Annotated in this window: 51 protein-coding genes (2 of these 51 cut by a window edge); 14 read left to right on the top strand and 37 right to left on the bottom strand. The window is 70.7% G+C overall.

Going from position 1 to position 57671, the window contains the following annotated elements:
- A protein-coding gene (locus tag CHAN_RS06870) for a response regulator transcription factor (RefSeq protein WP_290287853.1) crosses the window boundary here: on the top strand, nt 1–192 show its 3' portion. It extends 60 nt beyond the left edge of the window; only the last 192 of its 252 coding nucleotides appear in the window; its start codon lies off the left edge, out of view; the stop codon is at nt 190–192.
- A gap of 126 nt (nt 193–318) precedes the next feature.
- On the opposite strand, the gene CHAN_RS06865 is transcribed toward CHAN_RS06870, so the two are convergent.
- Nucleotides 319–1950 carry an ABC-F family ATP-binding cassette domain-containing protein gene (locus CHAN_RS06865; RefSeq protein WP_048743639.1) on the bottom strand — a complete coding sequence of 544 codons (1632 nt, stop codon included), beginning with the start codon at nt 1948–1950 and terminating at the stop codon, nt 319–321.
- A gap of 80 nt (nt 1951–2030) precedes the next feature.
- On the opposite strand from CHAN_RS06865, the gene CHAN_RS06860 reads away from it, so the two are divergent.
- The gene (locus CHAN_RS06860; RefSeq protein WP_290293184.1) at nt 2031–3530 is read left to right on the top strand and encodes a lycopene cyclase family protein; all 1500 of its coding nucleotides are present in this window, start codon (nt 2031–2033) and stop codon (nt 3528–3530) included.
- 89 nt (nt 3531–3619) lie between these two features.
- The gene (locus CHAN_RS06855; RefSeq protein ID WP_290293181.1) at nt 3620–5086 is read left to right on the top strand and encodes an amino acid permease; all 1467 of its coding nucleotides are present in this window, start codon (nt 3620–3622) and stop codon (nt 5084–5086) included.
- Nucleotides 5087–5217: 131 nt separating this feature from the next.
- Here CHAN_RS06855 and CHAN_RS06850 read toward each other — a convergent pair whose 3' ends face one another.
- The 7 genes from CHAN_RS06850 to CHAN_RS06820 form a co-directional block, all read right to left on the bottom strand.
- Complete coding sequence (locus tag CHAN_RS06850; RefSeq protein WP_048743648.1) at nt 5218–5667, bottom strand: metal-sulfur cluster assembly factor; 450 nt, start codon at nt 5665–5667, stop codon at nt 5218–5220.
- Nucleotides 5664–6206, bottom strand: a complete 543-nt coding sequence (gene sufU, locus CHAN_RS06845; protein ID WP_082144561.1) for a Fe-S cluster assembly sulfur transfer protein SufU — start codon at nt 6204–6206, stop codon at nt 5664–5666. Before sufU ends, CHAN_RS06850 begins: the two co-directional genes overlap by 4 nt.
- Nucleotides 6207–6291: 85 nt before the next feature.
- The gene (locus tag CHAN_RS06840; protein ID WP_290293171.1) at nt 6292–7524 is read right to left on the bottom strand and encodes a cysteine desulfurase; all 1233 of its coding nucleotides are present in this window, start codon (nt 7522–7524) and stop codon (nt 6292–6294) included.
- On the bottom strand, nt 7517–8278 hold the full coding sequence (sufC, locus tag CHAN_RS06835) for a Fe-S cluster assembly ATPase SufC (protein ID WP_048743652.1): 762 nt from the start codon (nt 8276–8278) through the stop codon (nt 7517–7519). Before sufC ends, CHAN_RS06840 begins: the two co-directional genes overlap by 8 nt.
- Before the next feature lie 79 nt (nt 8279–8357).
- A complete protein-coding gene (sufD, locus tag CHAN_RS06830; protein ID WP_290293168.1) occupies nt 8358–9548 on the bottom strand; it encodes a Fe-S cluster assembly protein SufD in 1191 nt (396 codons plus the stop codon).
- Nucleotides 9549–9552: 4 nt separating this feature from the next.
- Nucleotides 9553–11001, bottom strand: coding sequence for a Fe-S cluster assembly protein SufB (gene sufB, locus CHAN_RS06825; protein WP_048743655.1), 1449 nt, complete (start codon nt 10999–11001; stop codon nt 9553–9555).
- Nucleotides 10998–11690 carry a helix-turn-helix transcriptional regulator gene (locus CHAN_RS06820; protein ID WP_048743657.1) on the bottom strand — a complete coding sequence of 231 codons (693 nt, stop codon included), beginning with the start codon at nt 11688–11690 and terminating at the stop codon, nt 10998–11000. Before CHAN_RS06820 ends, sufB begins: the two co-directional genes overlap by 4 nt.
- A 373-nt stretch (nt 11691–12063) precedes the next feature.
- On the opposite strand from CHAN_RS06820, the gene mptB reads away from it, so the two are divergent.
- From mptB to CHAN_RS06805, 3 genes are read left to right on the top strand one after another with little or no spacing between them, the layout of a single operon-like run.
- The gene (gene mptB / locus CHAN_RS06815; RefSeq protein ID WP_290293163.1) at nt 12064–13746 is read left to right on the top strand and encodes a polyprenol phosphomannose-dependent alpha 1,6 mannosyltransferase MptB; all 1683 of its coding nucleotides are present in this window, start codon (nt 12064–12066) and stop codon (nt 13744–13746) included.
- A 57-nt stretch (nt 13747–13803) separates the two neighbouring features.
- On the top strand, nt 13804–14802 hold the full coding sequence (locus CHAN_RS06810; RefSeq protein ID WP_290293158.1) for an ABC transporter ATP-binding protein: 999 nt from the start codon (nt 13804–13806) through the stop codon (nt 14800–14802).
- Nucleotide 14803: 1 nt separating this feature from the next.
- On the top strand, nt 14804–15592 hold the full coding sequence (locus CHAN_RS06805) for an ABC transporter permease (RefSeq protein WP_048743663.1): 789 nt from the start codon (nt 14804–14806) through the stop codon (nt 15590–15592).
- 44 nt (nt 15593–15636) lie between these two features.
- On the opposite strand, the gene CHAN_RS06800 is transcribed toward CHAN_RS06805, so the two are convergent.
- Nucleotides 15637–17049, bottom strand: coding sequence for a hypothetical protein (locus CHAN_RS06800; protein WP_290293154.1), 1413 nt, complete (start codon nt 17047–17049; stop codon nt 15637–15639).
- A 54-nt stretch (nt 17050–17103) separates the two neighbouring features.
- On the opposite strand from CHAN_RS06800, the gene CHAN_RS06795 reads away from it, so the two are divergent.
- The gene (locus CHAN_RS06795) at nt 17104–18105 is read left to right on the top strand and encodes a COX15/CtaA family protein (RefSeq protein ID WP_290293151.1); all 1002 of its coding nucleotides are present in this window, start codon (nt 17104–17106) and stop codon (nt 18103–18105) included.
- A 39-nt stretch (nt 18106–18144) separates the two neighbouring features.
- Entirely contained in the window at nt 18145–19116 is a 972-nt protein-coding gene (locus tag CHAN_RS06790; protein ID WP_290293148.1) for a quinone oxidoreductase family protein, read from the top strand.
- Nucleotides 19117–19196: 80 nt separating this feature from the next.
- Here CHAN_RS06790 and CHAN_RS06785 read toward each other — a convergent pair whose 3' ends face one another.
- The gene (locus CHAN_RS06785; protein WP_153251598.1) at nt 19197–20135 is read right to left on the bottom strand and encodes a heme o synthase; all 939 of its coding nucleotides are present in this window, start codon (nt 20133–20135) and stop codon (nt 19197–19199) included.
- A gap of 288 nt (nt 20136–20423) precedes the next feature.
- Here CHAN_RS06785 and tkt point away from each other — a divergent pair, with 288 nt between their 5' ends.
- The 5 genes from tkt to pgl all read left to right on the top strand — a co-directional run bounded on the left by tkt (nt 20424) and on the right by pgl (nt 27406).
- Nucleotides 20424–22523 carry a transketolase gene (tkt, locus tag CHAN_RS06780; RefSeq protein WP_290293143.1) on the top strand — a complete coding sequence of 700 codons (2100 nt, stop codon included), beginning with the start codon at nt 20424–20426 and terminating at the stop codon, nt 22521–22523.
- Nucleotides 22524–22780: 257 nt separating this feature from the next.
- Nucleotides 22781–23899, top strand: coding sequence for a transaldolase (gene tal, locus CHAN_RS06775; protein ID WP_048743670.1), 1119 nt, complete (start codon nt 22781–22783; stop codon nt 23897–23899).
- A gap of 94 nt (nt 23900–23993) precedes the next feature.
- A complete protein-coding gene (gene zwf, locus CHAN_RS06770; protein ID WP_048743672.1) occupies nt 23994–25547 on the top strand; it encodes a glucose-6-phosphate dehydrogenase in 1554 nt (517 codons plus the stop codon).
- 42 nt (nt 25548–25589) lie between these two features.
- The gene (locus tag CHAN_RS06765) at nt 25590–26672 is read left to right on the top strand and encodes a glucose-6-phosphate dehydrogenase assembly protein OpcA (RefSeq protein WP_290293135.1); all 1083 of its coding nucleotides are present in this window, start codon (nt 25590–25592) and stop codon (nt 26670–26672) included.
- The gene (gene pgl, locus CHAN_RS06760) at nt 26669–27406 is read left to right on the top strand and encodes a 6-phosphogluconolactonase (RefSeq protein ID WP_048743674.1); all 738 of its coding nucleotides are present in this window, start codon (nt 26669–26671) and stop codon (nt 27404–27406) included. The genes CHAN_RS06765 and pgl overlap by 4 nt, the downstream gene beginning before the upstream one ends.
- A 70-nt stretch (nt 27407–27476) precedes the next feature.
- On the opposite strand, the gene secG is transcribed toward pgl, so the two are convergent.
- The 16 genes from secG to CHAN_RS06680 all read right to left on the bottom strand — a co-directional run bounded on the left by secG (nt 27477) and on the right by CHAN_RS06680 (nt 44492).
- Entirely contained in the window at nt 27477–27713 is a 237-nt protein-coding gene (gene secG / locus CHAN_RS06755; protein WP_048743939.1) for a preprotein translocase subunit SecG, read from the bottom strand.
- Between the two features lie 173 nt (nt 27714–27886).
- On the bottom strand, nt 27887–30664 hold the full coding sequence (gene ppc / locus CHAN_RS06750; RefSeq protein ID WP_290293128.1) for a phosphoenolpyruvate carboxylase: 2778 nt from the start codon (nt 30662–30664) through the stop codon (nt 27887–27889).
- A 173-nt stretch (nt 30665–30837) separates the two neighbouring features.
- The gene (gene tpiA, locus CHAN_RS06745) at nt 30838–31620 is read right to left on the bottom strand and encodes a triose-phosphate isomerase (protein ID WP_290293127.1); all 783 of its coding nucleotides are present in this window, start codon (nt 31618–31620) and stop codon (nt 30838–30840) included.
- 108 nt (nt 31621–31728) lie between these two features.
- Complete coding sequence (locus CHAN_RS06740) at nt 31729–32940, bottom strand: phosphoglycerate kinase (protein WP_290293124.1); 1212 nt, start codon at nt 32938–32940, stop codon at nt 31729–31731.
- 91 nt (nt 32941–33031) lie between these two features.
- On the bottom strand, nt 33032–34039 hold the full coding sequence (gap, locus tag CHAN_RS06735; RefSeq protein WP_048743940.1) for a type I glyceraldehyde-3-phosphate dehydrogenase: 1008 nt from the start codon (nt 34037–34039) through the stop codon (nt 33032–33034).
- Nucleotides 34040–34309: 270 nt separating this feature from the next.
- Nucleotides 34310–35293 carry a DNA-binding protein WhiA gene (gene whiA, locus CHAN_RS06730; protein ID WP_048743682.1) on the bottom strand — a complete coding sequence of 328 codons (984 nt, stop codon included), beginning with the start codon at nt 35291–35293 and terminating at the stop codon, nt 34310–34312.
- Nucleotides 35294–35353: 60 nt separating this feature from the next.
- A complete protein-coding gene (locus CHAN_RS06725; protein WP_048743684.1) occupies nt 35354–36307 on the bottom strand; it encodes a gluconeogenesis factor YvcK family protein in 954 nt (317 codons plus the stop codon).
- A 58-nt stretch (nt 36308–36365) separates the two neighbouring features.
- Nucleotides 36366–37259 (bottom strand): RNase adapter RapZ, encoded by an 894-nt coding sequence (gene rapZ, locus CHAN_RS06720; RefSeq protein ID WP_048743686.1) that lies wholly within the window; start codon nt 37257–37259, stop codon nt 36366–36368.
- A gap of 10 nt (nt 37260–37269) precedes the next feature.
- Nucleotides 37270–39303, bottom strand: a complete 2034-nt coding sequence (gene uvrC, locus CHAN_RS06715) for an excinuclease ABC subunit UvrC (RefSeq protein WP_290293121.1) — start codon at nt 39301–39303, stop codon at nt 37270–37272.
- Complete coding sequence (locus CHAN_RS06710; RefSeq protein ID WP_241485467.1) at nt 39303–39776, bottom strand: PH domain-containing protein; 474 nt, start codon at nt 39774–39776, stop codon at nt 39303–39305. The genes uvrC and CHAN_RS06710 overlap by 1 nt, the downstream gene beginning before the upstream one ends.
- 5 nt (nt 39777–39781) lie before the next feature.
- Nucleotides 39782–40255, bottom strand: coding sequence for a 6,7-dimethyl-8-ribityllumazine synthase (gene ribH, locus CHAN_RS06705; protein ID WP_048743695.1), 474 nt, complete (start codon nt 40253–40255; stop codon nt 39782–39784).
- Entirely contained in the window at nt 40252–41517 is a 1266-nt protein-coding gene (locus CHAN_RS06700) for a bifunctional 3,4-dihydroxy-2-butanone-4-phosphate synthase/GTP cyclohydrolase II (protein WP_290293120.1), read from the bottom strand. Before CHAN_RS06700 ends, ribH begins: the two co-directional genes overlap by 4 nt.
- Nucleotides 41518–41521: 4 nt before the next feature.
- The gene (locus CHAN_RS06695) at nt 41522–42121 is read right to left on the bottom strand and encodes a riboflavin synthase (protein WP_290293119.1); all 600 of its coding nucleotides are present in this window, start codon (nt 42119–42121) and stop codon (nt 41522–41524) included.
- Nucleotides 42122–42137: 16 nt separating this feature from the next.
- Nucleotides 42138–43223, bottom strand: a complete 1086-nt coding sequence (gene ribD / locus CHAN_RS06690; protein ID WP_048743702.1) for a bifunctional diaminohydroxyphosphoribosylaminopyrimidine deaminase/5-amino-6-(5-phosphoribosylamino)uracil reductase RibD — start codon at nt 43221–43223, stop codon at nt 42138–42140.
- 1 nt (nt 43224) lies between these two features.
- Nucleotides 43225–43911, bottom strand: a complete 687-nt coding sequence (rpe, locus tag CHAN_RS06685; protein ID WP_048743704.1) for a ribulose-phosphate 3-epimerase — start codon at nt 43909–43911, stop codon at nt 43225–43227.
- Between the two features lie 80 nt (nt 43912–43991).
- Entirely contained in the window at nt 43992–44492 is a 501-nt protein-coding gene (locus tag CHAN_RS06680) for an SMI1/KNR4 family protein (RefSeq protein WP_290293117.1), read from the bottom strand.
- 177 nt (nt 44493–44669) lie between these two features.
- On the opposite strand from CHAN_RS06680, the gene CHAN_RS06675 reads away from it, so the two are divergent.
- The gene (locus CHAN_RS06675; RefSeq protein WP_193388852.1) at nt 44670–44840 is read left to right on the top strand and encodes a hypothetical protein; all 171 of its coding nucleotides are present in this window, start codon (nt 44670–44672) and stop codon (nt 44838–44840) included.
- Between the two features lie 101 nt (nt 44841–44941).
- On the opposite strand, the gene CHAN_RS06670 is transcribed toward CHAN_RS06675, so the two are convergent.
- The 11 genes from CHAN_RS06670 to carB all read right to left on the bottom strand — a co-directional run.
- Complete coding sequence (locus tag CHAN_RS06670; protein ID WP_290293116.1) at nt 44942–46555, bottom strand: RsmB/NOP family class I SAM-dependent RNA methyltransferase; 1614 nt, start codon at nt 46553–46555, stop codon at nt 44942–44944.
- On the bottom strand, nt 46556–47485 hold the full coding sequence (gene fmt, locus CHAN_RS06665) for a methionyl-tRNA formyltransferase (RefSeq protein WP_290293115.1): 930 nt from the start codon (nt 47483–47485) through the stop codon (nt 46556–46558). It lies immediately after the preceding gene.
- 8 nt (nt 47486–47493) lie between these two features.
- Entirely contained in the window at nt 47494–47997 is a 504-nt protein-coding gene (gene def / locus CHAN_RS06660) for a peptide deformylase (RefSeq protein WP_048743709.1), read from the bottom strand.
- Between the two features lie 220 nt (nt 47998–48217).
- A complete protein-coding gene (locus tag CHAN_RS06655) occupies nt 48218–50302 on the bottom strand; it encodes a primosomal protein N' (protein ID WP_290293112.1) in 2085 nt (694 codons plus the stop codon).
- 36 nt (nt 50303–50338) lie between these two features.
- The gene (metK, locus tag CHAN_RS06650; protein WP_290293111.1) at nt 50339–51550 is read right to left on the bottom strand and encodes a methionine adenosyltransferase; all 1212 of its coding nucleotides are present in this window, start codon (nt 51548–51550) and stop codon (nt 50339–50341) included.
- A 213-nt stretch (nt 51551–51763) separates the two neighbouring features.
- Nucleotides 51764–53023, bottom strand: a complete 1260-nt coding sequence (coaBC, locus tag CHAN_RS06645; RefSeq protein ID WP_290293110.1) for a bifunctional phosphopantothenoylcysteine decarboxylase/phosphopantothenate--cysteine ligase CoaBC — start codon at nt 53021–53023, stop codon at nt 51764–51766.
- Nucleotides 53024–53036: 13 nt separating this feature from the next.
- Nucleotides 53037–53318: a DNA-directed RNA polymerase subunit omega gene (rpoZ, locus tag CHAN_RS06640; protein ID WP_048743718.1), complete on the bottom strand. Its 282-nt coding sequence runs from the start codon at nt 53316–53318 to the stop codon at nt 53037–53039.
- 142 nt (nt 53319–53460) lie between these two features.
- Nucleotides 53461–54030, bottom strand: coding sequence for a guanylate kinase (gene gmk / locus CHAN_RS06635; RefSeq protein WP_048743719.1), 570 nt, complete (start codon nt 54028–54030; stop codon nt 53461–53463).
- 5 nt (nt 54031–54035) lie between these two features.
- Nucleotides 54036–54359 (bottom strand): integration host factor, actinobacterial type, encoded by a 324-nt coding sequence (gene mihF / locus CHAN_RS06630; protein ID WP_046651387.1) that lies wholly within the window; start codon nt 54357–54359, stop codon nt 54036–54038.
- Between the two features lie 380 nt (nt 54360–54739).
- Nucleotides 54740–55606 (bottom strand): orotidine-5'-phosphate decarboxylase, encoded by an 867-nt coding sequence (pyrF, locus tag CHAN_RS06625; RefSeq protein WP_377748514.1) that lies wholly within the window; start codon nt 55604–55606, stop codon nt 54740–54742.
- Nucleotides 55607–55627: 21 nt separating this feature from the next.
- On the bottom strand, nt 55628–57671 hold the 3' portion of the coding sequence (carB, locus tag CHAN_RS06620) for a carbamoyl-phosphate synthase large subunit (RefSeq protein WP_290293103.1). It continues 1298 nt past the right edge of the window; 2044 of the gene's 3342 nt are visible here — the last part of the coding sequence; the start codon falls outside the window, past its right edge; it ends in the stop codon at nt 55628–55630.

The following is a 57671-nucleotide window of genomic DNA, read 5'->3' as shown; positions in this document are numbered from 1 at the left end:
CGTGAGACGCAGGTCCTCGATGCGTGGCTCAACTCGACGAGCAAGGCCGAGGCGGCCGAAAAACTGCTGCTCACCGAGAACACGGTGCGCACGCACATCCGGCGGATCCGCGCCAAGTACGGCAGCCTGGGCTACGACGTCTCCACGAAGGTCCAGCTGCTCGAGCGCGTGATCCTGGACGGGCTGCTGTAGCCGGTCCGGCAGTAGCCGGTCCGGCGCCGGGGAGTCGGGCTCCTGGCGATCCGGCCTCGATCGGTCCGCCATCGGTCAGTCCCACATGGGGCAGCCCAATGCCGAGCCGCGCCGGTCCGCCCCTGTCTACGCCAGTTCGACGATCTCCATGTAGTCGTCGTTCCACAGGTCCTCGGTGCCGTCCGGCAGGACGATGACCCGCTCCGGCTCCAGCGCCTCCACGGCCCCGGGATCGTGGGTGACCAGGACGACGGCGCCGGTGTAGGTCCGCAGCGCGTCCAGCACCTGCTCGCGCGACTGGGGGTCGAGGTTGTTGGTCGGCTCGTCGAGAAGCAGGACGTTGGCCCGGGAGGACACCAGCGCCGCCAGCGCCAGGCGCGTCTTCTCGCCGCCCGACAGCGTGCCGGCGGGCTGGTCCAGCTGCTCGCCGGAGAACATGAACGCGCCGAGCAGACCGCGCAGCTCCTGCTCGTCGACGTCCGGGCAGGCGTCGACGGTGTTCTGCCACACCGACTTCGCCGGGTCGATGGTGTCGTGCTCCTGCGCGAAATAGCCGACCTTCAGGCCGTGGCCGGTGACGATGCCGCCCTCGCCGTCGGTGCGCTCCACGCCCGCGAGCAGCTTGAGCAGCGTCGTCTTGCCGGCGCCGTTGAAGCCGAGCACGACCACGCGGGACCCCCGGTCGATGGCCAGGTCGACGCCCGCGAAGACCTCCAGCGAGCCGTACATCTTGGTCAGGCCCTTGGCGTTCATGGGCGTCTTGCCGCACGCGGCGGGCTCCGGGAAGGAAATGTGGGCGACCTTGTCCGCCACGCGGACCTCGTCCAGGTCCCCCATCATCCGCTCGGCGCGGGCGACCATCTGCTTCGCGGCGCGGGCCTTGGTGGCCTTCGCACCGAGCTTGTCGGCCTGCTTCCGCAGCTGGGAGGCCTTCTTCTCGGCGTTCGCGCGCTCGCGGCGGCGGCGGGCCTCATCGGTGGCGCGGGCGTCGAGGTACTTCGACCAGCCCATGTTGTAGACGTCCGCCTCGGCACGCACGGCGTCGAGGAACCAGACCTTGTTGCACACGTCGCCGAGCAGTTCGACGTCGTGGCTGATCATGATCAGACCGCCCTCGTGCTTGGACAGAAACCCGCGCAGCCAGGTGATGGAGTCGGCGTCGAGGTGGTTGGTCGGCTCGTCGAGAAGCAGCGTCGTCGCGGACTTGCCGCCGCCGGCGGACGCCGCGAAGAGGATCTGGGCCAGCTCGACGCGGCGGCGCTGACCGCCGGAAAGGGTCTTGAGCTGCTGGTCCAGCACGCGCTCCTCCAGCCCCAGGGCGTCGCAGATGCGGGCGGCCTCGGCGTCGGCCTCGTAGCCGCCGAGGTCGTGGTAGCGCTCCTCCAGCCGCGAGTACTTCCGGATCGCGGCGTCGCGCTTGCCGTCGTTGCCGGTGGTCTCCATGATCTCCTGCTGCCGCTCCATGTTGCGGCGGATGGAGTCCAGGCCGCGGGCGGACAGCACGCGGTCGCGGGCGGTCTGCTCGATGTTGCCCTCGCGGCTGTCCTGCGGCAGGTACCCGATGTCGCCCGAGCGGGTGACGCTGCCGCCGTAGGGCTCGCCCTCGCCGGCGAGGATGCGCATGGTGGTGGTCTTGCCGGCCCCGTTGCGCCCGACGAGGCCGATGCGGTCGCCCGGCTGGACGCGCAACATCTCGCCCGGGGCATCCAGAAGGGTGCGGGCTCCGACGCGGACTTCGAGGTCATGGGTCACGATCACGTCGCGCCACCCTACCAGCCGCAATGCCGCGGACCGGCATCAGTCGAGGGTGGTCCGCCGCACCCGATATCGTGGGGCCCATGAGTTCGCGCATCCGCGCCGTCGTTCTCGGCCTCGGCCCCGCCGGCCGCGTCGCCGCGCACCGTGCCGCCGCCCGCGGCTGGGAGGTCATCGCCCTCGATCCGGCGGGCGGCTCCATGCCGTCGACGGTCGGTGCCTGGGCCCCGCAGCTGCCCGCCTGGTTGCCGGGGAACGCCGTCGCGTCGCGCTTCCGGCCCACGGTGATCACCTCCGACGGTCGGCGGAGGCTGCTTGACGACGACTACGTGGTCCTGGACACGGCCGTGCTCGCGGGGCTCGGCGGTTTCGCCGTCCGGGAGGATCCGGGCATGGGAGCCGTGACGGTCCGGTTTTCGTTCCGGGCAGAGGAAGAAGAAGCAGCGGAAGAAGGAGTCGGCGGAGACGACGAAGTTTGCGCCGGGCTGCTCGACCGAACGCGCGACCGGCTGGCCGCGGCCCTGGCGCGGGGCCGCGGGCTGCTGCGTCCGGATCCGGCGGAGGGGCCGGGCGCGTCGGTGATCCACGAGTTCTTCGACGTCGACGGTGACGGGTTCCCCGCGGATTTCGTCGATCCCAACGGCCCCGGCGGCGACTTCGAGGCGTGGACGGCCCCCGACGTGGTCGTCGACGCCATCGGAGTGACTCCATACGCGGCCGTTTTGGACGCCCGGCAGATCGCCCGCGGGCAGATCTTCCGCGAAGAAGACGTCCCGGCGGAGCACCGCGTACCGGTGCTGATGGACTTCCGGGCGCCCGAGGGCGCCGACGCCGAATCGACCACCTTGCCCGCCACGTTTTCGTACCGGCTGCCGCTGTGCGACGGAACCTGGCTCATCGAGGAGACGATCCTCGCCGGTCGCGCATCCTCCGACCCCGACGACCCGCGCCGCGCCGAACTCCACGATCACGTGCGCCGCCGCCAGGCGTCGCGTTTGGCCGATCTGGGCATCGACCCGGCTGCCGCGATCGGCGAGGAAACCGTCGACTTCCCGCTGGGCCCCTGGCGCCTGCCCGACAACCGGCCCCGCGTCGCGCTGGCCAATCGGCTCAAGCTCATCCCCTTGGGCCGCGGCGACCGGTTCCTCGACCTCAGCTTCCTGACGCGCCCATTCGGGGGCGACGGCATCCCCGGCTACGGGCATTTCGGCGCGATGGGCGGATGGATGCACCCCGCGACCGGCTACTCCGTGGGCTCGGTCCTCGCCGACGTCGACCGTTTCCTCGACCGCCTCGAAACCCGCTCCGACGGCTCCCCGCCCGGCGGGTGGCCCCTCGCGTGGCTGCGCCGGCGCGGCCTCCATGTGCTCCTCGGCTTCGACCCGCACCAGACCCGCGAGTTCTTCGACGCCTTCTTCACCTTGCCCGACTCCGCCATCCGTGAATTCCTCACCGGCACCTCCGCGCCGAAGACCATGGCGGTGATGTTCCGGCTGGCCCTCCCCCTCGCCCGGAAAAACCCCGCCACGCTGGTCAAACTCCTCGCCGTCTTCGCCGACGGGAAACCCGTCGCGCCGCACTGACGGGAGGCAGGAACACGGGGGCACCGACACCGTCGCAAAGCCGCACCGTAAGTGCCGGATGGACGCCGCCCGGGGCCTATGATCGTGGAATGACCGCATCCCTCGACGCCAAGGGCCCGCTGGGCACCGGCGGGCAGCTGCAGCGGAGCCTGCGCGCCAGACACCTGAACATGATCGCCATCGGCGGGGCCATCGGCACCGGCCTCTTCGTCGCCTCCGGCGCAACCATCGCCGACGCCGGGCCCGGCGGGGCGCTCGTCGCCTACGCGCTCATCGGGTTCATGGTGTGGCTGGTCATGCAGTCGCTCGGCGAAATGGCCGCCTACCTACCCGTCGCCGGATCCTTCCAGGAATACGGCACCCGCTACGTCTCCCCCAGCTTCGGCTTCGCCCTCGGCTGGAACTACTGGTTCAACTGGGCCATCACCGTCGCCGCCGAACTCGTCGCCGCCGCCCTGGTGATGCGCTACTGGTTCCCCGACGTGCCGGCCATCGTCTGGTCCGCCGGCTTCCTGCTGCTGCTGTTCCTGCTCAACGCCCTGTCGGCGAGGGCCTTCGGCGAAGGCGAATTCTGGTTCGCCGCCATCAAGGTCATCACCGTCATCGTCTTCCTCATCATCGGCGTGGCCATGATCTTCGGCATCATGGGCGGCACCGCCCCCGGCACGAAGAACTGGACCACCGGCGACGCGCCCTTCGTCGGCGGGGGCATGGGCATCCTCGCGGTGTTCATCGTCGCCGGCTACTCCTTCCAGGGCACCGAGCTCGTCGGCGTCGCGGCGGGCGAGGCCGAGAACCCCCAGAAGACCATCCCCCGGGCCATCCGCACCATCTTCTGGCGCATCCTGCTCTTCTACATCGGCGCGATCGCCGTCATCGGCTTCCTGATCCCCTACACCGACCCGAACCTGCTCAACGCCTCCGCGACGAACATCGCCGTGTCGCCGTTCACGCTCGTCTTCGACCGCGCCGGCATCGCCATCGCGGCGGGCCTGATGAACGCGGTCATCCTGACCTCGGTGCTGTCGGCCGGAAACTCGGGCCTCTACGCGTCGACCCGCATGCTCTACTCGCTGTCGCGCATGGGCCAGGCGCCGCGTTTCTTCGGCAAGCTGTCCAACCACGACGTGCCCATGCGGGCGCTCGTGGCCACCGCGTCGATCGGCATGTTCGGCTTCCTCACCTCGATCGTCGGCGACGGCGTCGCCTACACCTTCCTGCTGACGCTGTCCGCGCTCGCCGGCTTCCTGACGTGGATCGGCATCTCCTACAGCCACTACCACTTCCGCAAGTGCCTGAAGGCCCAGGGCATCCCGCTGTCGTCGCTGCCGTACCGGGCGCCGTTCTTCCCGGCCGGCGCCGTCGTCGCGCTGATCATGTGCTTCGGCGTCGTACTCGGCCAGGCGTACGGGCCGATCACCACCGGCGAGGACATCTTCGCCATCCTCGCGCCGTACCTGGGCATCCCGGTGTTCCTGGCGCTGTGGTTCGGGCACAAGCGCATCACGGGGTCGAAGGCCGTCGCGCCCGCGGAGGCGGACCTGTCGCGCGAGTGACCGCGGGCAGGCCGCCACCGCCACCCCAAACGCAAACCCACCCCGAATCGGCCAACCCACCTGTTACAGCGGGTGGGTTGGCCGATTCGGGGTGGGTTAAGGCGTTGCGGCCGGGCGCCGGCGGCTACCGACTACACCGAGAAGCCCAGCGCGCGCATTTGCTCGCGGCCGTCCTCGGTGATCATGTGCGGGCCCCACGGCGGCGACCAGACCCAGTTGAGCTGCATCTCGGTGATCTGGGGGTGGTCGAGCACCAGCGTCTCCGACTGGTCGTAGAGCATGTCGGTCAGCGGGCACGCGGGCGACGTCAGCGTCATGTTGATGACGGCCGTCGACGCGCCCTCGATCCAGATGTCGTACACGAGACCCAGATCCACGACGTTGACGCCGAGCTCGGGGTCGACGACGTCGTACATGCGGTCCTCGACCTCGGCGGCGAGCTTCTCCTGCTCGGGCGTCTGCTCGGGGCGCGGCGGCACTTCGTAGGTGCTGCCGTCGAGGCCCGGGTTCGCCTGGTCCTCGGGCTGGGGGGCCGCGCCGGTCTCCGGCGCCGCCGTGTCGGGGGTGTTCGGCTCGGTCATCGGTTCACTTCCTTGTCTCCGGTGGTGTCGGGGCCGGCGCCATCGGCTTCGGCTGCGCCCGCGTCGGTTCCGGTCGCCGGCGCGTCTGCCTCGCCCTCGCCGGACAGCGCGTCGGCTGTGGCCGCCTGGAACGCCTTCCACCCCAGCAGGGCGCATTTCACGCGAGCGGGGTACTTGGCCACGCCCGAAAACGCGACGCCGTCCCCGATGAGGTCCTCGTCGCCCTCTTCCTTGCCGCGCGAGGTGATCATGCGCTCGAACTCGGCGAGCTTGGCCATGGCCTCCTCGACGGGCCGGCCGACGATTTCCTCGGCCATGACGGACGTCGACGCCTGCGAGATCGAGCAGCCCACGGCGTCGTAGGACACGTCCTCGACGGTGGTGCCGTCGTCGGAAAGCCGGACGCGCAGGGTCAGTTCATCGCCGCACGACGGGTTGACGTGGTGGACTTCCGCGTCGAAGGGGTCGCGCAGCCCGCTGTGCTGGGGGTGCTTGTAGTGGTCCAGGATCACTTCCTGGTACATCGACTCCAGCTTCACTCCCGGCTCCTTTCCTTTTCGGCCTTGTCTTGCGGGGCCCCTGCCGGGGCCTTCTTGCTTTGCGACGGCCGGCGTCCCCGACGCATCACGCGCCGAAGAACTCCTTGGCGTCGCGGATGGCGTCGGCGAGGGCGTCGACTTCTTCCATGGTGTTGTACAGGTAGAACGACGCACGAGCCGTCGACTGCACGCCGAGGGCGCGGTGCACGGGCCACGCGCAGTGGTGGCCGACGCGGATGCACACGCCGCGGTCGTCGAGGACCTGGCCCAGGTCGTGCGGGTGGATGCCCTCGACCTGGAAGGAGATCGCCGCGCCGCGGTTCTCGGCCGTCTCGGGGCCGATGATGGTGACGCCGTCGATCTTCTTCAGCGCATCCAGCGCGGCGACCGTCAGCTCGTGCTCGTGGGCGGCGATGGCGTCCATGCCGATGTCCGACAGGTACTTCACCGCGGCGCCGAGCCCGACGACCTGGCTGGTCATCATGGTGCCGGCCTCGAAGCGCTGCGGCGGCGCCGCGAACGTCGAGCCCTCCATGGCCACGACCTCGATCATCGAGCCGCCCGTGAGGAACGGCGGCAGCGCCTCGAGCAGTTCGGGGCGGCCCCACAGCGCGCCGACCCCGGTGGGGCCGAGCATCTTGTGGCCGGAGAAGGCGAGGAAATCCACGCCGAGCTCCGACACGTCGATGGGCATGTGCGGCACGGACTGGCAGGCGTCGAGCACGGTCAGTGCGCCGACGGCCTTGGCCCGGCGGACGATTTCGGCGACGTCGGCCACCGCTCCGGTCACGTTCGACTGGTGGGTGAAGGCCACGACCTTGACGGACTCGTCGAGCTCGAGGGAATCGAGATCGATCCGGCCGTCGGGCGTGGCGGCGTACCACTTCAGCGTCGCACCGGTGCGGCGCGCCAGCTCCTGCCACGGAACCAGGTTCGCGTGGTGCTCCAGCTCCGTGACGACGATGACGTCGCCCTCGCCGATGCGGTGCTCCCCGGCGCGCTCGTCGCCAAGCGAAAAGGCCACCAGATTCAGGGCCTCCGTCGCATTCTTGGTGAACACCAGCTCGTCGTAGCCGGCACCGATGAACGACGCGATGGCCTCGCGGGCGTCCTCGTAGGCGTCGGTGGCCTCCTCCGCCAGCTGGTACGCGCCGCGGTGCACGGGCGCGTTGTGCTGGGTGATGAAGTCCACCTCGGCCTCGATCACCTGGCGGGGCCGCTGCGACGTCGCTCCGGAATCCAGGTACACCAGACGGCGCCCGTCGCGCACCGAGCGCGACAGGATGGGGAAATCGCCGCGCAGTGACCGATCAAGCATTGACGAACCGCTCGTAGCCGTGCTCCTCGAGCTCGTCGGCCAGCTCCGGGCCACCGGACTGCACGATGCGGCCGTCGGCGAAGACGTGCACGTGATCCGGGCGCACGTAGTTCAGGATGCGCTTGTAGTGGGTGATGATGAGGATGCCGCCGTCGTTCTCCTCCTGGTACCGGTTGATGCCGTCGGAGACGACGCGCAGGGCGTCGACGTCCAGGCCGGAGTCGGTCTCGTCGAGGATGGCGAAGCGGGGCTTGAGCAGGTCGAGCTGCAGGATCTCGTGGCGCTTCTTCTCGCCGCCGGAGAAGCCCTCGTTGACGGAGCGCTCGGAGAACGACGGGTCGATCTCCAGGTCGGTCATGGCCTCGCGGACCTCCTTGACCCAGTGGCGCAGCTTCGGGGCCTCGCCGCGCACGGCGGTGGCCGCGGTGCGCAGGAAGTTCGACATCGAGACGCCGGTGACCTCGGTCGGGTACTGCATGGCCAGGAACAGGCCGGCGCGGGCGCGCTCGTCGACCTCCATCTCCAGGACGTTCTCGCCGTCGAGGAGGATCTCGCCTTCGGTGACCTCGTAGCGCGGGTGGCCCGCGATGGTGTAGCTCAGGGTCGACTTGCCGGAGCCGTTCGGCCCCATGACGGCGTGGGTCTCGCCCGACTTGATGGTCAGGTTCACGCCCTTCAGGATCTGCTTCGGCTCGCCGGCCTCGTCGGTCGGCAGGACCTGCGCGTGGAGGTTGCGGATTTCCAGGGTGCTCATGGGATGGGCTGTCCTTTTCGTTTCTACTTCGTCGCTGTTCGCGTCTGTGTGGGGCGGGCTCGTGGAGCCGCCGGCGGGATCAGAAGCCGCCGGTTTCGAGTTCGTGGTCGATGAGCGAGGTCAAACGCTCGCGAATGGACTCGACCGGGATCAGGTTGATGACCTCGTTGAAGAATCCGCGGACCACGAGGCGGCGCGCCACGTCCTCCGGGATGCCCCGCGACAGCAGGTAGAACAGCTGGTCATCGTCGAAGCGGCCCACCGTGGCGGCGTGGCCGGCGCCGGCGATCTCGCCGGTCTCGATCTCCAGGTTGGGCACCGCGTCGGCGCGGGCGCCCTCGGTCAGCAGGAGATTGCGGTTGAGCTCGTAGGTGTCGGTGCCCGACGCCTCGGCGCGGATGAGCACGTCGCCCACCCACGCGGTGCGGGCGTCGGTCTTGCCCGAACCCGGCTCGCCCTGCAGGGCGCCCTTGTACATGACGTTGGAGCGGCAGTTCGGCACGGCGTGGTCGACGAGCAGGCGCTGCTCGAAGTACTGGCCGGCGTCGGCGAAGTAGACGCCGAGGAGCTCGGCGTCGCCGCCGGGGGCGGTGAACTTCACGCGCGGGACGACGCGGACGACGTCGCCGCCGAAGGTCGCCACGGAGTGACGCAGAACCGAATCGCGGCCCAGGGAGGCGTGGTGGGCGGACAGGTGCACGGCACCCTCGTCCCAGTTAGCCAGGCCGACGACGGCCAGGCGGCCCGCGTCGCCGACGACGAACTCGACGTTGTCGGCGTGGACGCCCGTGCCGCGGTAATCGAGGATGACCACGGCCTCGGCCTGCTCGCGCACGTCGATGACGATGTGGCCGTAGGAGACGTTGCCCTCCCCCGCGCCCTCGACGGTGACGGTGACCGGGCCGTCGGCGGCGAAGCCCTTGCCGAACGTGACCACGGTGGCGGCGTCGAAGGAGGAGAAGGCCTGCGCGGCGACGCGGTCGGTGGGCTTGCCGGCCCGGCCGAGGCGCTCGTCGTCGCGCCCGACGGTCTCGACGGTGATGCCTTCGGCGTCGGCGCCCTCGACGGTGACCGTCGCGGGAACCGGATCGCCGGCGGTGCCGTCGTGGAGGCCCGCGAGGCGGCGCAGCGGCGTGAAGCGCCACTCCTCGTCGCGGCCCTTCGGGACGGAGAAGTCGTTCACGTCGAAGGAGGCGAACACGTCGCCCTTGTTGGCCAGGACCCGGCGCTTGTGCTCGGACTGGCCCTCGTTGGTGATAACGCTGGTCATTTGATTAACCGACCGAACCTTCCATCTGCAGTTCAATGAGGCGGTTGAGCTCGAGGGCGTACTCCATCGGCAGCTCCTTGGCGATGGGCTCGACGAACCCGCGGACGACCATGGCCATGGCCTCGTCCTCTTCGATGCCGCGGCTCATCAGGTAGAAGAGCTGGTCATCGGAGACCTTGGAGACGGTGGCCTCGTGGCCGAGGGTGACGTCGTCCTCGCGGACGTCCACGTACGGGTACGTGTCGGAGCGGGAGATGGTGTCGACGAGCAGGGCGTCGCACTCGACGTTGGAGTGCGAGTGCTTGGCGCCCTTGTTGACCTGCACCAGACCGCGGTAGGCGGCGCGGCCGCCGCCGCGGGCGACGGACTTGGACACGATGTTCGACGACGTGTGCGGCGCCATGTGCACCATCTTCGCGCCGGTGTCCTGGAACTGGCCCTCGCCGGCCATGGCGACGGACAGGACCTCGCCGCGGGCGTGGGGGCCGGTCATCCACACGGCCGGGTACTTCATGGTGACCTTCGAGCCGATGTTGCCGTCGATCCACTCCATGGTCGCGCCTTCTTCGGCCTTCGCGCGCTTGGTGACCAGGTTGTAGACGTTGTTCGACCAGTTCTGGATGGTGGTGTAGCGGCAGCGGCCGCCCTTCTTCACGATGATCTCGACGACCGCCGAGTGCAGCGAGTCCGACTTGTAGATCGGAGCGGTGCAGCCCTCGACGTAGTGCACGTAGGCGCCCTCGTCGACGATGATCAGGGTGCGCTCGAACTGGCCCATGTTCTCCGTATTGATGCGGAAGTAGGCCTGCAGCGGGATGTCCACGTGGACGCCCTTGGGCACGTAGATGAAGGAGCCTCCGGACCACACGGCCGTGTTCAGGGCGGAGAACTTGTTGTCGCCGGCCGGGATGACGGTGCCGAAGTACTCGTGGAAGAGCTCCGGGTGCTCCTTCAGCGCGGTGTCGGTGTCCAGGAAGATGACGCCCTGCTCCTCCAGATCCTCGCGGATCTGGTGGTAGACGACCTCGGACTCGTACTGCGCGGCGACGCCGGCGACGAGGCGCTGCTTCTCGGCCTCGGGGATGCCCAGCTTGTCGTAGGTGTCCTTGATGTCCTGCGGGAGGTCCTCCCACGTCTGCGCCTGCTTCTCGGTGGAGCGGACGAAGTACTTGATGTTGTCGAAATCGATCGACGACAGATCCGCGCCCCACGTGGGCATGGGCTTCTTTTCGAAGATGTCGAGGGCCTTGAGACGCGTGTTGAGCATCCACTCGTCCTCGTTCTTCTTCGCGGAGATGTCGCGGACGACGGCCTCCGACAGTCCGCGCTCTGCGGCGGCGCCGGCGGCATCGGAGTCGTGCCAACCGTACTGGTAGGCGCCGATCGACTCGATGATCTCCTCGTCGGTCTGCGGTGCCTGCACCTTCGCGGAATCGTCCTGGGCGAGGGTCATTGTCCGCTCCTTTCTGCTGGTGCGTGGGTGACTGGTGTCAGGGGAATGTTCGTCGTGCAGATCCCGTTGCCGTCGGCGATGGTGGCCAACGGCTGGGTGTGCTGCCCCAGCAGGTTGCTGACCGCCTCATGTTCGGCGGCGCACAGCTGGGGGAAGTCCTGCGCGACGTGGCTGATCGGGCAATGGTGGTGGCAGATCTGCACGCTGCCGGTGGTTTCGCTCACCGTCGCCGCGTAACCGTGGCGCCGGAAAGCCGTGACCACCGCCTTGACGACGTCGTCGCGGTCGGCCCGATCGCCGACCGGTTCGATGCCGGCGAGGATCTCGGCGACGCGGCGTCGCGCGAAGGCGGAAACCGCGGCGTCTCCCCCGGCCTCGCGCAGCGCGTCGAGCGCCGCGGCGGCCAGGGAGTCGTAGGCGTGCCCGAACTTCGCGCGCCCTTCGTCGGTGAGACGGAAGGACTTTGCCGGCCGTCCGCGGCCGCGGGGGCCGGTCGATGGCGCGGGGGCCGTTTCGGCGAGGCCTTCGTCGACGAGGATGTCGAGGTGGCGGCGCACGCCGGCGGCCGACAGACCGAGTTCGTCGGCGATGGTGCCGGCCGAAACCGGGTTGTGTTCGAGCAATGCGAGCAGGATCCTGCGGCGAGTGTCTCCGTCGCCGCCCTTGATGGGCGCATCGTCGTTGGCCATGCCGCTGGTTCACCTCCCGTGGATTGCGGGGCCGGGCATCGTTTTGCCGGCCCCGGAGAAAGTCCGCACCCGGTGGCTGCCGGGTATTAGACAACACGAGTGTTCCGTAAATCGACCGAGAAGTCCAGCGCTCCGGGGCCGCGTGTCCCGGGCCAGCGGCGATGCGGCCGACAATCGATTGAACGTTGCTCGATTACATCGTTTCATAGCCAGTCGCATAGCTTCGCACCGACCCGCTTTCGCAACCGTTTCGAGCGACGGGCACACGCCGGCCCAGCACCGGCCCAGCGTCGGCCCCGCCTTGGCCCCTCATCGACCCGGCACCGCACCCGTACCGGCCCGGACCACCCGCGGCAGCGGTTAGACTCGTCCCGTGCCAGAGACTCCCCTTCGCGGCGGCGCCGCCCGCTGGATCATCGACGCGTTGCCGCGCATCGGCCGCGCCGGTTCGCGGTCCGCATCGCTGCACCGCGGCGCCGGCACCCCTCTGGCGTTCCGCATCGACCACCGCGAGCTCCGGCGTTTCACGTGGCTGCGGTGGCTCGGCACCGTCGGGGCGATTCTCGTCCTGGTCGGCGGGGTCGGCGCGGGCGCCACGCCGGTGGTGGGCAACGGCTTCTGGGAGACCCCGATCGGCTCGGTGTTGGGCCGCATGCTCATTTCCACGACCATCGTGACCTTCACGGGCATCGGCATGCTCATCGTCGCCTGGCTCGGGGTCGGTGCGTTCGTGGCGGTGGGCGCCCGCACGCGGGTGACCTCGGTGGACACGGGCATGCTCGTGCGCACCTTCGCCGGCTGGGTCGTCCCGCTGATCTTCACGGCGCCGCTGTTCACCCAGGACATCTACTCTTATCTGGCGCAGGGCGCGGTCGTCGATCGCGGGATGGACCCGTATTCCGCGGGCCCGGTGGAGCTCCTCGGCGCGGAGGATCCCCTGGCCCGATCGGTCCCACTGATCTGGTCGAACTCCCCCAGCCCCTACGGACCGACCGCGATGGTCGGCGCGTGGGCCATTTCCGCCGTCACCGGCGATGCGGTGCTGCCGTCGGTGTTCCTGCACCGGCTCGTCGCGGTCGTCTCGCTGTACGTCGTCGCCTGGGCGCTGGTGCGGCTGGCGTTGCGCTGCGGCGTCAGCCCCCAGTTCGCGCTGTGGCTGGGCGTGCTCAATCCGCTGACGCTGCTCCATCTCGTCGGCGGCGTCCACAACGAGGCGCTGCTGCTCGCGCTCCTGCTTTCCGGCATGGAGCTGTGCATGGTGGCGATGCACGGCAAACCCGTCCCCGGCGTCCCGGATGACCCCGTCGAGCCGGGCTCGCCCGCGCTGCCCGGCAAAGGTTGGCTCCTCTTCGCGGCCGGGGTCGTGCTCATAGCGCTGGCCGGCATGGTGAAGGTGACGGGTTTCGTCGCCCTCGGCTTCGTCGGCATGGCCCTGGCCCGCAGGTTCGGCTTCACGACGATGGCCGTGATCCGTGCGGCGGCAACCACCGCCGCGTTCGGCGCGGCATCGGTCGTGGCGGTCTCCCTGGGGTCGGGTCTCGGTTTCGGGTGGATCACCAGCCAGGGCGGCGCGGCTACCGTCCGCTCGTGGATGTCCCTGCCGACCCTCCTCGGCATCACCGCCGGTTTCGCCGGCCGGATGCTCGGCATCGGCGACATCTCGGAGGCCGCGTTGGGTCTGACCCGGGGGTTGGGCATTTTGCTCGCCGTCGCGTGGCTGCTGCGCATGCTGTGGGCCACGTTCCGCGGCCGCATCCACCCGCTCGGCGGCTACGGTCTGGCCATGTTCGTGCTGGTCCTGATGTTCCCGGTCGTCCACCCCTGGTACCTGCTGTGGGCCCTCGTGCCGTTGTCCGGGTGGGCGGACCGCACGCAGTTCCGCTGGGCGGTCGTCGCCTACTCGGCGGTGTTCAGTTTGACGGTCCTGCCCCGCGGGCTCGGGCTGCCGCCCGGCACGGTGCTGCAGATCTACCTGGGCTCCGTCGCGGCGTTCGTCGCCGTCATGGCAGTCGTTCTCGCGGTCGGCTGGCGCACCAAGGTATTCCGGCTGCGCTGACGCGGTCGCGCCCCCGGGCGGTCGCGTCCCCCGGCGGCTGTCCTAGGATGTCCAGTCGTGACCAGGAACACCGACTCCCCGGCGCTGCAGTTGAGCGGCGTGACCAAGCGCTTCGGCGACGTCACCGCCGTCGACGGGCTGGACCTCTCCCTCGCCCGCGGCCGCGTCCTCGCCCTGCTGGGCCCGAACGGGGCCGGCAAGACCACCACCGTGGAAATGTGCGAGGGCTTCGTGCGCCCCGACGGCGGCGACGTCCGAGTGCTCGGCCTCGACCCCATGCGCGACACCGACGAGCTGCGCACCCGAATCGGCATCATGCTGCAGGGCGGCGGCGCGTACCCCGGCGTGCGCGTCGGGGAGATGCTCGAGCTCGTGGCCTCGTACTCCGACGATCCGTTGGACGTCGATTGGCTCCTCGACGTCGTCGGCCTCTCCCGCCAGCGCCGCACGTCGTACCGCAGGCTGTCGGGCGGCCAGCAGCAGCGCCTTTCCCTCGCCTGCGCGCTCGTGGGCCGCCCGGAATTGGTCTTCCTGGACGAGCCGACGGCCGGCCTCGACGCGCAGTCGCGGCTGGCGGTGTGGGACCTGGTGTCCTCGCTGCGCCGCGACGGCGTGACCGTCGTGCTGACCACCCACCTCATGGACGAGGCCGAGGCCCTCGCCGACGACGTGGTCATCATCGACCGCGGCCGCGCCGTCGCGTCGGGCACGACGGCGGACATCACGTCGGGCACGTCGTCGCAGGCGGCGGTCCTCGAGGTCGACCGCGCCATCGACGCCGGTTCGCTCGCGGAGCACCTCCGGGACGCCCTCGCCCGCGCGGTGCCGGGCGGCGCCGCGAATGCGGCGGACGCGGGCGCCGGCGCGCCCGAGGTATCCGTCGACGCGACCGCCCCGAACCGGTACCGCGTCACGGGTGCGGCGACCCCGCGCGGGATCGCGGCGATGACCGCCTGGTGCGCGGACCACGACGTGCTCGTCTCGGAGCTCCGGGTCGCGCGCAGGAGCCTGGAGGACGTCTTCCTGGACATCACCGGCCGAGAGATGAGGAACTGACATGCAGCCGACGACCCGTTTCCCGGAGGGCACCTTCGCCCCGGCCCCGAAGCGCGCGCCGATGGGCCGCGTGCTGGCGTCGCAGACGAAGCTGGAGTCGATGCTCATCTGGCGCCACGGCGAGCAGATGCTGTTGACCATGATCATCCCGCTGGCGATGCTCGTCGGATTCACCCTCGTGCCCGTCCTCGACAACGAGGATCCCATCGTCACCGTGTTCCCGATGGTGCTGGCGGTGGCCACGATGTCCTCGGGCTTCACCGGGCAGGCCATCGCGGTCGGGTTCGATCGCCGGTATGGGGCTCTGAAGCGCATCGGCGCGTCCGCGCTGCCGAAGTGGGGCATCATCGCCGGCAAGGCGGGTGCCGTGGCGCTGATGGTCACGGCGCAGTTCATCATCTTCGCCGGCGTGGCGCTGGCCCTGGGCTATCGCGCGCCCGTCGCGGCGTTCGCGCTGGCCTACGCGATCACCATGGTCGGCACGGTCTCGTTCACGGCCATGGGCCTGCTCATGGGCGGCACGCTCGGCGCCGAGATGATCCTCGGGTTAGCCAACCTGATCTGGTTCATCCTCCTGGGCGCGGCCACGCTCGCCGCGGTCGGTCCGGAACTCGGCGATGGGGCGCATGCGGCGCTCACGCTGCTGCCCTCCGTCGCGCTCACCGACTCCCTCATCGCCGCCTTCGACGGCCGCCTGGCGTGGTTCCCGCTCGTGGTGCTCATCGCGTGGGGCGCCGCGGCCGGCGCGGCGGCGACGCGCCTGTTCCGCTTCGAGGCTCAGGGCGACTGACCCAGATCGGCACTGCCCCCCTCCCGAATCAACACGGGCCCCGATCAGCTTTGCGACGGGGCGCCGTCCCGGTTCGGCTGGAGAAAGTACGTCGTGGAGTGCTCGCGGTACGGCGAGCGGAACTCCCACGCCCAGAGAATCGGCCGCCCCGGGACGGGATTGCTCACCAGCACCAGGTCGGCCTCCGGCGGGTCCCCGCCGTTGCGCCACATGGTGCTGAACCCGATGATCGCCGCGGCGGCGCCGCCGGCCGCTTCCCTGCCCCGGAATGACGCGTTGACCGCCGACTGCGAGGTGAATTCGTCGATGAGCCTGCAGCCGCAGCCGTAGGCGAAGGCCCCGATTTCGCCGGTGACGCGGACCGTCCGATCCCCGACGACTCCGCGCAGGTCCTCGGCCGCGTCGAGCATCTCCGCCGACGACGCCCAGTTCGTGGTCACGGGCGGGAAGCCCGGCGCCGCGGCCGCGCACGCGATCAGGCCGAGGGCGCCGAACACCCCATGCACCGCGGCACCGGCCCGGGCCCGAAGCTCCTCCAGGCCGATCAAGCCCGCGGCGGCGAGCAGACCCAGCGAGGGCACGTAGTACCAGTGGTACGGCGGCACGCCCAACGCCGCGTACGCCGCGAAATGCGCCGCCCCCGCCACCAGGAGCGCGATGCCCACCGCGGACCTCCGCGCGAGTGCGGCCACCCCCGTGGCCGCGGCGGCGACGCCGATCCACGCCACGGGGAAGATCCCCGCCAGGAAGGCCAGGCCGGTGCCGAAGTCGACGCCCTCCCAGTGCTGGCCGGTTTTGATCAGGAAGGTGTCCGGCACCAGCCCGCCGAGGAAGAACCAGCCGATGAGCATCCACAGCAACGACGGGACCGCCGCCGCGGCGGACACCTTCGCCGCGGTGGCGAAGCCCCGGGCACGCCACAGCAGCACCGCCGCGATGGGCGCGACGATGACGGCGTCCGGTCGAGCCAGTGGCAGCAGCGCCATGGCGACGAGAGCCGCCACCGGGCGGCCGCGCGCGGCCGCCGCGACCATGAGCACCGCCAGCGGCACGGCGAGGATCACGTCCATGCCCGCCGACGACGCCGTGAGCGGGAGGAACGGCAGTGCCGTGGCACCCGCGACGGCGACTGCGGGGCCCGTCCCGCCCAGCCGCAGACCGGCGGCGAGGATGGCGGCGCCGGCACCGTGGACGATGGCGGCGGACCACGGCAGCGGCACCCGCATGAGCTCGAACGGCAGCAACGCGAGCACGGCGAGCGGCGACGTGGCCGTGTGGGCGGTCTCGTGGACGGTGGGCCCCCATACCCCCGCCGTGGCCATGGATCGGGCGACCGCCGCCGTGATGTAGGCGTCGTCGATCAGGCGCTCTCCGATGAACAGGCGACACAATGCCGTGACCAGCAGAAACGCCGCAGCGGGACCTGCCCAGGATGAGGTGGTCCGTTTTTGGCTCACGCCGGCCGAATCTAGTCGATTGCCCTGCGCGCACGGGGGGTAATGTAAGGAAACGTGAGCGACGCCGACCGAAACCTCCCCCTGTCCTTCCTCCCGCTTCCGACGATCGCCCAGCAGCGGATCACCGCGCTGCTCGTGCTGATCGCCCAGGCCGGGATCGCGGTCACCGGTTCCGTGGTCCGCGTGACCGGTTCCGGGCTCGGCTGCGACACGTGGCCGCAGTGCCACCCCGGCAGCTTCACGCCCGTGGACGGTGCGGCCCCCGCGCTGCACCAGGCGATCGAGTTCGGCAACCGCCTGCTCACGTTCGTCTTGGTCGCGCTGACGCTGGCCCTCTTCCTCGCGGTGATTCGCGCGGGCCGGCGCAAGGCGATCGTGGTGCTGGCGTTCCTCAACGGTTTCGGCGTCATCGTGCAGGCGGTCATCGGCGGCATCTCGGTGCTCGTCGACCTGAAGTGGTACTCCGTGGCGCTGCACTTCCTGCCGTCGATGCTGCTGGTGTGGCTCGCCGGCATGGTCTACGTCAAGATCCAGGAGCCCGACGACGGCCGGGAGATCCGCACCTACGTCAAGTCCCTGCGAATGCTCTCCGCCGCGTCCGCCGTCGCCCTTGCGGGCACCCTCGTCACCGGCACCATGGTCACGGGCGCGGGCCCGCACGCGGGCGACGCGTCGGTGCTGCCGGAGGACCGCCTCCAGCTGCCCATCACGGAGCTGACCCACGTCCATGCCGGTTTCATGTACCTGTACCTGGGCCTGGCCATCGGCCTCGTCTTCGGGCTCATCGCGCTCAACGCGGAGCCCGGGCTGCGCAAACTCGGCTGGGTCCTCGTCGGGCTCATCATCGCCCAGGGCTGCGTGGGCATGGTCCAGTACTGGACGGGCGTGCCCGAGGCCCTCGTCCCGGTCCACGTCGCCGGGTCCGGCGCGCTGACCGCGGTCACCGCCATCGTGTGGCAGCTCGGCTGGCGCCGTGCCGGCGGCACCGCGACGGTGACGGGGTCCCCGGCAGGTGACGCGGAGCGCGCTTGGGACACCGCTAAGGCGGCCGTCTAAGCCGTCCGCTCGGCCACCGCGCGCCTGTACCCTGGCCGCATGCGCGGAATCATCATCGAATCCTTCGGCGGACCCGACCACCTGAACTTCCGCGAGGACCTCCCCGACCCCGTCCCGGGCGAAGGGGAGGTCCTCGTTTCGGTGGACGCGGTCGGGGTCAACTTCACGGACGTCTACCAGCGCGAGGGCATCTACCCCCGTCCCCTGCCGTTCACCCCGGGGGCGGAGGGCGCCGGCCGCATCGCCGCCCTCGGACCCGGCACGTCGGGATGGGCGGTCGGCGATCGCGTCGCGTGGTGCAACGCCCCGGATTCCTACGCCGAGTCCGTCGCCGCCCCCGCGGACTCGCTCATCGCCGTGCCCGACGCCATCCCCGACGACGTCGCCGCCTCGATCCTCCTGCAGGGTCTGACGGCGCATTTCCTGGTCCACGACGTCGGCCGACTCTCCCCCGGCGACACGGTGCTGCTCACGGCGGGCGCGGGCGGCGTGGGACTGCTGCTCACGCAACTCGCGGTCGCCGCCGGCGCGCGGGTGGCCTCGGTCGTCTCCTCCGACGCGAAGGAGGAACTGGCCCGCGATGCGGGGGCCGAGCTGGTCCTGCGTTACGACGACGACCTCCCCTCCCGCGTCCGCGAATGGACGGGCGCCGCCGGGGGCGCGGACGTGGTCTTCGACGGCGTCGGCAGGGACACCTTCGACACGTCGCTGCGCTGCGCCCGGGTTCGCGGCCTGGTGGCCCTCTTCGGCGCGGCCTCCGGGGCGGTGCCGCCGATGGACCCGCAGAAATTGAACGAGCACGGCTCGCTTTTCCTGACCCGCCCCCATCTGCGCCACTTCATCCACGACCGCGCCGAGCTGACCGCGCGCGCCGATGACGTCCTGGGGCGCGTCGCCGACGGATCGCTGCGGGTCCGCGTCGGGGAACGCTTCCCGCTTTCCGACGCCGCCGCGGCGCATCGTGCGCTCCAGGCGCGGTCCACGACGGGATCGGTGGTCCTGCTGCCGTAGGCGTCGCAAAGCACGCTTCGGCGGCAAAGCGAAACCCTCCCGGACCGCGGAGATCCGGGAGGGTTCGGGCGGGGGAAGGGCTAGAAGCCGAGCATCTCCGCGACGGTGCGCAGGCCCAGCACCGCATCGACGGACAGGCCGACGCACACCAGCGCCAGGTAGTTGTTGGACAGCAGGAACAGCTTCATGGGCTTGATCTCGCCGCCCGCCTTCACCGAGTTGTGCAGCGCGATGGCTCCCCACATGAACCAGACGCCGGCCAGCACGGACACCGCCAGGTACACCCAGCCGGCGGCCGGGATGAGCAGGAACGTGGTCAGCACGGTCGCCAGCGTGTAGGCGATGATGCGCACCGTGACGTACAGCGGCGGGCGGACGACGGGCATCATGGGCACGCCGGCGGCCTCGTAATCCTCGCGGTACTTCAGGCCCAGCGCCCACGTGTGCGGCGGAGTCCAGAAGAAGATGACCAGGAACAGGACGATCGCCTGCCACCAATGCAGCCACCCCGTCACGTCCGGCGCGTTGTCCGTGATGACGGCCCAGCCGACCAGCACCGGCATGCAGCCGGCCGCTCCTCCCCACACCACGTTCTGGTCCGTGCGGCGCTTCAGCCACATCGTGTACACGAACACGTAGAACATGATGGTCAGCAGGATGAAGATGCCCGCCAACAGCGAATCGCACAGCAGCCACAGCCACAGGAAGCTGGCCACCGTCAGCACGGAGCCGAAGATCATCGCGTTGCGGTTGCTCACCGACTGGCGGGCCAGCGGACGCTTGCGCGTGCGGTTCATCACCTTGTCGATGTCCGAATCGGCCACCATGTTGAACGTGTTCGCGGCCGCGGCGCCCATCCAACCGCCCACCAGGGTGAGGAGGATGAGACCGACGTGCACCTTGCCCCGATCGGCCTGCAGCATCGCCGGAATCGCGGCGACCAGAAGCAGCTCGATCACCCGGGGCTTGGTCAGCGCCACGTAGGCCTTGACGGTGTCCAGCAAAGGGGTTCCTCTCACACGAGTTGAAGCTCCAACCCAATCGGTCGGATGGGACGGGCGGAAAGTTCCCGCCCCTTCGGCGACGTCACGGAAACGACCGGACGATCCGGCGCGGGACGCACCGGTGACCCGGACCCGGCAATGGTAGCGCCTGCGGGATGCCCCGATGGGCACCGGGGGCACGAGCCGCCGGGCGAGTCGCCGCCGGTTGCCGGGCATTCCCGCGCGAGGGGCCCCGGAAACGCGTCCGAATGGGCATACAATGGGCTGGAACTCATTCGCGAGCGAGAACCAGGAGCATTCACCGTGACCCTCTCCCCCGAGCTGCAGGCCCGCGTAGTGCGGAATTACCCCTCGGACTGGACCGACCTGGACACCCGGGCCGTCGACACCGTCCGGGTCCTGGCCGCCGACGCCGTGCAGAAGTGCGGGTCCGGCCACCCCGGCACCGCCATGAGCCTCGCGCCCCTGGCGTACACCCTGTACCAGCGCGTCATGCGCCTCGACCCGAAGGACCCCAAGTGGGCCGGCCGCGACCGTTTCGTCCTGTCCTGCGGCCACTCCTCGCTGACGCAGTACATCCAGCTGTACATGGCCGGCTTCGGCCTCGAGCTCGATGACCTGAAGTCCCTGCGCACCTGGGGCTCGCTGACCCCGGGCCACCCGGAGTACGGTCACACCGACGGCGTCGAGATCACCACCGGGCCGCTGGGCCAGGGCCTCGCCTCCGCCGTGGGCATGGCGATGGCCGCCCGCCGCGAGCGCGGCCTGTTCGACCCGGACGCCCCCGCCGGCGAGTCCCCGTTCGACCACCACATCTACGTCATCGCCTCCGACGGCGACGTCCAGGAGGGCGTGACCGCCGAGGCGAGCTCCATCGCCGGCACCCAGCAGCTGGGCAACCTCATCGTCTTCTGGGACGACAACGGCATCTCCATCGAAGACGACACCACCATCGCCTTCACCGAGAACGTCGCCGACCGCTACCGCGCCTACGGCTGGCAGGTCATCGAGGTCGACGGCGGCGAGGACGTCGCGGCCATCGAGCGCGCCGTCGAAGAGGCCAAGGCCGACGTCAAGCGCCCGACGTTCATCCGCGTCCGCACCGTCATCGCCTACCCCGCCCCCAACGCCATGAACACCGGCGCCTCCCACGGCGCCGCGCTGGGCGAGGAGGAGCTGGCGCTGATCAAGAAGGAGCTCGGCTTCGATCCGGAGCAGACCTTCGAGGTCTCCGACGAGGTCATCGCGCACACCCGCGCCGTCGCCGACCGTTCGGAGGAGGCCCGCGCCGAGTGGCGCAAGGCCTTCGACGAGTGGGCCGCCGCCAACCCGGAGCGCAAGGAGCTGTTCGACCGCCTCGAGGCCGGCGACCTGCCCGACGGCTTCGCCGACGAGGTTCCGTCGTGGGACGCCGATCCCAAGGGCGTCGCCACCCGCAAGGCCTCCGAGGCCGTGCTGCAGGCGCTGGGCAAGACGCTGCCGGAGCTGTGGGGCGGCTCGGCCGACCTGGCCGGCTCCAACAACACCGTGATCAAGGGCGAGCCGTCGTTTGGCCCGCAGGAGATCACCACGGGCACGTGGACCACTCACCCGTACGGCCGCAACCTGCACTTCGGCATCCGCGAGCACGCCATGGGGTCGATCCTCAACGGCATCGCGCTGCACGGCGGCACGCGCCCCTACGGCGGCACGTTCCTCATCTTCTCCGACTACATGCGCCCGGCGGTGCGACTGGCGGCGCTGATGGACATCTCGCCGCTCTACGTGTGGACGCACGACTCCATCGGACTCGGCGAGGACGGCCCGACGCACCAGCCGATCGAGCAGCTGGCCACCCTGCGCGCCATGCCGGGCATGACCACGCTGCGCCCGGCCGACGCCAACGAGACCGCCGCCGCGTGGGTGGCCGCCCTGGAGGGCCCGTCCGGCCCGAAGGCGCTGGCCCTGACCCGCCAGAACGTCCCGGTGCTCGAGGGCACGAAGGAGAAGGCCGCCGCGGGCGTGCGCCGCGGCGCCTACGTCCTGGTCGAGGCCGAGGGCGGCACCCCGGACATCATCCTCATGGCGACCGGCTCGGAGGTCCAGATGGCCGTGGAGGCCGCCGGCGTCCTGGCCGGCGAGGGCATCAAGGCGCGCGTCGTCTCCGCGCCCGCGCTCGACTGGTTCGACCTGCAGGACGAGGAGTACCGCGAGTCGGTCCTGCCGTCGTCTGTCCGCGCGCGCGTCTCGGTCGAGGCCGGCGTGGCCATGCCGTGGCACAAGTACCTGGGCGACGCTGGTCGCGCCGTGTCCCTCGAGCACTTCGGCGCGTCGGCCCCGTACCAGCGCCTGTTCGAGGAGTTCGGTCTGACGGCCGAGGCCGTCGTCGCCGCCGCCCGCGACTCCCTCGCCGCCGCGAAGTAGCGCCGTCGCGCCGCGGGCCCGTCCCCGGCGCATGAGCCTCCGCCGCCCCGCGCCGATTGCCGCGCCGGGGCGGCGGTTGCTTTTCGACGCTAACGTGGAAGCCGCATGGCCGTCGCAAAGCGGAAAGCCGCACCCGTGCGGGCGGCGCACCGATGCAGCGGCGGCGCCGGGCACCCGAACAGCCGGGCACCCGAGCGGACGCGAAGCACCGAACGAAACTCGAAACACCCGACAACAACAGCAAGGGAAGGGCACCGATGACGAACCCGAATCTGGACGCTCTGGCCACCGCCGGCACCTCGGCCTGGCTCGACGATCTGTCCCGCCAGCGGCTCGACGGCGGCGAGCTGAAGTCGCTCGTCGACGAATACGCCGTCGTGGGCGTGACCACCAACCCGGCGATCTTCTCGTCGGCCATGACCACCGGCGACGCCTACGACGAGCAGCTGCGCGAGCTCGCGGCGTCCGGCGCGGACGCGGCGGAGACCGTCTTCACCATGGCCATCGACGACGTCCGCCGCGCGTGCGACGAACTCGCCGACGTCTCCGCCCGCACCGGCGGCGCCGACGGCCGCGTCTCCATCGAGGTCGACCCGCGGTACGCCGACGATTACGACAAGACCATCGAGCAGGCGCGCCTGCTGTGGGAGCGCGTGGGCAAGTCCAACGCGATGATCAAGATCCCCGCCACCGACGCCTCCCTGCCCGCCGTGTCCGACGCGCTGGCCGAGGGCATCTGCGTCAACGTCACGCTCATCTTCTCGCTGGAGCGCTACCGCCAGGTCGTCGACGCCTTCATCACCGGCATCGAGCGTGCCAAGGAGAACGGCCGCGACCTGTCGCAGATCCACTCCGTCGCGTCCTTCTTCGTCTCGCGCGTCGACACCGAGGTGGACAAGCGCCTGGAGGCCCTCGGGGGCGACGCGCTCGAACTGCGCGGCAAGGCCGGCGTGGCCAACGCCCGCCTGGCCTACCGGGAGTTCGAGCGTTCCTTCGGCGCCGGCGCGGAGCGCTGGCAGCCGCTGTCCCAGGCCGGCGCCAACGCGCAGCGCCCGCTGTGGGCGTCGACCGGCGTGAAGAACCCGGACTACCCCGCCACGCTCTACGTCACCGAGCTGGCCGGCCCGCACACCGTCAACACCATGCCCGAGAAGACGCTGCGCGCCACCGCCGACGCCGACCTCGACGGCGTCACCGACACCCTGTCGGGGTACGGCGAGGAAGCCGAGAAGACCATGTCGGACATCTCCGCCGCCGGCGTCGACCTGGACGACGTCTTCGCCGTGCTCGAGCGCGAGGGCGTGGAGAAGTTCGTCGACTCCTGGCAGGAACTGCTCGACTCCATCGACGCCCGGCTGCGCGAAATCCGCGGCTGACCCGGCGACAGCATCGGCGGCGTCGGCCGGGCCCGCGCCCGGCCGTCGACCGCCGGGCACCCGTGACCGATCACCCTCCCCGAAAGAACCTTCAGTGAGCTCTGACATCTCCGGCGCCATCGCCGACGATTGGACCAATCCCCTGCGCGACCCGCAGGACAAGCGACTCCCCCGCATCGCCGGACCCGGCGGCATGGTCATCTTCGGCGTCACGGGCGACCTGGCCCGCAAGAAGCTGTTGCCGGCCATCTACGACCTGGCCAACCGCGGCCTGCTGCCCGCATCCTTCGCGCTGGTCGGCTACGGCCGCCGCGATTGGTCCAAGGAGTACTTCGAGAACTACGTGCGCGAGGCCGTCGAAGCCGGCGCCCGCACGCCGATCCGCGAGAACGTGTGGCGCCGCCTGGCCGAGGGCATCCACTTCGTCCAGGGCACCTTCGTCGACGACGAGGCCTTCGACCGACTGGCGGACAAGCTCGCCGAGCTCGACGCCTCCCGCGGCACCGCCGGCAACTGGGCGTACTACCTGTCCATCCCGCCGGACAACTTCCCGGACGTCTGCCACCAGCTCGACCGCGCCGGCCTGGCGCAGGCGGGCGAGGAGAACTGGCGGCGCGTGGTCATCGAGAAGCCCTTCGGCCACGACCTCGAGTCCGCGCAGGAGCTCAACCGCATCGTGAACTCGGTCTTCCCGGAGAAGTCGGTGTTCCGCATCGACCACTACCTGGGCAAGGAGACGGTGCAGAACATTCTGGCCATGCGGTTCGCCAACCAGCTGTTCGATCCGCTGTGGAACTCGCACTACGTCGACCACGTGCAGATCACCATGGCCGAGGACATCGGCCTGGGCGGCCGCGCCGGCTACTACGACGGCATCGGCGCCGCCCGCGACGTGATCCAGAACCACCTGCTGCAGCTTTTGGCGCTCGTGGCCATGGAGGAGCCCGTGGCGTTCACGCCGGAGGAGCTGCAGGCGGAGAAGATCAAGGTGCTGCGCGCCACGGAGCCGGTGCGGCCTCTGTCCAAGACGACGGCCCGCGGCCAGTACTCCGCCGGGTGGCAGGGCAGCCATTACGTCAAGGGCCTGCGCGAGGAAGAGGGCTTCGACCCGGAGTCCACCACCGAGACCTACGCCGCGTGCACCCTGCAGATCAATTCCCGCCGGTGGGCGGGCGTGCCGTTCTACCTGCGCACGGGCAAGCGCCTCGGCCGCCGGGTCACCGAGATCGCCCTGGTGTTCAAGTCCGCGCCGCACCTGCCGTTCGCGGACACCATGACCACGGCACTGGGCCAGAACGCGATGGTCATCCGCGTCCAGCCGGACGAGGGCGTGCTCATGCGCTTCGGCTCGAAGGTCCCCGGCTCCACCATGGAGGTCCGCGACGTGAACATGGACTTCTCCTACTCGGAGTCCTTCACGGAGCAGTCCCCGGAGGCCTACGAGCGGCTCATCCTGGACGCTCTCCTCGACGAGGCCAGCCTCTTCCCCACCAACGAGGAAGTGGAGCTGTCCTGGAAGATCCTCGATCCGGTCATCGATTACTGGGCCAAGCGCGGCCGCCCGGAGGAGTACCCGGCCGGCACGTGGGGGCCGGATTCGGCCGACCGGATGCTGGAGCGCGAAGGCCGCACCTGGCGCCGTCCCTGACGGGCGGGACAGGCGGAACAGGTACTTGGGAAAGGAACAACCGTGCCAACGATCATCAATTTGCCCGACACCGACACGCGGGACATCGCCCGCCAGTTGGTGACCCTGCGCGAAACCGGCGGCATCGTCACCACCGGACGCGTGCTCACCCTCATCGTCCTCGCGCAGCGCGACGATGACCTGGAGAACATCGTCAAGACGGTCAACAACGTCTCCCGCGAGCATCCGGCGCGCGTGCTGGTGCTCGTCGCCGGCGAGCCGCGCGGGGCGAACCGCCTCGACGCCGAATTGCGCCTGGGCGGCGAAGCAGGTGCCGCGGAGGTCGTCGTCATGCACATGGAGGGCGAGGTCGGGGCGCACCCGGAGGCCATCGTCACTCCCCTGCTGCTGCCCGACACGCCGGTCGTCGCGTGGTGGCCGTCGACGCCGCCGCAGGTGCCCGCGGCCACGCCGATCGGCCAGATCGCGCAGCGCCGCATCACCGATTCGCTGGCGGACCCGGACGGAAACGCCGTCTACACCCGCCGCACCGGGTACACGCCGGGTGATTCGGACCTCGCGTGGTCGCGCCTGACCGCGTGGCGCGGCGTGCTGGCGTCCGCGCTGGATTTCCCGCCGCACGGCAAGATCACCGCGGCGCGCATCGAGGGCCCCGGCGAGGATCCCTCCGTCGACGTCGCCGCGGGATGGCTCGCCGACCGGCTGGCCGCGCCGGTGCAGCGCGTGGTCACCGAGGAGCCGGAGGTTCCGCTGGACGCCGACGGCGACCCGAAGCCGCCGGTGACCAAGGTGACGCTGACCCGCCGCGGCGGCGAAGGCGAATGCACCGACGTCACCGTCGAGGTGGAGAACGCCACGACCGCGTGCGTGACCATCACCGGCCGCCCGCCGTTCAAGGTGGCGCTGTCGCGCCGCACCACCGTCGATTGCCTGGCCGAGGAATTGCGCCACCTCGACCCCGACACCGCGTACGCCCGCGCACTGCGCGGGTTGGGACGCATCCGGCGCCTGACCGCCGAGGAGGCCCGCGAGGCCGACGCCGCATCGCCCGACGACGGCCCGTGCGCGGCGAGCTCCGCGGCCACCGACTCAACCGCCCGAAACCCCGAGGAGTCTTCCCGATGACCGACAGCGCACCCGCGCCCGAGTTTTCCCGCCACGCAGACCAGGACGCGCTGATCGAAGCCGCCCGCACCCGGTTCGTCGACGTCGTGTGCGCCGCGCAGGGCGACGACGGAATGGCGCGCATCGCCGTGACCGGCGGCGGCGCCGGCATCGGCCTGCTCGCCGCGCTGGCGGAGGATTCCGGGGCCATCGATTGGACCCGCGTCATGGTCTTCTTCGGCGACGAGCGCTTCGTCCCGGAGGAGTCGCCCGACCGCAACGTCGGCCAGGCCCGGAAGGCCCTGTTCGACCACGTGGACATCCCCGGGTCGTACATCTTCCCCATCGCGCCCTCCGGCGGCGCGTACCTGGAGGACCCGGTGTGCGCGGCCGACGCCTACGCCGACATCCTGGCCATGCACGCGCCCGACGGCTTCGACCTGCACCTGCTCGGCATGGGACCGGAAGGCCACGTCAACTCGCTGTTCCCCGGAACCCCCGCGATCGCGGAGACCGAGCGCACCGTCGTGGAAGTCCGCGACTGCCCGAAGCCGCCGCCGACCCGCGTGTCGCTGACGCTGCCGGCGATCAACGCCAGCGAGCGCGTCTGGTTGCTCGTGTCCGGCGAGGCCAAGGCGGAGGCCGTCAAGGCCATCGCCGACGGCGCCGATCCCGCCGACTGGCCCGCCGCCGGCGTCCGCGGCACGGCCGAGACCATCGTCTTCGTCGACGAGGCGGCCGCCTCGAAGCTGTAGGGAAGGCATGAAAGAGGGGCCCGGGCGTTGATTCGCCCGGGCCCCTCTTCGCGGTCGTGCCGCCGATCCCCTACCAGTTGAAGGCCTGGAACAGGCCGAGCAGGATGATCGACGCCACCCACAGGATCGCCGTGATGATGGTGACGTAGTCGAGGTTCTTCTCCACCACCGTCGAACCGGAGAGGTTCGACTGCATGCCGCCGCCGAAGAGGCTGGACAGGCCGCCGCCCTTGCCCTTGTGGAGCAGGACGAACAGGGACATCAGCACGGAGGTGATGACCAGGACGATCTGGATGGCGAGGTACACGCGCACTTCCCTACGGTTTTCGACGGTTATGACTGGGTACTGCTTCGCGGTTTCCGGTCGTGGCCGGACGCCGCGGCGGGTGCGGCCGGGCCGGGCCCGCGATCAACTGACCAGGGTACCGCACCGGTCCCCCGTCGCGCAGCCGACGGGGACGGCGCGTCGGGGGAAACCGGCTAGCCCGAGTTGCGCAGCGCCGTGGCCAGCCCGTTCATGGTCAGCTGGATGCCCCGGCGGACCTTGTCGCGGGCATCGCCGGCGCGGTAGCGGCGCAGCATCTCCAGCTGGATGGCGTTGAGCGGCATCAGGTACGGGAACCGCATGTCGACGGAACGCGCCAGCAGCGGATTGTCCTCCAGCAGCGAGGAGTAGCCGGTGACCTTCATGAACATCTCGAGGGTCAGTTCGTACTCCTCGCGGATGCGGTCGTAAATCCGGTCGGCCACTTCCCGGTCGGAGACCAGGTCGGCGTAGAGCCGGGCCAACTCCAGGTCCGTCTTCGACATGACCTGCGCCATGTTCGACAGCACCGAGTCGAAGAAGGGCCAGGAACGGTTCAGTTCGCGCAGCTCCTCCAGGCGCGACCCGTCGGCGTCCTCGCCGATCCATTCCTTCAGCGCGGTGCCCACGCCGAACCAGCCGGGGACCATCGAGCGCTGCTGCGACCACGCGAGCACCCATGGGATGGCGCGCAGATCGGAGATCGACGTGGTCTGCTTGCGCGACGACGGCCGCGACCCGATGTTGAGGCTGCCGATTTCGCCGACCGGGGTGGAGGTCTCGAAAAACTCGATGAAGCCGGGGTCCTCGTGCATGAGCGCGGCGTAGGCGTCGCGGGAGCGCTCGGAGATCTCCGACATCACCTGGTAGGCGCGGTCCTGGTCGTCCAGGTCCTCCAGGTCCAGCAGAGTGGATTCGATGGTCGCCGACACCAGGGCCTCCAGGTTGCGGCGGGCCGCCACGGGGTGACCGTACTTGGCCGAGATGATCTCGCCCTGCTCGGTGATGCGCACCGAACCCTGCACCGCGCCCTTGGGCTGCGCCAGGATCGCGTCGTAGGACGGCCCGCCGCCGCGGCCGACGGTACCGCCGCGGCCGTGGAACAGGCGCAGGCGCACGCCTTCCTCGCGGGCGACCTTGGCGATGGCGGTTTCGGCGTCGTACAGCGCCCAGTTGGCCGCGAAGTAGCCGCCGTCCTTGTTCGAGTCGGAGTAGCCCAGCATGACCTCCTGCAGGTCGCCCCGGGAGGCGACGTAGCGGCGGTACAGCGGGACGTCCCAGGCCTCCCGCAGCACGGACGCGCCGGCCTGGAGATCCTCGATGGTCTCGAACAGCGGGATCACGTCGACCGTGCCGCCCGGCACCCCGTCGACCACGGAGATCAGGCCGACTTCCTTCAGCAGGATCATCGGCTCGAGCAGGTCGGACACCGACGAGCACATGGAGATGATGCAGTGCGGGACGACCTCCGGGCCGAAGGCATTGACCGCGTCGGCCGCGGCGCGCATGATGCCGAGCTCGCGTTCCGTGGCCTCCGACAGCTGCACCCCGCGCGGGATGAGCGGGCGGGCCGACGCCAGCTCCGACGTGAGGATCTCCACCCGCCGGCGCTCCGGCAGCGACCGGTAATCCTCCGTCACGCCCGACATGCGGAAGAGCTCCGTGAGGATGTCCTCATGGCTTTCCGAGTTCTGGCGCAGGTCCAGGGAGTACAGGTGGAAACCGAAGACATCGGTGGCGGCCTGGATGTCCGCCAGCCGGTGGTCCGCGATGAGGTCGTCGTTGCTGCGCCGCAGCGAGGCCTCGACGATGTCGAGGTCGGCGCGCATCTCCGCGACGTTCGGATAGGGCTCGTGGTCCGACCAGTCCCCCTCCACCACCGAGTGGCCGAGGCGCGAGATCGCCGTCGCCGCGACCCGGCCGCGGATACCGTGGACGGCGCGGCGGTAGGGCTCGTCGACGCGGTTCGGCACGTCGTTCTGGCCGCGGTTGGCCAGCTCGACCAGATCCACCGACACCTGGGTCAGCCGGTCGGAGAAGCTCAGCTCCCGCTCCAGGGCATGCAGCTGCCGCAGGTAATGGCGCAGGATCGTTCCCGCGGCACGGTTGGTGGCGTAGCGGACAACGTCCGCCGACACGTACGGGTTGCCATCGTGGTCGCCGCCGATCCAGGACCCCATGCGCACCACCGGGGTCTCCGGGATGTCGGCGCCGCCCAATTCCCGCATCGCGCCGAGCACGTCCCGGTTCAGCCTGGGCACGGTTTCCAGCAGCGACAGCTGGTAGTAGCGCAGCCCCACTTCGACCTCGTCGCGGATGTCCGGGCGGTTCATGCGGATCAGCGCCGTCTGCCACAGCGTCATGATGCGCCGGCGGATTTCCAGGTCCAGCGCCTCGATCCGGGCGTCCGTGCGGGCATTGCGGGGCGCGTTGAGGACCTCGTGGCGGGCGCGCATCGCGGCCCCGATGTGCTTCTGCACGTCGAACACCGTGCGGCGGCGGGTCTCCGTCGGATGCGCGGTAAGCACCGGCACCACCTCGGCGGCGTTCATCATCGCCGCCAAATCGGTGCCGGGCACCTTGGCCTCGCGCAGCTTTTCCCACGTCGCCTCGAGCGTCGAATCGCGCGGCGGTTCGCCGGCGTCGAGCCCCTCCTCCAGCAGACGCTCCTCGTGCAGGTCCTCCGCGAGGTTGGCCAGCAGCGCGAAGTGCGTGAACGCACGGATGACGGGGGTCGCCTCCGCCGGGTCGATGTCGCGGAACAAGCCGGTCAGCTCGTCGATCTCCGCCTCGCCGCGGTGCAGGCGGAACGCGGTCCGCCGCGCCTGCTCCACCAGATCGAAGACCTCCGCGCCCTCCTGCTCCCGGATGACCTCACCGAGGATCCGCCCCAGATGGCGGATGTCGTCGCGCAACGTCTCGTCGCTGGTCTTCTTCGCGCCCTGTTCCTGCATTCTCGCTTCTCCTGTCATGTCGGGTTCCTCCGCTGCGTCGTCAAGCACCGTGCCGGGCCCCGGCGGACCCGCGCCCCTTTTCCGGGGCCCGGGGGCCGGCGCCGAGCGAAACGCCCCGGATCAACGGGTTACGTTGCCGGGGCGCGCCGTTTTCGGCTCTGGGCCGATCGGGGTTATTCCGCCGCGTCCGCGGCCAGCGCGGACAGCTTGGCGAAGGCCTCGCCATCCAGCGACGCGCCGCCGACCAGGCCGCCGTCGACGTCCGGCTGGCCGACGATGTCGGCCACGTTCTCCGCCTTCACGGAACCGCCATAGAGGATGCGCATCTCCTTGGCCAGCTTCTCGCCGCCCAGCTCGGCGACGGTCTCGCGGATGGCCTTGCAGACCTCCTGCGCGTCCGCCGAGGACGCGACCTTGCCGGTGCCGATGGCCCAGACCGGCTCGTAGGCGATGACCACCTTGGCCAGGTCGGCCTCGGTCAGGCCCTCGAGGGAGCCCTTGACCTGGGCGACCACGTGCTCGACGTGCTTCTCCGCCTCGCGGACCTCGAGCGGCTCGCCGACGCAGACGATCGGCGCCATCGAAGCCTTCAGCGCGGCCTTGGCCTTCTTGGCGACGAGGGCGTCATCCTCGCCGTGCATCTCGCGGCGCTCCGAATGCCCGACGACGACCCAGCGGCACCCGAGCTTGGACAGCATCGCGGCCGAGATCTCGCCGGTGAAGGCGCCCGACTCGTGGATGGAGACGTCCTGCGCGCCGTAGGTCACGGCCAGCTTGTCGCCCTCCACCAGGGTCTGCACGGAACGGATGTCGGTGAACGGCGGGATGACCGCGACGTCGACCTTGTCGTAGTACTCCTTCGGCAGGGCGAAGGCCAGCTTCTGCACGACGCCGATGGCCTCCAGATGGTTGAGGTTCATCTTCCAGTTGCCGGCGATGAGGGGCTTGCGAGCCATTGTGGGTGTCACTTCCTGAGGTGGTTGAAGAATGTGGGGTGCGGGCCGGTGCGGCGGCGAACCGCGCACCGCCCGCGGGGGCGGACCGGTGCCGGGACTCGAGGACCGCTAGGACTCGAGCACCTGGACGCCGGGGAGGTCCTTGCCCTCGAGGAACTCGAGGGAAGCGCCGCCGCCGGTGGAGATGTGGCTGAAGCCGTCCTCGTCCAGGCCGAGGGTGCGCACGGCCGCCGCGGAGTCGCCGCCGCCGACGACGGAGAAGCAGCCGTTGTCGCGGGTGGCGTCGATGATCGCCTGCGCGACGAAGCGGGTGCCGTTGGCGAACGCGTCCATCTCGAACACGCCCATCGGGCCGTTCCAGAAGACGGTCTTGGTGCCGGCGAGCTTCGCGGCGAAGGCCTTGGCGGACTCGGGGCCGATGTCCAGGCCCATCCAGCCCTCCGGGATCGCGTCGACCGCGACGACCTTGTGGTCGGCGTCGGCGGCGAACTCGGAGGCGACGACGACGTCGGTCGGCAGGACGATCTGGTCGCCGTAACGGTCCAGCAGATCCTTGCAGGTGTCGATCATCTCCTCCTGCAGCAGCGAGGCGCCGACGGAGTGGCCCTGCGCGGCGAGGAAGGTGAAGCACATGCCGCCGCCGATGACCAGGTAATCGACCTTCGGGGCGAGGGCCTCGATGACGCCCAGCTTGTCGGAGACCTTGGAACCGCCCAGCACCACGGCGTAGGGCTTCTCCGGGGTCTCGGCGACCTTGCGCAGGACCTCGAGCTCGGACTGGACCAGGCCGCCGGCGTAGTGCGGCAGCTTCTTGGCGACGTCGTACACCGACGCCTGGGCGCGGTGGACCACGCCGAAGCCGTCGGAGACGAATGCGCCGTCCGGCACCAGGGCGGCGAGCTCGGCGGCGAAGGCCTCGCGCTCGGCGTCGTCCTTGGAGGTCTCGCGGGCGTCGTAGCGGATGTTCTCCAGCAGCAGGACGTCACCCTCGGTCAGGCCGTTGGCGCGCTCGTGGGCGTCCTCGCCGGAGACGTCGCCGGCGACGGCCACGTAGCGGTCCAGGCGCTCGGACAGGGCCTCGGCGACCGGGGCAAGCGAAAGCTCCGGCTTGGCCTCGCCCTTCGGGCGGCCGAGGTGGGCGGTGACGACGACCTTCGCGCCGGCGTCGGACAGCGCCTTCAGCGTCGGCACGGACGCGTCGATGCGGCCCGGGTCGGTGATGGTGCCGTCCTTCAGCGGGACGTTGAGGTCCGAGCGGACCAGCACGTAACGGCCTTCGACGCCCTCGTCGAGGAGATCCTGCAGAGTCTTCACGGTCATGTGGGGTTATTCCTTCGTTCAATGAAGCCCCAGGGCCGGGGTGCGCCCGCGGGCACACCCCGGCCCTGGGGTCGTGGGTGAAACGGAGAGCTTAGAGGCGCTCGCCGACGTAGACGGAGAGGTCGACGAGGCGGCAGGAGTAGCCCCACTCGTTGTCGTACCAGGACACGACCTTGACCTGGTCGCCGATGACCTTGGTCAGGGGCGCGTCGAAGATGGAGGAGCGCGGGTCGCCCTCGATGTCCTTGGAGACGATCGGGTCCTCGTTGTAGCCGAGGACGCCGGCCAGCTCCTCCGACTCGGAGGCCTTCTTGATCGCGGCGTTGACGGCCTCGACCGAGACCTCCTTCTTCGCGGTGAACGTGAGGTCGGTGACCGAGCCGGTCGGGGTCGGGACGCGCAGAGCGTAGCCGTCCAGGACGCCCTTCAGCTGCGGGAGGACCAGGGCGACGGCCTTGGCGGCGCCGGTCGAGGTCGGGACGATGTTCAGGGCCGCGGCGCGGGCGCGGCGCAGATCCTTGTGCGGGGCGTCGTGCAGGCGCTGGTCGCCGGTGTAGGCGTGGATGGTGGTCATCAGGCCGCGCTCGATGCCGAACTCCTCGTCCAGCACCTTGGCCATCGGGGCCAGGCAGTTGGTCGTGCAGGACGCGTTGGAGATGATCGTGTGCTTCTCCGGGTCGTAGTCGGTGTGGTTCACGCCGACCACGAACGTGGCATCCTCGTTCTTCGCCGGGGCGGAGATGATGACCTTCTTGGCGCCGCCGTCGATGTGGGCCTTGGCGGCCTCGGCGTCGGTGAAGAAGCCGGTGGACTCGACGACGATGTCGACGTTGTTCTCGCCCCACGGGAGGTTCTTCGGGTCGCGCTCGGCCCACGCGATGATGCGCTTGCCGTCGACGGTGATGGACTCATCGTCGTAGGTGACCTCGGCGTCGAGCTTGCCCATGATCGAGTCGTACTTGAGCAGGTGGGCGAGCGTCTTGTTGTCGGTCAGGTCGTTGACCGCCACGATCTCCAGATCGGCGCCCTGCGCGAGGGCCGCGCGGAAGAAGTTGCGTCCGATGCGACCGAAGCCGTTGATGCCTACACGAACCGTCACGTTGATCTCCTCCAAAGGAATCGGCTTAGATTTGCCCTTTCGGCCCGGGGTCCGGGCCAACTGGTTCATCTTCGGATTGTACGTGCGGAAGAGCCGTCGCGCAGGGGGCGAATGCCCGAATTTCAGTGAGACGCCTCACAAACGGACATTTCATGTTGCACACATGCCCGTTTGTCTGTGATCCAGGTCATGACCTCGGCTTTTCCATTGCCCGGACCGACGCTGAAACGACGGAAAAATAGGCTGATTACGGGGGTGATTCCCCGTTTTTCACGCTTCTTCGAACAGCTCGTCGGTGACGGCCGACGACGTGTCCGGAACGCCCGTTTCGGCGGCCCGGCGGTCCGCCATGGACAACAGGCGGCGAATGCGGCCGGCCACGGCGTCCTTGGTCATCGGCGGGTTGGCCAGCTGGCCCAGCTCCTCCAGGGAGGCCTGGCGGTGCGCGACGCGCAGCTCGCCGGCGGTGACCAGGTGCTCGGGGACGTCGTCGCCGAGGATCTCCAGCGCGCGCTCGACGCGGGCGGCGGCCACGACGGCGGCGCGGGCGGAGCGGCGCAGATTGGCGTCGTCGAAGTTGGCCAGGCGGTTGGCGGTGGCCCGGACCTCGCGGCGCATGCGCTGCTCTTCCCACTCCAGGCGGGTGGTCTGGGCGCCCATGCGGGTCAGCAGGGCGCCGATGGCCTCGCCGTCGCGGATGACCACGCGGTCTCCCCCGCGGGTCTCCTTGCTCTTGGCGGCGATGCCCAGGCGCCGGGCGCAGCCGACCAGGGCCAGCGCCGCCTCCGGGCAGGGGCAGGTCACCTCCAGGGCCGAGGACCTGCCCGGCTCCGTCAGCGAACCGTGCGCCAGAAACGCCCCGCGCCACGCCGCTTCGGCATCGAGCACCGTGCCGCCGATGACCTTCGGGGGCAGGCCGCGGACCGGGCGGCCGGCGCGATCGACCAGACCCGTGCGGCGGGCGAGGTCCTCCCCGCCCTCCGCCACGCGGACGATGTAGCGGGAGGTCTTGCGCAGGCCTCCGGGGCTCAGCACCTGCAACTCCGGCTCGTGGCCGAAGAGCGAATCGATCATGCCGCGCAGGCGCCGGGCCACGGCACCGGAATCCAGTTCGGCCTCGATGACGATGCGCCCGGCGACGAGATGGAGCCCGCCGGCGAACCGCAACATGGACGCGACCTCCGCCGACTGCGCGCTTTCCTGGCTGACCGGCACGCGCGCCAGCTCATCCTTCACCTTGGGCGTCAACGCCATGTGGTCATTCTCCTAACATCGGCGACCCATTCGCCGTGCAGCGCAGTTTAGCGGCCCCGATCAGCGGGACAGCACTTCCCCCAGCACGGACGCGACCTTCGCGGGGTCGTGCCGCTCGGTCCATCCGCCGTCCTCTTCGATCTCGCGGACGTCGGCGTAGATCACTTCCGCGGACAGCGTCGCGGCCGCGCGTTCGAGGTACCCGCGCTCGGATTCCCCGCCCATGGTGGAGCGGTCGACGAGGATCGTGTCCAGTTTCAGGTCCGGCGCGTGCTGCGCGAGCATGTGCACGTGGCGTTCGGACGAGAATCCGGCGGTCTCCCCCGGCTCCGACGACAGGTTGAGCACGACGACCCGGTGCGCCGTCGTCGCGCGCAGTGCCTGCACGAGCTCCGGGACCTGCAGGTGCGGCAGCACCGAGGTGAACCACGAGCCGGGGCCCAGGGTGACCATGTCGGCGGTCATGATGGCCTCGACGGCGTCGGGCGTGGCCGGCGGCTGCTCGGGGATCAGGCGGATGCGGCGTACCTGGCCGGGCGTCGTGGCGACGGCGACCTGGCCGCGGACCGGGCGCACCACGCGGGCGTCGTCCTCCAGCCCGACCACCTCCGCCTCGATGTCGAGCGGGCGCGGCGACATGGGCAGCACCCGGCCGCAGATGCCCAGCAGCGACCCGACCTCGTCGAGGGCCGCGACCTCGCTGCCCAGCACGCTGGTCAGGCCGGCGATGATCAGGTTGCCAACGGCGTGCCCGGCCAGGGCGCCGGTGCCGCCGAAGCGGTGCTGGAGCACCTCTTCCCACAGCTTGCCGCGCTCGTCTTCGGCGGACAGCGCGGCCAGGGCCATGCGCAGGTCCCCCGGCGGGATCTGCCCAAGTTCCCGGCGCAGGCGGCCGGACGAGCCGCCGTCGTCGGCGACCGTGACGACGGCGGTGACGTCGTCGGCGATCCGGCGGACGGCGCGGAGCGTCGCGAAAAGCCCGTGGCCTCCGCCGAGGCTCGTGATGGCGGTCATGGGAAAAGACTCCTCTGGTGTCGAAGCGGGTGCCGGTGCGCGGGCGGGCGCGGGCCGGTCAGTCCCTTTCGATGTCGCGGTGGATGACGCTGACGTCGATGCCGTTGAACTCCCCGAGCCTGCGGCCCAGGGCCTCTGCCATGGCCACGCTGCGGTGGTGGCCGCCGGTGCAGCCTATGGCGACGGACATGTGGCTCTTCCCCTCGCGCCGGTAGCCCGGGAGGATGACGGAAATCAGCTGTTCGACGGTGTCGAGCCAGCGCGGCGCGTCGTCCTGCTCGAGGACGAATTCGGATACCGCCTTGTCGGTGCCTCGCCCCGAGCGCAGCCCCGGGACCCAATACGGGTTGGGCAGGAACCGGACGTCGAGAAGCAGGTCGGCGTCGCGCGGCGCGCCGTGCTTGAAGCCGAAGGACTGGACGGTCACCCGCTGGCCGTGCGACGACGGGTCGGCGAAGTGGACCTCCAACGCGCGGCGCAGATCGTGGACCGACATCTTGGTGGTGTCGAGCACGAGGTCGGACATCGCCTTGATCCCGGCGAGCATCTGCCGTTCGCGCTCGATGCCCTGCGTCAGCGTCCCCGAGTCCTGCAGGGGGTGGGTGCGCCGGACCGAGTCGTAGCGGGCGATGAGCGTGTCGTCCTCGGCATCGAGGAAGATCACCATCGGCCGGCGACCCGATTCGTGCAGCCGGTCGAGGACGTCGCCGAGCGACCCGGCGAAGGCGCGGGACCGGACGTCGGTGACTATGGCCAGGCGCTCCACCGGCGAGTCCGCCTCGAACGACAGCTCGACCATCCGCATGATCAACTCGGGCGGGAGGTTGTCGGCGACGTACCAGCCCATCTCCTCGAGGACGGCTGCGGCGGTGTTGCGTCCCGATCCGGACATGCCCGTGATCAGGACCAGTGACGTGTCGGGGTCGGCCGCACCGGCGTTGGCGTTGGTCATGGGTCCCAGCCTACGTGCGATCGGCGTGCAGCGCTTCGTGCACGGACTGCGCCAGCGCGGGCCCGAAACCGGGCACTTCGCGGATCTCGTCGACGGTGGCCCGCTTGAGCTTCGCGACGGATCCGAAGTGCTTCACCAGCTCCGATCTGCGCTGCGGCCCCAGTCCCCTGATGCCGTCGAGGGCGGAGGCCCGCATCCGCTTGGACCTCTGCTGCCGGTGGTAGCCGATGGCGAACCGGTGCGCCTCGTCGCGGATGCGCTGCATCAGGTACATGGCCTCGGAATTGCGCGGCAGGATCACCGGTTCGTCGTCGCCCGGGACCCAGATCTCCTCCAGGCGCTTGGCCAGGCCGACAAGCGTGACGTCGTCCACCCCGAGTTCGTCGAGCACCTCCTGCGCCGCCGCGACCTGCGGCGCGCCGCCGTCGACGATGAACAGCTGCGGCGGGTAGGCGAACTTCCGCCCGGCGACGGATTCCTCCACGACGCTTTCCGACGTCCCGTCGCCCCCTCCCGCGGCCTCTTCCTCGAACATGACCGATTCATCGTCGGGCACGGCGAGCTTGTCTTCGGCATGGCGCCGGAACCTCCGGCGGACGACCTCGGCGATGGACGCGACGTCATCGGAATGCCCGTCGCCGGCGGCGTCCTTGATGCGGTACCGGCGGTAGTCGACCTTGCGGGGCAGGCCGTCCTCGAAGACGACCAGCGACGCGACGACGTCGGTGCCCTGGATGTGCGAGATGTCCGTGCACTCGATGCGCAGCGGGGCCTCGTCCATGAACAGCGCGTCGCGGATGCCCTCCAGGGCCTGTGAGCGTGCGGTGAGATCGCCGCTGCGCTTGAGCTTGTGCTGCGCCAGCGCCTCGACGGCATTGCGGTGCACCGTTTCCAGGAGCGCTTTCTTGTCGCCCCGCTGCGGCACGCGGATGTCGACCGCGGTGCCGCGGATGCCCTGGAGGAACCGCGACACCTCTCCGGCGTTCTCCGGGTCGGTCTGCACGAGGATCTGGCGCGGGACGGCCTCCGCGGCACCGGTGGAGGCGTCGCCGTCTACCTTCGCGTGTTCCGCGGCGTCGCCGTAGAACTGCGTCAGGAACGTCGACAGGAGCTTCGGCAACGCGGGATCGGGTTCCCCCTCGGGCAGCGGGCCGGTTTCCGAATCTCCCGACTTTTCCACGACCCAGCCCCGCTGGCCGTGGATGCGGCCGCGGCGGACGTGGAAGATCTGCACGGCGGCCTCGAGTTCGTCGGAGGCGAAGGCGATGAAATCGGCGTCCGTGGCGTCGCCGAGCACCACGGCCTGCTTCTCCATCACCTTTTCCACCGCGGCGAGGTCATCGCGGATCTTCGCGGCCTTCTCGAAGTCGAGGTCCTCCGCCGCGGCGTTCATGTCCCGTCGCAGCTGCGCTGTCAGAGGACCGGTGTTGCCGGCCATGAAGGAGACGAAGCCGTCGACGATTTCCCGGTGCTCGGCGGCGGACACCCGGCCGACGCAGGGCGCGGCGCATTTGTCGATGTACCCCAGCAGGCACGGCCGGCCCAGCTGCTGGTGCCGGTTGAGCACGCCCTTCGAGCACGTACGGGCGGGGAAGACCCGCGTGAGCAAGTCGAGGGTTTCGCGAATGGCCCAGGCATGCGAATACGGGCCGAAGTAGCGGACCCCCTTGCGGCGGGGCCCGCGGTAGACGAACAGCCGCGGGTACTGCTCCCCCACGCTGACCGCGAGCATGGGGTAGCTCTTGTCGTCGCGGTACATGACGTTGAACCGCGGGTCGTACCGCTTGATCCACGTGTACTCGAGCTGGAGCGCCTCGACCTCGGTGCGCACCACGGTCCAGACGACCTTCGACGCCGATTGCACCATCTGCCGCGTGCGCGGGTGCAGGTTGGCGACGTCCTGGAAGTAATTGGACAGCCGGGCGCGGAGATTCTTGGCCTTGCCCACGTACAGCACGCGGCCGGCGTCGTCGAGGAAACGGTAAACGCCCGGCTCGACCGGGATGGTCCCGGGCGCCGGGCGGTACGTCGAGGGGTCCGCCATCAGTCTTCCGGCATGTAGCGGTCCTCGAGTTCGCGGAACCGGCGCACGGCCTCGACGACGGCGGAGCCGTCGCGGGACTGCAGCGCCCACATGGGCACGAACTCGAACTCGGGCAGCTCCAGGCGCGCCCAGCGGGCGTCGGCCGGGAAGCTCAGGCCGTGGACCACGTCCCACGGGTAGAACTTGGCGCCCAGGAAGTTGCGGACTTCCACGCCGCGCGAATCCACGCGCACTCGCGGACGGAGCATGAGCAGGCAGGCCGCGGAGATGACCAGGCCCAGGATCGGGAACGCCAGCACGTCGATGGAGGTCACCTGCGCGCCGGTGTCGCCGACGTCGACGACGAAGCCCATGAACAGGTGCACCGCCATCACCACGGCCGCCGAACCCCACGCCCAGAGCTTCATGGTCTTGGACGTGACCGTCAGCTCCCAGCGGGAATCCGTGCGGTCGACCGTCTTGTTGTCGCTCACTTCGTTCACTCCTCGCCCAGGGTTCGCAGCAGCGCGGCGGTGTGCAGCGCCGCGATGGCGGCCTCCCGCCCCTTGTCCTCGACCGATCCCGGCGCACCGGAGCGGGCGACGGCCTGCTCGTGGGTGTCGCACGTGAGCACGCCATTGCCCACCGGGGTCCGCTGATCGAGCGCGATGCGGGTCAGCCCCTCGGTCACCGAATCGCAGACGTAGTCGAAGTGGGGGGTGCCGCCGCGGATGACGCAGCCCAGCGCGACGACGGCATCGTGGTCGTCGGCGAGGGCCTGGACCACCACCGGCAGCTCGAGGGCGCCGACGACGGTGTAATCGCGGACCATCGCGCCCGCCTCTTCGGCGGCCGCGATGGCGTTGGCGCGGAGTTGGCCGGTGATGTCGGCGTTCCAGTGCGCGGTGACGATTGCGACGCTCATCCCCTCCGCATCGGGCATCTCGATGTCGGGCAGTCCCGCTCCGCTCACTTCTTCTCCTCCTGATCGCCTTCGCCACCAATGTAGTCCGACAGCCACGGAAGGTCATGCCCCATCCGCTGCTGCTTGGTGGTCAGGTAACGGACGTTGTCGGCGTTGACTTCCACGGGCACCGGGACGCGCCGGCTCATCTCCAGACCGTAGCCGCCCAGGCCCGCCCTCTTGGTCGGGTTGTTGGTGAGCAGGGCCATCGACCGCACGCCGAGGTCCCGGAGGATCTGCGCGCCGGTGCCGTACTCGCGGGCGTCGGCGGGCAGGCCCAGCTGCAGGTTGGCGTCGACGGTGTCCACGCCCTCGTCCTGCAGGTGGTAGGCCTCCAGCTTGTGCATGAGGCCGATGCCCCGGCCCTCGTGACCGCGCATGTACAGCACGACGCCGCGCCCGGCGGCCTGCACGATCTCCATGGACCGGTGCAGCTGCTGGCCGCAGTCGCACCGGCGCGAGCCGAAGACGTCGCCGGTCAGGCACTCGGAGTGCACGCGCACCAGGACGTCGGAGCCGCCGTCGGAGGCGGGGTCGCCGACCACGAGCGCGACGTGCTCGACGCCGTCGACGAGGGAGCGGTAGCCCACGGCCCGGAACTCGCCGAAGTCGGTGGGCATGCGGGTTTCGACGACGCGCTCGACCAGGTGCTCGTGGCGGCGCCGGTACTCGATGAGCTGCTCGATGGAGATCAGGGCCAGGCCGTGCTCGTCGCAGAAGCGCCGCAGTTCCGGGGTGCGGGCCATGCCGGTCGGGTCCTCCTCGGACACGACCTCGCACAGCACGCCGGCGGGGCGCAGTCCGGCGAGCCGGGCCAGGTCCACCGCGGCTTCGGTGTGGCCGGCCCGGGTGAGCACGCCGCCCTGCACCGCGCGCAGCGGCACCACGTGGCCGGGGCGGGTGAATTCGGAGGCGGTCGAGTTGGCCGCCGCGAGCCGCTGGATCGTGTACGCGCGGTCCGCGGCGGAGATGCCGGTCGAGCCGGTGGCCGCGTCGACGGTCACCGTGTACGCGGTGCCGCGGACGTCTTCGTTGCGGGCTACCATGGGCGGCAGGCCCAACCGGTCGCAGTCCGCGCCGGTCAGCGGCGCGCAGATGTATCCGGAGGAGTACCGCACCATGAAGGCCACCAGCTCCGGCGTCGCCAGTTCGGCGGCGAAGATGATGTCGCCCTCGTTCTCGCGGTCCTCGTCGTCGACGACCACCACGGCCTTGCCGGCGGCGATGTCGGCGATGGCCCGTTCCACGCTGTCGAGTTCAATCACGGACATGAGCCTATCGGGGCAGCAATTTCTCGATGTACTTGGCCACCACGTCGACTTCCAGATTGACGGTGGCGCCCACCTCGAGCGTGCCCAGCACGGTGTCCGCCAGCGTCGTCGGGATGAGGCTGACCTCGAACCAATGATCGCCCGCCTCGCCTCCCACGGCGGAGACCGTCAGCGAAGTGCCGTCCACGGCGATGGAGCCCTTCTCCACCACGTAGCGGTCGAGGTCGTCGGGAAGCGAAATGCGCACGACCTCCCAGTGCTCGCCGGGCGTGCGCGAGACGATGGACCCCGTGCCGTCGACGTGGCCCTGGACGATGTGCCCGCCCAGCCGCGCGCCCGCGGCGACCGCGCGCTCGAGGTTGACCGGCGATCCGGTGCCCAGCCCGCCGAGGCCGGTGCGGTCCAGCGATTCCTGCATGACGTCGGCGGTGAAACCTTCGTCGTCGAACTCGGCGACGGTCAAGCACACGCCATTGACGGCGATGGAGTCGCCGAGTTTCGCCCCCTCTACCGCCGTCTCGCACCCGATGGTGAGGCGAATGGCATCGCCCTGATCCTCGATGCCGGCCACGCGGCCGACTTCCTCGACGATTCCGGTGAACACGTGTGGTGGTTCCTCTCTATGCTCTGCGCACGGATTTGATGAGCACGTCGTCGCCGAGCAACTCGACGCCGACGGTGCGGAAACGGACGATGTCGTCGACGGTCGTGGCCGACCCCGTGTCGACGACGGCGGTGCCGGCGCCCAGCAGACCGGGCGCGACGTAGGACTCGACGGCGTCGACGAGGCCGGCCTCCAGGAACGCCCCCGCCAACCGGGGGCCGCCCTCGACGAGGACGTCGATGAGCCCTAGATCCGCGAGGACGTCGACGACGACGGACATGTCGCGGGTCTGGATGTGGCGGAACATGTCCGCCGACGCGATCGCCGGATCGACGCGCTCGCCCGGCAGGAACCCGCCGCGGATGGCGGCGTCCTCGGGGATCTCCTTGCGGCCGATGGCCACGCGCAGCGGCTGATTCGGGTACGGGGCTCCGCCGGGATCCCGGGCCGTCAACCGGGGGTCGTCGGCGAGCACCGTCCCCGTGCCGACGATGACCGCGTCGCGGCGGGAACGGTCGACGTGGACGCGGGCGCGGGCCGCGTCGCCGGTGATCCATTGCGACGAACCGTCCGTCGCGGCGGCCAGTCCGTCGATGGTGCCGGCGGTCTTGAGCGTGATGTGCGGGCGGCGGGTGGCCTGCCAGTGCAGCCAGGGCCGCAGGACCCCGTCGGCGACCTCGGCGCGCAAGGTGCCCCCGATGACCTCCACTCCCCGCGCATCGAGCCAGTCCGCGCCGCCCGCGGCGACGGGATTGGGGTCCTCGACGGCGTAGACGACCTTCGCCACCCCCGCCGCGAGCAGTTCGCCGGTGCACGGGCCGGTGCGGCCGTGGTGATGGCAGGGCTCGAGCGTGACCACCGCCGTGCCTCCCCGGGCCCGGTCGCCGGCCATCTCCACGGCCTGCGCCTCGGCATGGGGTCCGCCCACGGGGTCGGTGCCCGCCACCGCCGCCGGCATCCCGGAAGCGTCGAGGATGACGCAGCCGACCGGCGGATTGGGCGAGGTGGTGCCGCGCACCCGCTCCGCGGCGGCGATCGCCGTGCGCATCGCCTGGTCCGGCGACAGCGCCGTGGCGGCGACGAGGTCGGTGAAGAGGGGCATGTCAGCCTCGGCTTTCCTCGTCGCGCAGCTGGCCCTCGACGGCCAGCGCGCGAAGTTCGTTGACGGCGTCGTTGGGCACCTCGGCGCCGTAGACCGCCGACCCGGCCACGAAGGCGTCGCAGCCGGCTTCCGCGGCGTCGGCGATGGTGGAACCGCCGATGCCCCCGTCGATTTCGATGATGGTGCCCAGCCCCCGCAGGTCGATCTGGTTGCGCAGGATGCGGACCTTCTCCAGCTGGTCGGGCATGAAGGACTGCCCGCCGAACCCCGGTTCGACGCTCATGACCAGCACCAGGTCGAACTCGTGCAGGTGCTCCAGCCACGGTTCGATCGGCGTGCCGGGGCGCAGCGAGATGCCCGCGCGAACCCCGGCTTCGCGAAGCTTGCGCGCCAGGGCGATCGGATCCTCCGTCGCCTCGACGTGGAAGGTGACGCCCGCGGCGCCGGCCTCGACGTAGCCGTCGACCCACTTTTCCGGCTCCTCGATCATGAGGTGCACGTCCAGCGGTTTGTCGGTCACCTTCGCCACCGCGGCCATGACGGGCACGCCGAAGGAGAGGTTGGGCACGAAGTGGCCGTCCATGACGTCGATGTGGATCCAATCCGCATCGGACACCGCCTCGATTTCCCGGTCGAGCCTGGCGAAATCGGCGGACAAGATGGAGGGGGCGATGATCGGGGTGCTCATGCCCCGAGCCTACCGCGCCGTCCCCGGGGCCCGGACCCATCCGGTCAAGCCGGACCAGATCAATGCCTGTTTCCGGCCCCTCAGGCCGTGTCGCCGGACCGGAGGGCGTCGACGAGCCCCCGGAAACTGGCGGAGACCGGGGTGAGTTCCTCGGTTTCGTGATCCCAGAAGGAGACCTCGCCGCTTGCGGAGTCGATCAGGTAGAGGTCGCCGCCCGGGCTGCTGGCCACGGGCAAAGTGCCCTCCGGGATTCCGTCGGCGAACAGCTCGAGGTGGCCGGCGAGGCCCCAGGTGTCGCGTGCGTCTCCGGCCAGGGGCACGAACTCCCGGATGACGAAGCTGCGATCACCGACCCGGAAGGTGGAATGCTCCGGGACTCCGCCATTCCAGGTGCGCAGGAATTCGGCGTAATCGGCCGGTAGGGCGAGGCCGGTCGAAGCCTCGAAAGCGGCGATCTCGGCTGCGGTGGCCGGAGTGACGGCGGACCGGCGGCGGAGCTCCTTGACCTGGTGCTTGTTGTAGCGCAGGCCGTACTGGCGGGCCTGGGCGAGAGCGGCATCGGCGTCGAAACGGCGGAACATGGGGACCTTTGCGGGTTATGTGGCGGATGGTCGCAGACCAGCGTTCATCGCCGGCGGCGTTGGGCGCGTCGGACGATGGGCTCAAGATACCCTCCGGCCATCATTCCGCGGGCTTGCGCGGCACGGCGAAGAACATCGCATCCGACGTCCCGGGGCTAACACGGGTACCCTGCGGCCATGGACCGCAAGATACTCGCCTTCATCGCACTGGCCCTGACCATGCTTTACGGTGTCGGTTTCGCCGTAATCGACGGCACGGGCACCTACGCAGTCGTCGGCGGCATCATCGTCGCCCTGGCCTGGGTCGCCGTCGGCGTCTTCGGCCGCGGCGACGACGGACGCCCCTGACCGACTCCCGGGAATCGGCGCAGACGAGCGCCGGCTCCGCCCCGCCCGCGACGGGCGGGCCTCAGACGTGCCCGGGTTTGCTCGGCCGTTCGCGTGTCCGATCAGCCGTGCGCGGGTTTGCGCAGCACGGCGAAGAACATCGCGTCGGTGCCGTGGCGGTGCGGCCACATCTGCACCGACGGCCCGTCGCCGACGTCGCCCATCGGTTCCACGAGCGGCCGGGCGTCCAGCTCCTCCAGCCCCAGCTGACGCACGGCCCGGTCGACCGCCCCGCGCGTTTCGCGCAGATGCGGCGAGCACGTCGAGTAGACGATGACGCCGCCGGGCCGCACGAGCTTCGCGGCCGATTCCAGCAGCTCGCCCTGGAGCTTGGTCAAAGCGGGCAGATCGTCGGTTGATTTCCGCCAGCGCGCCTCGGGGCGGCGCCGCAGCGAGCCCAGGCCGGAGCACGGCGCGTCGACGAGGATGCGGTCGTAGCCGCCCTCGAGCCCGGGATCCCGACCGTCCGCCACGTGCACTCGCACGGGCAGTCCCCGCACCGAGTTCTCCACGAGTCCGGCGCGCTTCTTCGCCGGCTCCACCGCGTCGACGGTCGCCCCGTCGATCTTGGCGATGCCCCCGAGGAACGCAGCCTTGCCGCCGGGGCCCGCGCACAGGTCCAGCCAGCGGCCCCCGTCTTCCCCGTCGAGCGGCGCGAGGGTGACCGCGCGGGCGATGAGCTGCGAGCCCTCGTCCTGCACGGCCGCCAGGTGCTCCCGCACGGGGCCGAGATCGCCGGGATCGCCGGATTCGATGCGGACGCAGTACGGGGACCAGGGCCCCTCCTCGCCGCCGGTGATCAGGGCGAGTTCCTCCGCGGACATCTCGCCGGGCTTCGCGACGAGATGGACGATCGGACGGGCGTCGTCAGCCGCGAGCGCTTCGGCGAGTTCGCCGGCGCGGGGGCCCAGGGCCTGCGCGAAGGCATCGGCGATCCAGCGGGGGTGGCCGTGCTTGAGCGCGAGATGCCCGACGGGATCGCGCCCGGCGTCCGGGGCGACTTCCGCGACCCACGCCGCTTCGTCCTTGCCGGACACGGTGCGCAGGATCGCGTTGACGAAGCCCTTCGCCCCCACCTTCCCCGCGCCGATGGCGGCGCGCACGGAGGTGTCCACGGCGGCGTGGGCGCCGACGCGGGTGCGCAGGAGCTGGTAGGCGCCGAGCCGCAGGACGTCGAGCACTTCGGGGTCGATCCTGTCCAGCGGGCGGGTGGACGCCTTCGCGAGCACCGCGTCGAGCAGCCCTTCGGCGCGCAGCGTGCCGTAGGTGAGCTCGGTGGCGAAGGCGGCGTCGCGGCCGGTGAGGTTCCGGGCGCGCAGTTCCTTCGGCAGCATCAGGTTCGCGTAGGCGCCGTCGGCGCGCACGGCGCCGAGGACGTCGAGCGCGACCTGGCGGGGCGCGTCGACCGCGCTGGCTTTTCGACGGCCCTGGTTGCCCTGGTTCCCCCTGCCGCCCTGGCCCCCATGGCCGCCGTGACCGCCCTGTCCCCGCTTCTGCCCGGAAGCGTTGCGGCGGCGGGTGTTCCTGGACCGGGCGGGCGGATTGCCCCCATCCCGGTTGCCGGCGCCCCGAGTATCGCCGCCCCGGTTTCCTTGTCCCCGGTTGCCGCGGGCCTCCCGGGCCTCTCGGCCGCCGCGGCCCTCGCGTCCGCCGTCGTTCGAGCGCTGCTCGGCCATTTAGACCATCGTCCCCTCGTCCGGCCGGGCGCCGCGCGCCCAGTCCACTGCGTCCATCATGCGCTTGCCCGGGGGCTGCACCCGGCCGAGCTCCACGGCGGTGCCCCCGCCGGCGCCGACGAGCACGCGCTTCTTCTCCACGCGGATGCGCCCCTCGCCCAGTTCGCCGTCGATCTCGGCCGGCGTCACGGGCCCGACCTTGATGCGGTCGTCGCCGAGCATCGTCCACGCCCCGGGCGCGGGGGTGTGGGCGCGGATGCGGCGGTCGATGAGGTGGCCCGGCATCGACCAGTCGATCCTGGCATCGGCGGAGGTGATCTTCGGCGCGTGGCTCACGCCGTCGGCCGACTGCGGCTCGGGGCGCAGTCGCCCGGCCTCCAGGCCGTCCATGGTCGCCGCCAGCAATTCGGCGCCCGAATGCGCCAGCCGGGTGAGCAGGTCGTCGGCGGTGTCCGCGGGCTTGATCGCCTCGGTGACGGTGCCGAACACCGGGCCGGTGTCCAGGCCCTCTTCGATGCGGAACGTCGACGCGCCCGTGATCTCGTCCCCGGCGGCGATGGCCGCCTGCACCGGCGCCGCGCCGCGCCACGCGGGCAGCACCGAGAAGTGCAGGTTCACCCAGCCGTGCACCGGCAGATCCAGCAGATCCTTCGGCACGAGGTTGCCGTACGCCACGACCGGTATGCAGTCGGGGGCCAGTTCGGCCAAACGGGCCCGGGCGCCGTCGTCGGCAAGCGTTTCCGGTTCGATGACCTCGATGCCGTGCTCGACCGCCACGGCCTTCACGGGCGAGGGCTTGCGCGACCGCCCGCGGCCGACGCGCGCGTCGGGGCGGGTGAGCACCGCGACGACCTCGTGGCCGGGGTGCTCGATCAGCTTCCGCAGCGCGGGGACGGCGGGTTCCGGGGTGCCGGCGAAGATCAGGCGCATGCTCTCCCCTACTTCCCGGCCAGGAACCAGTCGGTGGACCGCAGCTCGCGCATCGCGGCCTTGCGGGTCTCGGGGTCCAGGCGCTTGAGGAAGAGCACGCCGTCGAGGTGGTCGGTCTCGTGCTGGATGCACCGCGCGAGCAGGCCCTCGGCCTCGAGGGTCACCGGGGTGCCCGTGCGGTCCTGGCCGGTGGCGCGCACGCGCAGGTAACGCTCCGTGTCGGCGTTGATGCCGGGGATGGACAGGCAGCCCTCCTCGTCGACCTCGGTCTCCTCGCCGACCGGCTCCCACACGGGGTTGACCAGCTCGCCGCGGCGGCCGTCGCAGTCGTAGACGAACACGCGCTGCAGGACGCCGACCTGGTTCGCGGCCAGGCCCACGCCGCCGGCGGAGTCCATGGTCTCGAGCATGTCGTCGGCGAGGTGGGCCAGCTTCGCGTCGAAGGCCGTGACCTCGTCGGCGCGGGACACCAGGACGGGGTCCCCGAACAGGCGGATCTCTCGGACGGACATGCTTCGCATCAGCTCCTGAGTTTTATGGGGATGGGGTGTGACGGGGGAAGACCGGGGTCGTGCAGACGGTCATGAGGGCCCGGGCCGGTGCCCCGGAATCGAAGCCCGATGCTACCCCACCGGCCCGGATGCCCAGGAGCCGCGCCCGCGGCGCAGTCGACGGAGTCGGCGGAGTCGCTCCTGTGCCGGCGACCGAGGCGACGTCATCGAGCCGGCGCCGTCAGCCGAAGCGGGCCGGATCCACGATCACCCGCACCGGCGCGGGGTCCCGCCTGGTCGCGCGCACGCCCCGGGCCGCGCGCAGGGCCCGGCCCAGTTCGCGGGCCCGGGTCCGTTCCACCCGCACCAGCAGCCGCCGGATCGGCGTGCCCGGCTCGATCCCGGCCGGCGGCCTGCCACCGGGCGGCAGGTCGACCGGGCCGAGGATCTCCGCGCCCTCGGGGGCCTCGAAATCGGCGATGAACCTTTCGACGCCCTCCGCCGTGCCGTCGATGGCGGCCATCCGCGTCGCGGGCGGCAGTCCCGCCGCGCCGCGGTCGGCGAGTTCCCGCGCCGCCGCCCCGGTGATGTCCCAGCGCAGCAGATCGCCGACCACCGGCACCGCGGCGTCGGCGTCGATGACCACGTGCCCGCCGTCGGCCTCCGGCCGCACCAGGTGCACGGCGCGGGCCCACGTGGCCAGCGCCTCCTCCTGTGCCCGGAGGTCCTGGCGATTCATGGTCGCCCACGTGTCCAGGATCAGCGCCGCACCGTAGCCCCCGGGCGGCCGCGGTTCCGCGCCCGGGGTGGCCACCACGATCCTCGGCCCCGGCGCCACCTCGTCGAGGATCCGCTCGCCGGACGACGAGATCACGGGATGCGGCCGGAACGTCCGCCCCAGCTCCTCGGCGGTGCGCTCCGACCCGACTATCACCGGCCGCATCCGCGTCCCGCCGCATTCGTGGCAGCGGTGGCGCACGTCGACGCGCCCGCACCAGCGGCAGGTCGGCGGCGCGGCCTCGCCGGCGCCCTCGCCGCCGTGTCCGGGATGCGCATGGTGTCCCGAGGGCCCCGCTGCGCCGCTTTGCGACGGCCCGTGCGGGATCTCCAGCGGCCCGTTGCAATGGCGGCACCGGGCCGGGGCGCCGCACCGCGCGCACGACAGCGTGGGCACGTAGCCCTTGCGCGGCACCTGCACCAGCACGGGCATGCCGGCGCGCAGCGACGTGGCGGCGACGCGGTACGCGGCGGCGGGAAGCCGGCCGCGCGAGACGTCCTCAGGGTCGGCCTCCGTGTCGGTGGACGGGATGATGGCCGGCATCCGCGCCGCCAGCGTCTCCGGGGTGGGCACCAGACCATGGGCCCAACCGGATTCGACCAGCAGCTCCACCTCCGCCGTCCTGGTCGCCGACGCGAGGATCAGCGCGCACTTCTCCTGGGCGGAGCGGGTGACCAGCACGTCGCGGGCGTGGATGTACGGGGCGCGGGGGTCGACCAGGTTGTCGTCGCCGTCGTCGAGGATCACCGCCAACCGCAGATTCCGCACCGGCGCGTACGCCGCCGAGCGCGTGCCCACGACCAGCCGCCCCGAGCCGTGGAGGATGTCCAGGTAGCGGCGGTAGCGCGATTCGGGGCCCAGCCCGGCGGCGAGCACCGTGATCTGCCGCGGGCTGATCAGCTCCCGCAGCGCCGCCTCCAGGGCATCGACCGCCCGCTGATCGGGGACGACGATGAGCACCCCGCCGCCGTCGCGGGCGACGGTGACCGCCAATTCGGCCAACCGCGCCGGCACGTCCTCCCCCGGCGCCGGATGCCAGGCCGCCCGCGCCGCCGCACCGGAGCGCACGGCGGACACGAACGAGCCCCCGAAAGCGTAGGCGTCCCATGCGGAGACGTCGGCGTCGTCAAGCTCCAGCCGGCCCAGCTCCTCCCAGGACGCGCCCGGGCCCTCGCCCCGCGCCTTCTCGGCGCGCGCGTGCCGCGACGGCACCGCGGAGCGGATGATGTCCGAGCGCACGCCCGCGTACAGCTCCGCCAGCGAGTCGACCAGCGCGGCCAACTGCGGCGGGTACACGACCTCCGGCGACACGACGTCCTTGATCGGCGTCAGCGCACCGTCGTGCTCGGCCGCCGCCGCGCGCTCCAGGATGATGCCGTTGACCAGCTTCCCCGAAAAGCGCACCCGCACCCGCGTGCCCGGGCGCGCCGACTCCGACAAGGATTCCGGCACCGAATAATCGAAGGGCCGGTCCAGCTGAGGCAGCCCCAGCAACGGAAGAACCCGGGCCACCGGCCTGTCGGCCATGGTGTCCCGGGTCGTCGTCATGGCACCCCATCTTAGAGACGGGGCGCCGCACGCGCGCTACAGGCCCGCCGCCGCGCGCAGGTCCGCGACGCGGTTGACGCGCTCCCACGGCAGATCCACGTCCGTGCGGCCGAAGTGGCCGTACGCCGAGGTCTGCGCGTAGATCGGGCGCTTCAGGTCCAGCTCGCGGATGATCGCGGCCGGGCGCAGGTCGAACACCTTGCGGATGGCGTCCTCGATGACCTTGCGGTCGACGGCGCCGGTGCCGAAGGTCTCCACGTACAGGCCAACGGGGTTGGCGCGGCCGATGGCGTAGGCCACCTGCACCTCGACGCGCTCCGCCAGCCCGGCGGCGACGACGTTCTTGGCCACCCAGCGCATGGCGTAGGCCGCGGAACGGTCCACCTTCGACGGGTCCTTGCCCGAGAACGCGCCGCCGCCGTGGCGGGCCATGCCGCCGTAGGTGTCCACGATGATCTTGCGGCCGGTCAGGCCGGCGTCGCCCATCGGGCCGCCGACCACGAACGAACCGGACGGGTTGATCAGCAGCGTCAGGGCGGACACGTCGAGGTCCGGCAGGCCCTCGGCGGCGAGCACCGGATCGAGGACCTCGCGGCGCAGGTCCTCCTCCAGCTGGGCGTGCGTGACGCCGGGGTTGTGCTGGGTGGAGATGACCACGGTGTCCAACGCGACCGGGACGTCGTTCTCGTCGTAGCCGACGGTGACCTGGGTCTTGCCGTCCGGCCGCAGGTAGTCCAGGGTGCCGTTCTTGCGCACCTCCGTCAGGCGGCGCGCCAGGCGGTGGGCCAGCGCGATCGGCAGCGGCATGAGCTCCGGAGTCTCGCGCACGGCGTAGCCGAACATCAGGCCCTGGTCGCCGGCGCCGGCGCGGTCGTCGGCCTCGATGTCGCCGCCGGCGGCGCGGGACTCCAGCGATTCGGTGACGCCCTCGGCGATCTCCGGCGACTGCTCGCCGATGGAGACCGACACGCCGCAGGTGGTGCCGTCGAAGCCCTTCTCGGACGAGTCGAACCCGATGTCCATCAGCCGGCGGCGCACGATGCGCGGGATCTCGACGTAGCCGCGGGTCGACACCTCGCCGACGACGTGGACCAGGCCGGTGGTCACCACGGTTTCGACGGCCACGCGGCTGTCCGGGTCGACCTCCAGCATGGCGTCGAGGATCGCGTCCGAGATGGAGTCGCAGATCTTGTCCGGATGCCCCTCGGTGACGGATTCACTGGAGAACAGGCGCAGGTCGTGAGCCACGGAAAGCCTTCCTTACCGCGCGGGCGAATGCGCCGCGCCGGGGTTCGTTGTGCGGGTACCCGGAGAATCATAGACCAAGCGGTTCAGTTGGCGTGGCCGGGGTCCGGATGCGGGGGCGGGTGTCGAGCTTACGTTTCGCGCTTCCGCGTTGCGCCGTGCGCGTTGCGCCGTGCGCGTTGCGCCGTGCGCTCAGCGCTTTGCGACGGCCGGCGGTCAGCCTCGGGCGGCCGCGACCCGGCGGGCGACCGCGTCGAGGATGTTCGCCGCGACGGCGTGCTTGGATCCGCGGGGGACGTCGTCGATCGTGCCGTCGGCGTCGAGGATCCAGCCGACGTTGTCCTCCGCGCCGAAGGTGGCGCCGCCGGAGACGTCGTTGCACATGAGCAGGTCGCAGCCCTTGCGGGCGAGCTTCGTCTTCGCGTGCTCCAGCGGCGTCGCGGTGGCGTCGCCGGTTTCCGCGGCGAAGCCCACGATGACCGTGGCGGCGTCGAGCTCCCCGTCCGCGCGGCGGCGGACGGCATCGGCGAGGATGTCGGGGTTCTCCACCAGCTCGATGCGGGACAGGGCGTCGTCGGACGCGCCCTTCTTCAGCTTCGAGTCGGATTCGGTGCCCGGGCGGAAATCGGCGACGGCGGCGGCCATGATGACCACGTCCGCGCCCGGGGCCTCTTCCACGACCGCGTCATGGAGGTCGCGGGCCGAAGTGATCGACCGCAGGGTCACGCCCGGCGGGGTGCCCAACGCATCGACCGATCCGGCGATGAGCGTGACGTCGGCGCCGCGCTGGGCGGCGACGTCGGCGAGGGCGAAGCCCTGGCGGCCCGAGGAATGGTTGCCGATGAACCGGACCGGGTCGATCGCCTCGCGGGTCCCGCCGGCGGTGACGACGACCCGCTTGCCCTCCAGGTCCCGGGTGAACGCCCCGGGCTTCTCGGCCGCCAACAGGGCGAGCTTGGCGATCTGCTCGGGCTCCGGCAGCCGGCCGGGCCCCGTGTCGACGCCGGTGAGGCGGCCGTGCGCGGGGTCCAGGACGATGGCGCCGTGTCGGCGCAGGGTGGCGACGTTGTCGCGGGTGGCGGGGTGGTTCCACATCTCGGTGTGCATCGCCGGGGCGAAGACGACCGGGCACGTGGCCACCAGCAGCGTCGCGGTGAGCAGATCGTCGGCGCGGCCGTGCGCCGCGCGCGACATCAGGTCGGCGGTGGCGGGGGCGACGACGACCAGGTCGGCCTCCTGGCCGATACGGACGTGGCGCACCTCGTCCACGGCGTCGAACACGGTGGTCGACACCGGGTTGCCCGACAGCGCCTCGAAGGTTGCGGCCCCGACGAAGTTCAGCGCCGACGGCGTCGGCACCACGTGGACGGAATGCCCCCGCTCGGTGAAGGCGCGGACCAGGTGGCACGCCTTGTAGGCGGCGATCCCCCCGGACACTCCGACGACGACGTTCAAACGGCGGCCATCAACCCCCATGCAGATCGCCCGCCTAGCCCTCGGTGTGCTCGAGCATGCCGGCGTTGATCTCGCGCAGGGCGATCGACAGCGGCTTCTCGGCGACGCCCGGCGTCACCAGGGGGCCGACGTACTCGAGCATGCCCTCGTCGATCTGCTGGTAGTAGTCGTTGATCTGCCGCGCGCGCTTGGCGGCGAAGATGACCAGCGCGTACTTCGACGACGCGGTCTTCAGCAGCTCGTCGATCGGCGGGTTGGTGATGCCGACCGGCGGGTCGAAGACGGCTTCGGGTGCGGCGGTGATGTCCTGGGTCACTGTGACGATCTCCCTGTCCTGGTTGTGAAAGCCTGAATGTGAAAGTGTGCGCGCCCCGGGGTCCCGGCGAAGGTCCCCCGGCGCGTGAAAACCGGCGGCGGCGCGGGGATGGCGAAGCATCCCGGCCCCAACCGCCGGAAAATCATTTGCCGAGCAGCGCCGCGGTGATCTCCGCGACGGCTTCGTCGACGTCCTCGTTGACGACCGTCCGGTCGAACTCGTCCATCGCGTCCATCTCGGTGCGGGCCGTCTCCAGCCTGCGCTTGATGTGCTCCTCGGTTTCCGTGCCGCGGCCGGTGAGCCGCTCCACGAGAATGTCCCAGCTCGGCGGGGCGAGGAAGACCAGGTGCGCGTCGGGGGAAGATTCCCGGATCGCGCGGGCGCCGGCGAGGTCGACCTCGGCCAGCACGGGGCGCCCTGCGGCGAGGGCTTCTTCCACCGGGCGGCGGGGCGTGCCCGAGCGTTGGAGGCCGCCATGGATGTCGGCCCACTCGAGCATTTCCCCGGCGTCGATGCGACGGTCGAACTCCTCGCGGTCGACGAAGAAGTAGTCCTTCCCGTCGACCTCTCCCGGGCGCGGGGCCCTGGTGGTCATGGAGACGCTGAAGTAAAGGTCCGGCACCTCGGCGCGGAGCCTGCCGACGACGGTCGATTTGCCGACGCCGGCGGGGCCGGAAAGGACCACCAGTCGAGAAGCGGAGTCCCCGGGCATCGCGATTACTCGGCGGAGAAGCCGAAGCGCTCCAGCAGGGCGCGACGCTGGCGGTCGCCGAGGCCGCGCAGGCGGCGGGTCTGGGCGATCTCCAGGTCGGTCATGATCTCCTGGGCCTTGACCTTGCCGACCTTCGGCAGGGCCTCGAGAAGAGCGGAGACCTTCATCTTGCCGATGATCTCGTCCTCGTCGGCCTGCTTCAGGACCTCGGGCAGGTCGGTAGCGCCACGCTTGAGCTTGTCCTTCAGCTCGGCTCGGACCTTGCGGGCCTGGGCGGCCTTCTCAAGGGCGGCTGCACGCTGCTCAGGGGTCAACTGCGGAAGGGCCACGGGTTCCTCCGTTAAAAACTAGACATTTTGGGGATGGTCCGGTCATTCGGACCGGAGGTGACCGTACCTCACCAACACGATTTCGTGTCAATGCGCCGCGCGTGTCCCCCGAGGGAGACATCACACGGCCCTTCGCCCGAGTCACGCGATTGCTTTGCGACGATGCCCCGGAAACGTCCGCCGGTGAACCGATGGTGCGTCCGGGACCCGTGCAGGCCGCCGACCTGGGCGATGGGCCGATCAACTTCGGCCAGCATAGCACCGGATCGCCGAGTGCAAGAACCGCCGCCCCAATCCGAGCCACCAACTAACAGCAGGTGGCCGGGCTGGAACGGCGGTAGCCTTGCTCCGGAAACGGACCGTGCGGCGGCCCTCGCGGCCTACGCGGGGTACTCCCCCGCCGCCTCCTCGACCGCCCGCGCGAGCGCGCCCGCGTCGGGCCCGTGGCGCAGGATCCCGCGCGAAATGTTCGGCAGGGCGAGCCTCGAGCAGTCGCCGGCGAGCCTGTCGACGTCGGCCGGGCCGGCGCCCTGGGCGCCCACGCCGGGCATGAGGATCGGCCCGTTCAGCTCGTCCAGCCGGGGCGCCCGCTCGAGCGTGGCGCCCACGACGACGCCCACCGGACCGGCGGGCTCACCTGCGGCGACGTGCGGCGCGTTGCGCTGCGCCGCACGGTCGACGATGTCCTGGGCGAGCTCCACGGTGCGGCCCTCGCGCTCGAGCACGGCGCCCTGCACCGAACGGCCCTCCGGGTTGGACGTCGCGGCGAGCACGAACACGCCGCGGCCCGTGGCCTCCGCCAGCGACAGCGCCGGCTCCAGGGACCCGAAGCCCAGGTACGGGGACACCGTCACGGCGTCGACCGCGAGCGGGGAGCCGTCGGACAGCCACGCGTCCGCATAGGCGGCCATCGTGGACCCGATGTCGCCCCGTTTGGCGTCGGCCAGGGTCAGCGCCCCGCCGTCGGAAAGCTCCGCCAGCGCGCGCTCGAGGATCGCGAAACCCTTCGAGCCGAACGCCTCGTAGAAGGCCACCTGGGGCTTGACCAGCGCCACCGTGCCGGCGAAGGCCTCCACGCAAATGCGGGTGAAGGTCTCCACGCCGTCGGCGTCGACGCTCAGGCCCCAGTCGCGCAGCAGCGACGGGTGCGGGTCGATGCCCGCGCACAGGCGCCCCCGTTCCCGCGTGGCGGCGACCAGGCGCGAGCCGAAGCCCGCGCGGCCGCCGTCCCGCGGCGGGGTCGCCACGACGTTGTCCGCCACGGCGGCCTACTGCCCGAGGACGTGCAGGTCCTGCAGGGCCCGCACCTCCATCTCGTTGTTGCGCACCGCGGAGATGCCCTGGACTGCCGCGACGGCGCCCTGGACCGTGGTGACGCACGGGATGTTCATGGCCACCGCGGCGGCGCGGATCTCGTAGCCGTCGGAGCGGACCTCGGCAGAACCGACCGGGGTGTTGATGACCAGGTCGACCTCGCCGCCGCGGATGACGTCGACGATCGTCTTCTCGCCGGCGGTCTCCGGGCCGTCCTCGGTGAGCTTGTTGACGACCTCGCACTCGATGCCGTTGCGGCGCAGCATCCCCGCCGTGCCGTGGGTGGCCAGGATGCGGAAGCCCAGGCCCGCGAGGCGCTGCAGCGGGAAGACCAGCGTGCGCTTGTCGCGGTTGGCCAGCGACACGAACACGGTGCCCTCGGTCGGCAGCTCGCCGTAGGCCGCGGCCTGCGACTTCGCGTACGCCGCGCCGAAGTCGCCCGCCAGGCCCATGACCTCGCCGGTGGACTTCATCTCGGGGCTGAGCAGGCTGTCCAGCTCGCGGCCGTCCGGGCTGCGGAAACGGTTGAACGGCAGCACGGCCTCCTTCACCGCGATCGGCGACTCCGGCGGCAGCGAACCGCCGTCGACGTCGCGCGGCAGCATGCCCTCGTCGCGCAGCTCGGCGATGGTTGCGCCCATCATGATGCGCGACGCCGCCTTGGCCAGCGGCACCGACGTGGCCTTCGACACGAAGGGCACCGTGCGCGACGCGCGCGGGTTCGCCTCGATGACGTAGAGGGTGTCGTCGCGCAGCGCGTACTGGACGTTCATCAGGCCCTTGACGCCGATGCCGTGCGCCAGCTTCCGCGTCGACTCGCGGACCAGGTCGATGATGCCCTGGCCCAGCGACATCGGCGGCAGTGCGCAGGCGGAGTCGCCCGAGTGGATGCCGGCTTCCTCGATGTGCTCCATCACGCCGCCCAGGTAGACCTCGTCGCCGTCGCACAGGGCGTCGACGTCGATCTCGATGGCGTTGTCCAGGAAGCGGTCGACCAGCACCGGGTGCTCGTCGGAAAGCTCCGTGGCGCGGTTGATGTAGTCCTCCAGCGTGGCTTCGTCGTAGACGATCTCCATGCCGCGGCCGCCCAGCACGTAGGACGGGCGGACCAGGACCGGGTAACCGATGGAGTCGGCGACCTGCCGCGCCTCCTCGAAGGAGGTGGCGGTGCCGAACTTCGGCGCGGGCAAGCCGGCCTCGGCGAGCACCTTGCCGAACTCGCCGCGGTCCTCCGCCAGGTCGATGGCGTCGGGGGTCGTGCCGACGATGGGCACGCCCGCGGCCTCCAGGCGCTCGGCCAGGCCCAGCGGCGTCTGGCCGCCGAGCTGGACGATGACGCCGGCGACGGTGCCGGACTGCGACTCCGCGTGGTAGACCTCCATGACGTCCTCGAACGTCAGCGGCTCGAAGTACAGGCGGTCGGCGGTGTCGTAGTCGGTGGAGACGGTCTCGGGGTTGCAGTTGACCATGACGGTCTCGTACCCGACGCGGGACAGCTCCAGCGCGGCGTGGACGCACGAGTAGTCGAACTCGATGCCCTGGCCGATGCGGTTCGGGCCGGAGCCCAGGATGATGACCTTGTCCTTCTCGGTCTGCGGCGCGACCTCCGACTCGGCGGCCGGATCGAGCTCGTAGGCCGAGTAGTGGTACGGCGTCTTCGCCTCGAACTCGGCGGCGCAGGTGTCCACGGTCTTGAAGACCGGGTGCACGCCGAGGCGCCAGCGCAGGGCGCGCACGCCCTCCTCGCCGGCCAGCTCCGGGCGCAGGGCGGCGATCTGGGCGTCCGACAGGCCCCAGTACTTCGCCTCGCGCAGCAGCTGCTCGTCGACGACCGGGGCGTCGAGAAGCGCCTTGCGGATGTCCTGCAGGTTCTCCATCTCGGTGATGAACCACGGATCCAGGCCGGAGGCTTCGTGGATCTGCTCGACGGTGGCGCCCAGGCGCTGGGCCAGCTCGACGTCGTAAATGCGGCCCTCGGTCGGGCGCTTGAGGTCCTCC

This window comes from Corynebacterium hansenii, from assembly GCF_030408795.1.
Taxonomy (GTDB): domain Bacteria; phylum Actinomycetota; class Actinomycetes; order Mycobacteriales; family Mycobacteriaceae; genus Corynebacterium; species Corynebacterium hansenii.
Note: the sequence above shows the minus strand (reverse complement) of the source record. Positions and strands in the feature narration are given on the sequence as shown.

Bases quoted from the DNA above. Each gene is read 5' to 3' on its own strand.
- rapZ (WP_048743686.1), bottom strand. From the start codon at position 37,259: ATGACCAACGCCAACGCCGGTGCGGCCGACCCCGACACGTCACTGGTC.
- fmt (WP_290293115.1), bottom strand. From the start codon at position 47,485: ATGCGCCTGATCTTCGCCGGCACCCCGGAACCCGCCGTCCCCGCGCTG.
- CHAN_RS06860 (WP_290293184.1), top strand. From the start codon at position 2,031: ATGAGTTCGCGCATCCGCGCCGTCGTTCTCGGCCTCGGCCCCGCCGGC.
- sufD (WP_290293168.1), bottom strand. From the start codon at position 9,548: ATGACCAGCGTTATCACCAACGAGGGCCAGTCCGAGCACAAGCGCCGG.
- CHAN_RS06820 (WP_048743657.1), bottom strand. From the start codon at position 11,690: ATGGCCAACGACGATGCGCCCATCAAGGGCGGCGACGGAGACACTCGC.
- whiA (WP_048743682.1), bottom strand. From the start codon at position 35,293: ATGGCGTTGACGCCCAAGGTGAAGGATGAGCTGGCGCGCGTGCCGGTC.
- tal (WP_048743670.1), top strand. From the start codon at position 22,781: ATGACGAACCCGAATCTGGACGCTCTGGCCACCGCCGGCACCTCGGCC.
- sufB (WP_048743655.1), bottom strand. From the start codon at position 11,001: ATGACCCTCGCCCAGGACGATTCCGCGAAGGTGCAGGCACCGCAGACC.
- ppc (WP_290293128.1), bottom strand. From the start codon at position 30,664: ATGCAGGAACAGGGCGCGAAGAAGACCAGCGACGAGACGTTGCGCGAC.
- CHAN_RS06725 (WP_048743684.1), bottom strand. From the start codon at position 36,307: ATGACCGCCATCACGAGCCTCGGCGGAGGCCACGGGCTTTTCGCGACG.
- CHAN_RS06700 (WP_290293120.1), bottom strand. From the start codon at position 41,517: ATGTCCGTGATTGAACTCGACAGCGTGGAACGGGCCATCGCCGACATC.
- CHAN_RS06675 (WP_193388852.1), top strand. From the start codon at position 44,670: ATGGACCGCAAGATACTCGCCTTCATCGCACTGGCCCTGACCATGCTT.
- pgl (WP_048743674.1), top strand. From the start codon at position 26,669: ATGACCGACAGCGCACCCGCGCCCGAGTTTTCCCGCCACGCAGACCAG.
- CHAN_RS06805 (WP_048743663.1), top strand. From the start codon at position 14,804: ATGCAGCCGACGACCCGTTTCCCGGAGGGCACCTTCGCCCCGGCCCCG.
- tpiA (WP_290293127.1), bottom strand. From the start codon at position 31,620: ATGGCTCGCAAGCCCCTCATCGCCGGCAACTGGAAGATGAACCTCAAC.
- CHAN_RS06680 (WP_290293117.1), bottom strand. From the start codon at position 44,492: ATGTTCCGCCGTTTCGACGCCGATGCCGCTCTCGCCCAGGCCCGCCAG.
- CHAN_RS06855 (WP_290293181.1), top strand. From the start codon at position 3,620: ATGACCGCATCCCTCGACGCCAAGGGCCCGCTGGGCACCGGCGGGCAG.
- coaBC (WP_290293110.1), bottom strand. From the start codon at position 53,023: ATGGGGGTTGATGGCCGCCGTTTGAACGTCGTCGTCGGAGTGTCCGGG.
- def (WP_048743709.1), bottom strand. From the start codon at position 47,997: ATGTCCGTCCGAGAGATCCGCCTGTTCGGGGACCCCGTCCTGGTGTCC.
- CHAN_RS06740 (WP_290293124.1), bottom strand. From the start codon at position 32,940: ATGACCGTGAAGACTCTGCAGGATCTCCTCGACGAGGGCGTCGAAGGC.
- CHAN_RS06790 (WP_290293148.1), top strand. From the start codon at position 18,145: ATGCGCGGAATCATCATCGAATCCTTCGGCGGACCCGACCACCTGAAC.
- CHAN_RS06670 (WP_290293116.1), bottom strand. From the start codon at position 46,555: ATGGCCGAGCAGCGCTCGAACGACGGCGGACGCGAGGGCCGCGGCGGC.
- CHAN_RS06840 (WP_290293171.1), bottom strand. From the start codon at position 7,524: ATGCTTGATCGGTCACTGCGCGGCGATTTCCCCATCCTGTCGCGCTCG.
- gmk (WP_048743719.1), bottom strand. From the start codon at position 54,030: ATGCCCGGGGACTCCGCTTCTCGACTGGTGGTCCTTTCCGGCCCCGCC.
- CHAN_RS06850 (WP_048743648.1), bottom strand. From the start codon at position 5,667: ATGACCGAGCCGAACACCCCCGACACGGCGGCGCCGGAGACCGGCGCG.
- ribD (WP_048743702.1), bottom strand. From the start codon at position 43,223: ATGCCCCTCTTCACCGACCTCGTCGCCGCCACGGCGCTGTCGCCGGAC.
- CHAN_RS06655 (WP_290293112.1), bottom strand. From the start codon at position 50,302: ATGACGACGACCCGGGACACCATGGCCGACAGGCCGGTGGCCCGGGTT.
- uvrC (WP_290293121.1), bottom strand. From the start codon at position 39,303: ATGGCGGACCCCTCGACGTACCGCCCGGCGCCCGGGACCATCCCGGTC.
- rpe (WP_048743704.1), bottom strand. From the start codon at position 43,911: ATGAGCACCCCGATCATCGCCCCCTCCATCTTGTCCGCCGATTTCGCC.
- sufC (WP_048743652.1), bottom strand. From the start codon at position 8,278: ATGAGCACCCTGGAAATCCGCAACCTCCACGCGCAGGTCCTGCCGACC.